The organism is Marinobacter sediminum (genome assembly GCF_016820575.1).
Taxonomy (GTDB): Bacteria; Pseudomonadota; Gammaproteobacteria; order Pseudomonadales; family Oleiphilaceae; genus Marinobacter; species Marinobacter sediminum.
Map to the genome: position 1 here is coordinate 1 of NZ_JAEMQH010000005.1, position 57,671 is coordinate 57,671.

Genomic DNA, 57,671 nt, shown 5'->3' on the forward strand with positions numbered 1-57,671 from the left:
TCTGATTCCATAAATTTCCCGCGCAATTGCTGAACATTCAGACACAAAAAAGCCGCCGGTCTTACCCGGCGGCTTTTTTTTTATCTGAGCCCGACGTTAGCGGATCAGATCGTTCTTCAGGATCTTGGGCGTGATGAAGATCAGCAGTTCACTGCGCTCATCCACATGCTCAGTCCGCTTGAACAGACGACCGAGGTACGGGATATCGCCAAGGAACGGTGTCTTGGTGGTTTGGGTGGCCACCTCAGACTGGAAGATACCGCCCAACACCACTGTTTCGCCGTTGCCAACCAGCACCTGAGTGGTGACCTCATTGGTGTTGATGGACGGAATACCCGCAGTGACTTCACCACGAGAGTCCTGATTCACCACCAGATCCATGATGATCTTATCATCAGGCGTGATCTGCGGAGTCACCTCCAGCGACAATACCGCTTCCTTGAAGGATACCGAGGTGGCGCCGCTTGAGGAGGCTTCCTGGTAAGGGATTTCTTCACCCGACTTGATCGAGGCTGTCTGGCGATCCGCCGTCACAACTCTCGGCTGCGATACAACTTCCGCTTGACCGTCACTTTCCAATGCGGAGAGTTCCAGGTCGACCAGGAAGTCGTCACTGCCCCAACCCAGAGCGAAAGAGGACGCGCCCTCACCCGTTACACCCAGATCCACTGCCAGTGCTCCCGGGAACGTAATGGTGTTGCTGCCGCCACCAGCTGCATCACGGGCTTCTCCGACAGCTTGCTGAGACCCACCGACTGAGAAGACGTTATCGCCACTCACGTTATAAGCGGCACCGCCCCAGCGAATACCGAGGTTTTCGGCAACGTTGGTCTGAGCACGAACGATCCGGGCTTCGATAGATACCTGGCGAACTGGAACGTCCCAGGTAGTAACGAGTCGGCGGATTTCTTCCAGCTTCTCTGTGGTTTCCCGCACGCTAATGGTATTCGTCCGCACATCCGAAGAGACGAACCCGCGGTCGGAAATAAGCTCTTTGTCCGCCTCAATCAAGGCAACTACATCTGCAGCCTTGGCATAATTCACCTGGATGATATCCAGACGAACCGGCGCAAGTTCCGCAATCTGCTTGGTTGTTTCCAGCTCCAGCTTCTCACGCGCGGCGATCTCATCGGCGGGTGCTACCAGGAGCACGTTACCAATCTGCCGCTTGTCGAGACCCTTGGTTTTCAATATCAGGTCCAGCGCTTGATCCCAGGGCACGTTCTGAAGCCTCAGGGTAATGCTTCCACCTACCGTATCACTGGCGACCAGGTTCAACCCGGTAAAGTCTGCGATCAACTGAAGCACAGAGCGCACTTCAATGTCCTGGAAGTTCAGGGAGAGCTTCTCACCCGTGTACGGGAACTTCTCTTCACGACGCGCCTCCGCCTCCTGCTCAGTCAGCTTTTCAACACTGACCGTGAACTGGCTACCAGACTGGTATGCAATGTAGTCATAGTTACCTTCCGGTCGAATTTCTACAATGGCATTCCCGTCCTGAACGAAGGTATCAATTCGATTTACCGGAGTCGCAAAGTCGGTCACGTCAAGACGACGGCGAAGATTTTCTGGCACTGAAAGGCCCGACATGGTCAGTCGAATCTTTCCACCCAATTCAGACAAATCCACCGGAGTACTCTCGCTGCCCAAATCGACCACTACCCGGCCTTCTCCGTTTTTGCCGCGACGGAAATCAACTCCGGCAAGAGTGTCTGCACGAGATGGGGAAGAGCTCGCTCGCGGCGCTGAGCCAGTTGATGCGGTCGATGCGACGTCAGCTGCATCGCCCCCAAGAGTCATCACCAGGGAGTTTCCACTTCTGACCGTGTCATAGGGAACCAGTTCGACCAGGTTAAAGATCAGGCGCGTCCGGTCCTTGGTTTCAACGACTGTCATGCTCTGAGCATTGCCTGAGCCCAGCGGAATACTGCGACTGCCGAGCCCGTTGGTGGTATCGCGCAGGTCCACGGCAATTCGAGCCGGTCGCTCAATCGTGTACCCCGTCGGTTCGGGAGGTTCGCCATCGAAGGCAAGCTTAACCTCCAGTCGGTCTCCTGACAGCGATGAGAATGACACGTCTTCCAGCGTGACCGCATTGGCCAGGCCGGACAACAACCCAAAAGCAATCACGCCGACGTATACATTGAGTTTTTTAAACATCGCTAGCCTCGACCCTAAACTTTTTTGTTCGTGCATGGTTCTTTGATTTTTCATGTGCCGCTCCTTAGCCCTCTTCCTCGTCCAGAGTCAGGGAACGTGGCCGCTCAACCCAACCACCCCGGCCATTCGGAACGATCTCAATCAACTCGATTCGGGTTTCATTCACGCCAATGATGCGCCCGTAATTTTGTCCCATGTAATTACCGGTGCGAACTCGATGAATTCCCCCAACTGCATCCTGAATTAAAGCAAAAAGATTGCCCGATGCACCTTGTAGCGTGCCGACCATGTCCAATTGCTTGAGATCAAAATTCTCAAGGACCTCTTTCGGGCGGTCCAAATTAGGCTCGACATTGCTGACTGGTTGCTCGTCAACCATGGTCAACTGAACGTCTACAGGCGGCTCGAACGGCGCCCTTCGATCCGCCGCCGAATAACTAAACGCCTCATACGCCTTGAACTCTGGGAGCGGTTCCACGTGCCCCCGCGGCTTGGCTCGCGTGTCGGCCATGAATTTGTCGAGGTCCGAGAAACCACTGCCTTGGGAGCACGCCGTCAAAAGGGACATAAGACACACACCCAGCCAGGCTTTTCCCGCATGCTTTGCTGCCATGCTTATTCTCCAGCCCGGTAGCGGTAAGTACGGGCGACAACTTGCATATCGAGCTGGTCTCCGTCTCCGCCTGTTGGTTTGATGGTTAAATCGTGAAGGGTCACAATTCGCGGCAAGCTAGCCACGCTGCTCACAAATGTCGCCAGCTCGTGGTAGGAACCGGAGACACGAATGTTGATCGGTAGCTCGGAGTAAAAATCGCGCTTTTGCTCAGACTGCAATTTCACTTCCTGCAATGACAAACCGCTTCCCAGTGCCGTATTGGTAATATCTTCCAGAAGTCCAGGAACTTCCGTTTCACTGGGCAGCTGGCGAACGAGAGCGCCGAAGGTCTCCTCCATTTCTGCCATCTGGGCTTTGAAGACCTCCAGATTAGCGACCTGGTAGGCCTTCTGTTCGTATTTCTGACGCAAATCTGCCTCAGTTCTCTCAACCTGTTCTAAGCGCACGTACTGATCCTTTATGAAGAACCAGTAACCGCCACCAACAATCAATCCAACAATGATTAGCACCACGATGGCCTTAATCGGCCCAGGCCAGATTCCCGCGTTATTGACATCAAGATCATTGATATCAAATTCGTTCAGGCTTTTGAGTGAGTCCGCGAGGCTCATTTCTTATCCTCCGCTTCGGGCTCGGGTGTTTTTTGCTGCACCGATAGATTGAACTGGCTGTATCCGGCGCGGCGGCTATCTGCCGCCGACACGTTCGACAGATTTGGATTGGCAAACCAAAGAGATTCTTCAAACTGACGCATTAACGTGGAGATGCGACTGTTCGATTCCGCCATACCCACGATGCTAACGCGGTCGCCGGCTCTCTTAAGATCTGTATAGTAAAGCCCATCCGGCAAGGTCCGCACCAGCTCATCGAAGACCCTAACAATCACGGGCCGCTTACCCTGCAAATCCTGAATCACCTGCATGCGCGCCAAAAGCTCATCCCGCTTTTGCTTGAGGCTCTCGATTTCGCGGATCTGTTGATCAAGTTTCTTGGTAGCGGTTTCAATATAGGCATTACGGGATTGCTGATAGGCAATCCGGCTGTCCATGTCGGACTTCCAAAGGAACACTAGGCCGCCGGCAACAATTGCAGCGCCCAGAATCATGACCACAAACTGCTTCTGTTTTTCTGCCCGGAGCTCTTCGCGCCAGGGCCTGAGGTTAATCTTTGCCATCAGTCGAAGCTCCTCATTGCCAGGCCACAGGCAATCATCAGCGAGGGAGCATCGTTACTCAGCGCAGACGCATTCACCCGGGACCCTACTGCCATGTCGGCAAACGGGTTGGCGACCAAAGTCGGCGTTCCTGTTTTTTCCTCGACCATTTCTGTCAGGCCCTGTATCGAGGCAGTACCACCTGCCAGAACAACATAGTCGACTGCGTTATATTGGCTCGCGCCAAAGAAGAACTGCAAAGCCCGCGCTACTTGCTGAACCACCGCCTCGCGGAATGGCATCAACACTTCAGACTCATAGTCGTCGGGCAAGCCGCCCTGCTTCTTGGCGAGGCCCGCCTCTTCAAGCGACAGTCCGTAGCGACGCTGAATTTCTTCGGTAAGCTGCTTGCCACCAAAGATCTGTTCTCGGGTATAAACAGTCTTGCCCTCCGCGAGAACGCTGAGCGTGGTCATGGTGGCACCGACGTCGACTATCGCCACGACCAGCTCTTCGCCCTGGGAATCGAGCTGCGGCTCAATCAAGGTATAAGCACGTTCAAGGGAGTAGGCTTCGACATCAACAATTTTTGCGGCCAGCGAGGCAATCTCTAGCGCGTCCTCGCGTATGTCGACGTTTTCCTTTCTGCACGCAGCCAGGAGGACATCAACCTGATCGGGGTTATTTTCCGACGGGCCCTGGACCTCAAAGTCGATTGCAACTTCATCCAGCGGATATGGAATGTACTGATCGGCCTCGAGGGCGATCTGGTCTTCCATCTCAAATTCGTTGAGGCCGCCATCCATCTGGATGAGCTTGGTGATCACGGCAGAGCCTGAGACGGCCACGGCAACCTGTTTCACACCCGTGCGCGATTTAGAGGCGACGCGCTTGAGCACTTCACCTACTGCCTCGACGTCCGTGATATTTTTCTCGACGACGGCGTTAGCCGGCAATGGCTCCACCGCGTAGCTTTCGACCTTTATGCGGCCGCCCTGCTTTGACAGCTCCAGAAGTTTGACCGAACTGGAGCTAACGTCCACGCCCAGCACTGCACTGGATTTCTTTCCGAACAATCCGAACACGCGCTCACCCTATACCTGGTTAGATGCACCCGGTTAAGTTACTTATGTGTTTTTTATTTAAGAGAATTTCTTCAGTTTTCCGTCTACAATGCCTTTTCCTCTTAGTTGAGAAGCATTGCGGCGGTGAAGCGACTCATCCTTCCTAAAGCAATTTCTCAAATGATAGACCTATATCCAACAGTTGTCAGAAAAAAATGTCTCATTTGTTGCGCACATCTCGCCTTTTCGCATGGTTATTTCTCACCGGACTGAGTGTCGCCATAATCGTTACCTCAGGCTTTTATCTGTACCTTCGCCCTGGCCTTCCGCCGGTTGAACAACTGCTCGACATCAAGCTGCAGACGCCGCTGCGAATTTACAGCCAAGACAGCAGATTAATAGCAGAATTCGGTGAAAAGAGAAGGGCACCGATCACAATCGAACAGATCCCAACAATTCAGTTACAAGCGTTTTTAGCGGCTGAGGACTCAAGGTTTTACGAGCATGCTGGGGTCGACATCAAAGGCCTGGCGCGGGCTGCAATCGAACTAATCTCCACAGGCTCTATCCAGTCTGGCGGCAGCACCATCACAATGCAGGTTGCAAAAAATTACTTTTTGTCACGGGACCGGACCTTTATTCGGAAGTTCAACGAGATACTTCTGGCTCTTCAGATCGAGCGCGAACTGGACAAAAACCGTATTCTCGAGCTCTATCTGAATAAGATCTACCTCGGCAATCGAGCTTACGGGATCGCTGCAGCGGCACAGGTTTACTACAACAAACCGATCGAAGAACTCTCACTGGCCCAAATGGCCATGCTTGCTGGCCTGCCGAAGGCACCCTCGTCGTTTAATCCGCTGGCGAATCCGGATCGCGCCAAGATCCGGCGAAACTGGATCATTGGACGCATGCGGGACCTGGGCTACATCACGCCAGATGCGCACGACCTTGCCATCTCCGCCCCATTAACAGCTGACTACAATGCAACAGACGCCGAAGTCGACGCAGACTACGTGGCGGAAATGGCGCGCTCGGAAATCGTTCGGAGGTTTGGAGATAACGCCTATACAGACGGCTATAGAGTCACCTTGACGGTCGACAGCCGTAAACAGCAAACGGCCACAGATGCCCTACGCAAAGGCCTGGAAGCTTACGACCGCAGGCACGGATTCCGAGGCCCCATTGGCCAAATCGATGAGGACACACTGGAGGACAGCACCCCAGCGGAGCTGATCCTCAATTATCCGCAAGTGGCCGAACTCCTCCCTGCGCTAGTCACGGACATCAGCGACGAACACGCAAACGTCCAAGTCCATGTCCGAGGTATCGGTGAAGCCATCATGCCGTTCGAGACCATGACCTGGGCGCGACGCTACAAAACTGAAGACCTGCGCGGCCCCGAACCCGAGAAACCGACAGACGTGCTATCGGTCGGTGACGTCGTTTACGTACGGGCCAACTCGCAAGCGGGAGATATCAGCGACTCAACAACACAACCGCGCGTCGCCCTGGCGCAAGTGCCACGGGCAGAAGGTGCGCTCATCTCTCTGGATGCCGATACTGGCGCGGTTCAGGCACTGGCAGGTGGTTACAGCTTCCGGCAAAGTAAATACAACCGCGCAATCCAGGCGAAGCGACAGCCAGGCTCAACCTTTAAACCGTTCCTGTACTTAACGGCACTTGAGAATGGCCTGACGCCGGCAACTATCTACAACGACGCCCCCATCGTGTTTGATGACTCTGAACTGGAGACAGCCTGGCGTCCGCAGAACTCATCTGGCCAGTTCTACGGCCCGACTCGCCTGCGCGAAGCGCTCTACCGCTCCCGCAACATTGTCTCGATCCGGCTACTTCGGGATGTTGGCATCCAGACCACCCTGGACTACCTGAAACAACTGAAGATTCCGGTTAACAACATGCCGGACAACCTTTCACTCTCGCTGGGCAGCGGACAACTCACGCCCATGGAGCTGGCCCGTGGACTTGCGGTGATCGCCAACGGTGGCTACGACGTTCAACCCTATCTGATCGAACAGATTCAGGACGTCAATGGCGAGATAATTTACGAAGCGCCGAAAACTGTTCTTTGCGATCAGGACTGCGAATCGCAAATAACTGACAGCGAAAGCAAGAACGGGACTGACGAGCCGGCCTCACTTGCAGACACCAGCAAGGAGCCAGAGGTCAGAGTCATGCCGAGACTGGCCGATGAGCGCTCGGTGTACATCCTGCACTCCATGATGCAAGACGTAATCCGCCGGGGAACAGGACGTCGAGCCCAGGCGCTCGGTCGCAACGACCTTGCGGGCAAGACCGGCACCACCAACGAACAGAAAGACACCTGGTTTGCCGGCTTTAACCACGACATTGCCACCACCACCTGGGTCGGCTTTGACCAGCCCGCCCCATTAGGGCGGCGGGAATTTGGCGCCAGCACCGCACTACCGATTTGGGTCGACTATATGCAAGTGGCCCTGGAGAATGCACCGTCAGCAACAATGCCCCGCCCCAACGGCATCGTAAACGTGCGCATCAATCCCGAGACTGGCAAGCGAGCCAGACCGGGTGAAGAAGGTGTCTTTGAGGTGTTCAAGGAAGAGGATGCGCCCGCGCCACTTTCACCTCAAGATGAGAATGAGCGCAACGGCAGCCCGGACGACTACTCCCGGCAAATCTTCTGACCGCGGCGTAGCGCGAGCACCAGCAATCTTCGGACACAAAAAAACCGGCGGGATCACCGCCGGTTTTTTTCTTACTGAACGACCGTTAAATAATGTCGTCCATGGACTTCAGCGGGTAGTGCGCAGGGTACGGATTGCGCGCAACACCGGAATCAACCGCCGCACGAGCTACCGCCGCAGGTACTACCTCAAGCAGGCGCACGTCCATCGGCTTAGGAATGATGTACTCCTTGCCGAACTCGAAGCTGTCTACGCCGTAGGCTTCGCAGATTTCCTGCGGCACCGGCTCCTTGGCCAGCTCACGAATGGCGTTGACGGCAGCCACCTTCATCTCTTCATTGATGGCAGTGGCTCGAACGTCCAGCGCACCGCGGAAGATGAACGGGAAGCCCAGTACGTTATTTACCTGATTCGGATAGTCGGAGCGACCAGTCGCCATGATCAGATCATCACGGGTGGCCAATGCGACTTCCGGGCTGATCTCCGGATCCGGGTTTGAACAGGCAAACACGATAGGGTTGGGCGCCATCTTCTTCAGCTGATCTGCAGTCAGCAGATCCGGACCTGAAAGACCTAGGAACACGTCTGCGCCGTCGATGGCGTCATCCAGAGTGCGCCGCTCAGTATCATTGGCAAACATTGCCTTGTACTGGTTCAGATCATCACGACCAGAGTGGATCACACCCTTACGGTCGAGCATGAAAATGTTCTCAGAGCGAATACCGCAGCTGATCAGCAGCTTCATGCATGCGATTGCGGCAGCACCTGCACCGAGGCACACCACTTTCGCTTCTTCAATCTTCTTGCCCTGCAACTCAAGGGCATTGATCATGCCTGCTGCAGTTACGATGGCCGTGCCGTGCTGATCATCGTGGAAGATGGGCACATTGCACTTTTCGATCAGTGCACGCTCAACCTCAAAGCACTCAGGCGCCTTGATGTCTTCCAGGTTGATGCCACCAAAAGTATCCGCAATACGCTCAACGGTTTCGATGAATGCCTGCGGGCTCTCGGCATTGACTTCAATATCGAAAACATCAATACCGGCAAAGCGCTTGAACAGTACGCCTTTGCCTTCCATTACCGGCTTACTTGCCAGCGGTCCCAGGTTACCCAGACCAAGAATCGCGGAACCGTCGGAGATGACAGCCACCAGGTTTCCCTTGGCGGTGTACTTGTACGCGTTCTCCGGGTCCTTTGCGATCTCGCGGACCGGTTCGGCAACCCCGGGGCTGTACGCCAGAGAGAGATCGCGGGAGGTTTTGGTTGGCTTGGTGATTTCAACACTCAGCTTACCAGGCCGCGGCTTGGCGTGATATTCAAGGGCTGCTTCTTTCAGATCTTGAGACATTGCCACTGTTCCGTTTGTCACGTTTAAAGGTAATGAACCGCAAAGCACTGCTCAGCGGAGCGCGCCATTATGGCTCGACCATCCCCAAACGACAAGTGCTCTCGGACCATTTCTCGATCAGTCAATAGTGCTAATTGCGTATGTACACAGGCACGACGCAGCTTTTAACAGGCACAAAAAAAGCGCCCAATGGGCGCTTTTTTGGCGACGCAAGAAAAATCAGTCTTTCTTGCCACCGGCGATACGGCCGCCGAAACGCTTCTGGAACCGATCGATACGACCGCCGGTATCCATAACCTTCTGCTTCCCGGTGTAGAACGGGTGGCACTGGGAGCAAACATCCAGCTGCAGGTCGTGTCCGATGGTGGAACGGGTCTTAACAACATTACCGCAGGAACAGGTTGCGGTGATATCTTCGTACTTGGGGTGGATACCTTCTCTCATGGCGAACCTCGTTAGGTTATGCCGCTACCCGATCGCGGAACTCTGTGAGTCCGGGCGCCAGGCACCGCATATTTGAATCAATTAAGAAGACGGGGCACAATCGAGCCCTGTCTAAAACAGACCGCGAATCTTACTTGTAATTCCGCCATCAGGCAAGCATACAGGGATGCCCTACCCTCCTGAATCCGCTGTTCTGGACGATGAGCCGGACAATAAAGGATACGCACATACCGTGACCCCCGACCTGCTCTGGAGCAATCTGTGTCGTCTATCGCCCGAATCGCCCTGAACCGACCACTGAGACGGCTCTTTGATTACCGCATTCCGGAGGGGCTATCACTGACCCCGGGGCAAAGGGTGCAAATCCCATTCGGTCGGCAACAGGCCACCGGCCTGGTCGTCGACACGAACGTTCAGCCCCCTGAGGGCATAACAATCAAGCCGGTCAGTTCGGCAGCGGAAAACTGGCCAGCCCTGCCTGCGGAAACGTTCAGACTGCTCAGCTGGGCCAGCGACTATTACCAACATCCTCTAGGCGAATGCCTGTTCACGGCACTCCCGACAGCGCTGAGGCGAGGACGACCCGCCAAGGAAAAACCCAAAGTGTGGTGGATCGCGACCGGCTCACCCGACACACTGCCCCCCAATGCCCGCAAACAAAAGGCCTTGCTGGCCTGGCTTGCAGAGAAACCGGACGGGGTTCCGGAAGAAGAGATCACCCAAGCAGGCTACACCCGCGCCCAGATCAAGGCACTTGAGGACAAGCAGTTAATAGCGGTGGTTAGTCATGACACCGGGCACCAATCAATCACATCCCCGGAAGCCCATCAGCGAACGCCACAACTTTCGCCCGCTCAGCAAGCGACTGTCAGCCAGCTAGCACGCCCCAGCGATGGCTTTGGCGCGTCTCTCCTGTATGGCATTACCGGAAGCGGAAAAACCGAACTCTACCTTCATTATTTAAAAACCAACCTGGAGGCAGAGCAACAGGCCCTGGTACTGGTGCCGGAAATCAACCTTACGCCGCAGACCGTCGCACGCTTCAGGCACTATTTTGGCGACCGCATAGTGGTCTGGCACTCCGCACTGAACGATGGCGAACGACTGTCCACCTGGCTGAAAATTCGAAACGGTGAGCCGGTCATTCTAATTGGCACCCGTTCTGCAGTAGTGCTGCCCTTTACCAAGCTAAAAGCCATCATTGTCGATGAAGAACACGACAGCTCCTACAAACAGGGAGAAGGTTTTCGCTACTCCGCCAGAGACATGGCGGTGTATCGGGCCCACCTGAACGCGTGCCCGGTGATACTTGGCTCAGCAACCCCCTCCCTGGAGTCGTATCACAACGCCCAACAGCAAAAATACCAGCTGATACGCCTGGAGGAGCGGGCGGGCAACGCCCTGCCCCCAACCATCAGCCTTCTGGATATTCGCTCCCGACCTCTGGAAGGAGGGTTGTCCCAGCCAGCGCTTGAAGCCATCAGGCAAACCATTGATAGCGGCCAGCAAGCCTTGGTGTTTGTAAATCGTCGAGGATTTGCGCCGGTCATGATGTGCTTTGACTGCGGCCACATGGTCGAGTGCCCCCGATGCGACACCCGCCTGACCTATCATCGCCGCGATCGCGCCATGCGCTGCCACCATTGCGATTATCAGGCAGCCGCCACGAAACACTGCCCAAAATGCGAGAGCGATGCTTTCAAACCGGTCGGCCAGGGTACCGAGCGGACCGAGGACATTCTTGCCGCCACCTTCCCCGACACCCCCATCGTGCGGGTTGACCGGGACAGCACCCAGCGCAAGGGCAGCATCCAGAAAATCCTCGACACCGTGAATACCGGCAAACCGTGTGTATTGGTCGGCACACAGATGCTGGCCAAGGGCCATGACTTTCCGGGCGTCACCCTGGTGGTGGTGGTTAATGCCGACGGCGGCCTGTTCAGCGTCGACTTTCGGGCACCGGAACAGCTGCTCCAGACCCTCCTGCAAGTGAGCGGCCGGGCGGGACGAGGCCTGGTGCCCGGCAAGGTATTGGTTCAAACCTGCCACAGCGATCATCCCCTGCTGCAAACCCTTTGCAAGGGCCGGTACCTGGACATGGCCGATCAATTACTCGCAGAGCGCGAAACCGGGCAGTTCCCGCCCTTCCGCGCGATGGCCATTTTCCGGGCCGAAGCCGACACCATGGAGCAGGGACTCCAACTACTGGACTCGATTAAGCCACTGGCTCAGGCACCGGGTATCGACGTCTGGGGCCCGCTTCCGGCACTGATCGCCCGCCGCGCTGACCGGCACCGCTCTCAGCTCATTCTGAACGCCGATAATAGAAAGCGACTGAACGTCCTGCTGAAAGACATCTGCAACCAACTGGACCAACGCAAGCTCCAGGGCAAGGTGAAGTGGATGATTGATGTTGATCCGCAGGAAACTGGGTAAGCCTTCAAAAATCAGACACTTTTCACATTATTTGACACTGCGACGCCGCCTTCCGATTTGCATATTTTAGCCATGTGCTAAGATCCAATTAGTATATTAACCTTTATTTAATTGCAGAAATCATATATGTGATTCTCACGCAGGGAAATCACGTTATGGATAGCCGCAACACCCAAATGGAAAACATGGAGATTGGATATGTCAGGGAAATTCCTTGCGCGAACGTCCGTATTGACGCTTGCATTCACACTTGCTGCCTGCGGCGGGGATGATGGGTCCAGCCCGATTGTGAACGTTGGATCTAGTGGGTCAAGTTCCCAAAGCGGAACATCCGAAGACTCATCAACTGATGGGACCGCGTCCAGCGCCTCTGTGGCTCTTGGAACTGGATCAGATGCTTCATTTGTCGAAGGGCAAATTGACGCAGCTACCAGAAGCATCAGCGCGGGAGGGATCACCACACTTGCAGTTTCTGCTGTAGATGCCGGAAACGGAAATCAGTTGATGGCAGGCACTGAAACAGAAATTACTTTTACTTCGCGATGCATTTCCTCCGGCGAATCATTAATAAACAGTCCCGCGTCAACTACGTCGGGACTTGTTGAGGTCGAGTACGAAGCCAACGGCTGTGCTGGCGATGACACAATAAAGGCTCTTGGCCCAGATAACTCAACAGCACAAATCACTCTCAACATTGCCCAAGCATTTGCGTACAACTTGATTGGCAACACACCTGAACCAAACTCTATCGCACCATCAGGCAATGCAACTTCCGCACGACCAAGCAACTCAGTCGTATCTTTTAATGTCGTTGACGAGACCGGCAACCCGGTAAAAGGAGCTGATGTTACTTTCGCCCTCAGCTACTCAAGCCAGGCAAACTCGAGCACGGAAGATGTTCGCCTCGAGAATACTTCGACAACCTCGGGATCCGGCGGAACAGCTCGGACACGAGTGATTGCAGGAGAGCAAAATACCGTCGTTCGGGTTATTGCCACCATCCAGCGGGAAGATGGCAGCACTGCCTCAACCATTTCATCGCCAATTTCCATCAATGCCTTCGTACCCGACCAAGACAGCTTTTCCATGAGCATCGATAAGTTCATGCCAAATGCTCAGTTTCACAACAATGAAAAGGTAACGATTACGATCAACGCCGCAGACCGCTTCAACAACAACAATCTGGAAGGAAATACTGTAGTCGCCTTTACCACTACAGGCGGATCGATAGAAAACTACTGCGTTCTTGACGCTAGCGGCGTCTGCACTGTCACCTGGACCAGTACTGATCCACGCCCTGCCAGTGGGCGAGTTGCGATCTTGGCTCGTTCTGTCGGTGATGAAAGCTTTCGTGACCTAAATAGCAACGATGAATTCGATGACGGAGAATTTGTTTCAGACTCTTCGATCACTTTTGAAGCGGGAGAAGCCTATATGGACTTCACGACAGACGGATCGTTCACCGCGGGCTCTGACCAATTTTTCGACGACAATGGCAACAGTTCCTACGATGCCCCCAATGGGACCTACGACGGGTCCGGGTGCCTTAATCAAGGAACCCAAAATTGCACCGAAGGCCCAGTGACGATCTGGGATCAAGCCTATATCGTCATGGCCAGCGACGCAGGCATACAAGCTGTGCTTGCGCCATCTGGCAACCCAGACGAGTATTGCGTTACCGCGAGCGGGGCCACTGCCGGAGGCCAGAGAGTTCCTCTGCCAACAGACACCTCAATAGCATTTTCAATCGAGGACGGGGAGATCATATCGTCCACCCCCGATTATGCTGTGGAAAACTCATACGTTGCAGCTAACGAAATTTCGCAATGCATTCGGGCAGGACAAGACGATGACCTGGGAACAACTCCGAGGCTGACCGTCACTCTCACGCCTCCTTCACCGTACGGAGGAGCCCCCATAGAACGATCAATCACCCTTTGAAAAAAAGCCCGGCATCAGCCGGGCTTTTTGCTTGCAACGCCAGTTTCCGCGATAATACCCGGCTCCTATTTTCAGCGGGCTCTCTGCCCTAACGCCAATTCTCCAGTAAACCGAGTCATTCGACAGCATGAAAGAGACCGTTTCCGATCTGCTCCAGTCCGCACTGGCCGCCCTGCAATCCGAGGGCACTCTGCCTGCAGACCAGGCCTTCACGCCCCAAGTAGGCAACACCAAGGACAAGTCGCACGGGGATTACGCCTGCAACATAGCCCTGGTAGCCTCAAAAGCGGCGGGCTGCCCGCCCCGGAAGCTGGCCGAAGCGCTGATCGAGAAGCTGCCGAAAAGTGATGCTGTCCATAAGGTGAAGATTGCTGGCCCGGGCTTTATTAACTTCTTCATGAGCACCGCCAGCGCGTTCGAAGTAGTGAACACCATCCTCGAGCAGTCCACGCAGTTTGGTCGCAACCAGACTGGCCAAGGCGAGAAAGTGCAAGTGGAGTTCGTTTCGGCCAACCCCACCGGGCCTCTGCACGTTGGCCACGGTCGCGGTGCGGCGATCGGCGATTGCCTGTGCCGACTGCTCGAGGCCAACGGGTACCAGGTAACCCGCGAATTCTACTACAACGACGCTGGCGCCCAGATCAACAATCTGGCGCTGTCTGTGCAGTCCCGAGTGAAAGGTCTGACGCCTGAAGATGACAGCTGGCCCGCCGATGGCTACCGCGGCGCCTACATCGTCGACGTCGCCAACGCCTACCTGGCCGGCGAAACGGTCACAGCGGACGATCGTGAAGTCACCGCCAAAGCTGACCCTGAGGACCAGGATGCGATTCGTGAGTTCGCCGTCGCCTATCTGCGCCGGGAGCAGGATCTCGACCTGAAAGCCTTTGGCGTGCACTTTGACGTGTATTTCCTGGAATCCTCACTGTACGAGGAAGGCAAGGTGGAGTCTGCGGTAAAGCGCCTGCGGGAAAACGGCTACACCTATGAGCATGATGGCGCCATGTGGCTGAAGACCACAGAATTTGGCGATGACAAGGATCGAGTCATGCGCAAGAAGGACGGTGGCTACACCTACTTCCTGCCGGATGTGGCTTACCACCTGGACAAGTGGCAGCGTGGTTTCTCCACAGTCATCAATGAACAGGGTGCAGACCACCACTCTACCGTGACCCGGGTACGTGCCGGATTGCAGGCGTTGGACGCCGGTATTCCGAAAGGCTGGCCGGATTATGTTCTGCACCAGATGGTGATGGTGACCCGCTCAGGCCAGGAAGTGAAAATTTCCAAGCGCGCAGGCAGCTATGTCACAGTCAGGGACCTGATCGATGAAGTGGGTCGGGATGCCACCCGGTTTTTCCTGGCGGCACGACGGGTTGACTCCCAGTTGACCTTCGATATCGATCTGGCGCGCTCGCAGACCAATGAAAACCCGGTGTATTACATTCAGTATGCCCATGCCCGGATCTGCAGTGTCCTGCGGAAACTGTCGGAAGAGGGCGTTCAACGGGGGCTCAACGAGTGTGTTGGCGACTTGTCCTTACTGACCCTCGACGAGGAAAAGGACCTGGCCAACCAACTGGCCAAATACCCGGAACTGATTGCGAACTCGGCGGCCCAACGTGAACCGCACCACCTGACGCATTACTTGCGGGAGCTGGCTGGCCAGTTCCACACTTATTACAACGCCCACAAGGTGCTGATTGAGGATACCGCTGTTCGCGATGCCCGCGTCAGCCTCTACCTCGCCGTCCGCCAGGTGATTGCCAACGGGCTCGACCTGCTGGGTGTCAGCGCTCCGGAAGAGATGTAAGCAACCATCATGGCCCGAGATTACGCGCGAAAGAACCGGTCAACTGCTGCTTCAGCAACGCCGCGAAAAAAGGCGGCAAAGCCTGCGCCGAAACGAAGCAGCCGGCCCAAGCCGGCTGCACCTGCACGCTCGCAGCACGGCGGACTTTCGGTTAAGTGGATTTTCTCCCTGGCCGCGGTAGGCGGGTTCATCGGCTTTATCGTGTATCTCAATTCCCTGCCTGCAAGCGGGCCGCAACCATCAGCTGAGGCGCCGGCAACCGAAACGCACCAGACCCAGCGCCCGGCCGAAACCGCAAAGGCAACAGAGAAGGAAAAGAAGCCCGGCTTTCGCTTCTATGAAATGCTGCCAGAATCGGAGGTGGTGCCACCCAAGGTGGAGGAATATACCCCTGGCCCGGCGAAGCAGGACTTCAACTACCTGGTGCAATCCGGTTCTTTCCGGCAAAAAGGCGATGCCGAACGCCAGCGCGCCCAGATTGCCTTCCAGGGCCTGCGTGCGAGCGTGCAGCGCATTGACCTGGATAGCGGCTCAGTCTGGTATCGAGTCAATGTCGGCCCGTTTAGCTCCCGCAGTCAAATGAACTCCGCTATCGACAAGCTGGTTTCCATCAATATCCAGCCCCTGATCCGGAAAATTCCGAAAGAAGGTTAACCCGAAGCGCTCAGAAGGCCGTGCGCAGAGCCTTGCGAGACCGTGCGGAGCCAAGGATGGCGGAGCCGAGCGTACAGGGACGTATTTACAGCGTGTTTCGCAAGGCTCTGCGCACGGCCAACACGCTCCCCACTTGAATTCTCCCCCCAAGCCTCCATAACTGCTCAATACCGATTTCAATCAGGCAATTGGAGCCCAAATGACTACGATACTTTCGGTTCGGCGCGATGACGAAGTTGCCATGGGTGGCGACGGCCAGGTTTCCCTGGGCAACACCGTGATGAAAGGCAACGCCCGAAAAGTGCGCCGCCTATACAACGGTAAAGTAGTTGCCGGATTCGCGGGCGGTACAGCCGATGCCTTTACCCTATTTGAGCGCTTTGAAGCTCAGCTGGAGAAGCATCAGGGCAACCTGACCCGAGCGGCAGTGGAACTGGCGAAGGATTGGCGAACGGACCGTGCCCTGCGCAAACTCGAAGCCCTGCTTGCAGTGGCGGACAAGACCGCATCGTTGATCATCACCGGTAACGGCGATGTCATTGAGCCTGAGCAGGGCTTGATTGCCATTGGTTCCGGCGGCCCATTCGCCCAGGCGTCAGCGCGGGCACTGCTAGAGAACACCGATCTGTCGGCTCACGAAGTGGTCGAAAAGGGCCTGGATATTGCCGCCGACATCTGCATTTACACGAATCACAATCGCACCCTCGAAGTGCTGTCCACCAACGACTGATCCGGAGCGACCATGTCTGCAATGACACCCCGTGAGATCGTTCACGAGCTGAATAAACACATCGTGGGCCAGGACGAAGCCAAGCGGTCAGTGGCGATTGCCCTGAGAAACCGCTGGCGTCGGATGCAGCTCGATAGCAGCCTGCGCGATGAAATCACGCCGAAGAACATCCTGATGATCGGCCCGACCGGCGTCGGTAAAACCGAAATCGCTCGCCGGCTGGCCAAGCTGGCTGATGCACCGTTCCTGAAGGTGGAAGCCACCAAGTTTACCGAGGTTGGTTACGTTGGCCGGGACGTTGAGTCTATTATTCGGGACCTGGCGGACATGGCCATCAAAATGCTGCGCGAGCAGGAAATGAAGCGCCATGACAACCGCGCCCTGGATGCTGCTGAAGATCGCATCCTCGACGCCCTGCTGCCCCCCGCCCGAGATTTCAAAGAGGACAGCCAGCGTCCGGATGACTCGTCCACTCGCCAGCTATTCCGCAAGAAACTGCGCGAAGGCGAACTGGACGACAAGGAAATAGAAATCGACCTGAGCAGCAGCAATGCCGGCGTGGAAATCATGGCACCTCCGGGCATGGAGGAGATGACCAACCAGCTGCAGAGCATGTTCTCCAACCTGTCATCCGACAAGCGTAAGACCCGGAAGATGAAAGTCGCCGATGCGCTGAAGCGGGTAAAGGATGAAGAAGCGGCCAAACTGGTCAACGAAGAAGAGATCAAGCAGAAGGCCATTCAGGCGGTTGAGCAGAACGGCATTGTCTTTGTCGACGAAATCGACAAGGTAGCCAAGCGCTCGGAGAACACGTCATCCGACGTCTCCCGCGAGGGGGTCCAGCGAGACCTGCTGCCCCTGATCGAAGGCAGTACGGTCAGCACCAAGTACGGCTCGATCCGCACCGACCACATCCTGTTTATCGCGTCCGGCGCCTTCCACCTGTCGAAGCCGTCTGACCTGATTCCTGAGCTTCAGGGCCGGCTACCGATCCGGGTCGAGCTCAAGGCGCTCACGCCGGAGGATTTCAAACGCATCCTCACCGAGCCGGACGCATCTTTGGTGCAGCAGTACGTAGCCCTGATGGCAACCGAAGGGGTGCAGCTGAGCTTTGCCGAGGACGCCATTGCCCGCATTGCGGAAGTGGCCTACAAGGTGAACGAAACCACGGAAAATATCGGTGCGCGCAGACTGCATACCGTGCTTGAGCGGTTGCTGGAAAGCCTGTCATACGATGCTGGCGACAAGGTGACCGACGGCTTTGAGGTTACCGCGCAGTATGTGGATGAAAAACTCGGGGAACTGGCGGAGGACGAGGACCTGAGCCGGTTCATTCTGTAACCGCTCAACGAAACAGGGCACGGTGATCCGTGCCCTGTCCTAGTTCACAGCATCTGAATCATTGAGCTCGACTGAACAGCTGAGTCACGTTTTCCAGGCCAGAGGCCAGCTTGCCCTTCTCTGCCTGCTTTTTCCTGCCTTTCGCCACATACAGTGGCAGCATCTCACCATACAGACTGGTACTGATCGTGCGCTGCTCGTCTTCCAGACGATCCCGACGTAGTTTAATACCGTACTTGGCCAACTTTGGCTCCAACTCATCGGCGCGGTTAAGCAGATCCCGTCGGGTCATCTGATAAGCGTGCTCACACACCATGCGGCGCGACTGGAAACTGAATACGTTAGAGAAGAACAGTTTGGCGTCGTCCCGGGTCGGCTCGAACAACAGAATGTCTTTGTCCGGATAATCGCGATTGTACTGGGCGATACCTGACTGCATCCGTGAATAGACCATGGTCCGGAACATCTGCGACAGCATATGGGGCATGCCAGAGCGTGTCAGCTCGCCCGGCTTCATGGTGCCGGCACGAACCGCAGCGCTGGCATCAATCGGCACCTGGGGGTTCACAGCAAACACCAGATCAGCACCGTCCTCGAACGCCACCGACGCGTGCAGACCTTTGCGCAGCGTGCCATCCACGTAATAACGGCCATCAATATCCACCGGTACGTAGAGTCCGGGGGATGCCGTGCTCGCCTGGATGGCCTTGGAAATCGACACGTGATCAAAGCCCGGAGCACCGAAACACACCGCCTCAGTACTCTCAACATCGGCAGCCACAATATAGAGACTGCGCTTGAGCTGGCGGAAATCGTTGGTACGGCCAAGCATGGTAAAGGCGCGCTTGAGGTACTCGTGCAAGCCCTCGTTATCGAACAGGCCTGCCGGCGCCGCCTGGGCGAGGATAGTCAACGCTTCCAGCAGGCTTTGATCGTAGGGGTTGTTGACGAACCGCTGGACCGCGGTGGTCATCAGGCCCGGCACCGACAGCAGCCGACGGCCAATCTCCCGGAAAGCCGGCCGATAGAACACCTCGGGATGGAACGGGTGCACCTCGGCTTCATTGCGCACGAAGATCCGGCACAATTGCGCCGTGGTCATCTGATTGGCCAGATTAGCGGCCACGAACGAGCCGCTGTTCACCCCGACATAGACGTCGATATCGTTAAAATCCAGACCATCCAGGGCCTCGTCCAAGGCTCGCAGCGCACCGATTTCATAGATACCACCCAACGGCCCGCCACCACCAAGCGCCAGGCCTATGCGGGGAGCAGTTTGAAGATCGGTTGGATCAGTCATGGTGTTTCCTTTTTCGGTTGGCGATGCGGGAAATGGTTTCCGCACGCTCGAGTACCCTATAACCTAACAGCAGGATTTAGAGTACTCACCCTATAATCGCTCAAAATGCGACAACAGCTCAGGAAAGGGCCTTTTCAGCAAAGGCCGCAGCGTTCGATTTGCCCGGGCGGAGGTAGCGCCCAAAGCCGGCATTACGCAACGCCAGGTCAACACAACTCTTGATGACGTGGGGAGAATCGAGCAACAGCACGTCTTCGAGCAGCTGCATCGCCCACTCCCGGCTGACACTGCGAATTACGGATTTTACCTTGGGCAAGCTGGCGGCGTTCATCGACAGCGAATCGTAACCCATGGCCATCAGCAACAGTGCACCACCGGGATCCCCCGCCAACTCGCCGCAGATACCAACAGGCTTACCCACCACATGGGCATCCTGGGCAATCCGCACCAGCGCCTGCAATACGGCCGGGTGATACGAATGATAAAGCTGAGCCACCCTTGGGTTATTCCGATCAACCGCCAGCAAATACTGGGTCAGGTCGTTCGAGCCCACCGACAGGAAATCCACCCGGTCTGCCAGCTCACGAATTTGATAGACCGCGGCAGGTATTTCCACCATCACGCCCACTTTGGGCATGTGGATGTCGTAGCCCTCTTCGCGAACCTCGTGGTACACCCGGTAGATCAGGTGCAGCGACTCCTCAACCTCGGAAATGTTGCTGATCATGGGCAGCATGATCTGCAGGTTGTTCAGCCCCTCACTGGCCTTGAGCATAGCCCTAACCTGCACCAGGAAGATTTCCGGGTGGTCGAGCGTAACCCGGATGCCGCGCCAGCCCAGGAACGGGTTTTCCTCCTGAATCGGGAAATAAGTCAGTGACTTATCACCCCCTACGTCCAGGGTTCGCATGGTGACCGGGTTCGGGGCAAACGCCTCGAGCTGCTCACGATAGTACTCTCGCTGCTCCTGCTCGGACGGAAAGCGGTCCTTGATCATGAACGGCACTTCAGTGCGGTACAGACCGATGCCCTCGGCGCCGTGGGACAACGACCGGACCACATCGGTCATCAGCCCGGTGTTCACCAACAGGGACACCCGATGGTTGTCGGTAGTCTCGCAGGGCAAATCCCGAAGGACTTCAAGGCCCCGGATCAGCTCATCTTCTTCGTCGTAGATGGCTTGGTAGAAGGCTCGCAAATCGTCCGACGGCGAGGCAAAGATCTGGCCCTCAAAGCCGTCGACAATCAGTTCTTTGCCGTCCAGCTGGTTGACCGGGATATCCACCAACCCCATTACCGTGGGCACACCCATGGCGCGGGCCAGGATCGCCACATGGGAGTTGCTGGAGCCTTTAACGGATACCAGGCCGACCAGTTGCCCCTTGGGCACTTCCCCGAGCATCGCCGGTGTCAGTTCCTCGCTGACCAGAACCGTCCGCTCCGGATACTCAAGGTGCCGTTGTTCACCCTCCTGCAGATGTGAGAGCAGCCGGCGCCCCAGATCCCGGACATCGACGGCGCGCTCCTGCAGGTAATGATCGTCCATCATTTCGAAGTGACGAATGTACTGCTGAACCACCTGTTTCAGGGCGCCCTGGGCCCAAACACCGGCGCGAATGTTGTTGGCGACCTCGCCCGGCAAGGCCTCATCGCCGAGCATGCGAAGGTAAACATCAAACAGCGCCTGCTCCTCAGGCCGCAACTGTGAGGCCAGACGGTTGGCGACTCGTTCAATGTCTTCCCGTACCGCTTTTACGGCGGCGCGGAACAGCTCAAGCTCCAGATCGATGTCGTCAGTTGGCTTTTCCGGCACCACATCCAGATCAGCCGCCGGATAGACCACCACGCCTTGGCCGATTGCGACGCCGGGCGCCCCGGGCACACCACTGAAGCTGACATCCCGGGCCTCTTCACCCGTCAGCGACAGCCCACTGATAGCCCCGGTGGCCTCGCTGTGGGCGATAACACCGGCCAGCTGCGCCGATACGGTGACCAGAAACGCTTCTTCGCCCTCATCGAAGCAGCGGGAACTCTCCCGTTGCTGGACGACCAACACGCCCAGAACCCGGCGATGGTGGATGATGGGCACACCCAGAAAAGATCGGAAGCGTTCTTCACCCGTCTCGGGAAAATAGCGGTAGCGGGGGTGGGACGGGGCGTCTTCGAGGTTGATCGGCTCCTCACGGGAGCCGACGAGCCCGACCAGGCCTTCGGAATAACCGAGGCTGACCTTGCCGACAGCCTTGCGATAAAGGCCTTCGGTGGCCATGAGGATATAGCGGTTGGTGGCAGGATCCAGCAGGTAGACGGAACAGACCTCTGTTCCCATGGCCTTTTGCACCCGCGAGACAATGACGTCCAACGCCTCCTGCAAATCGCGGGCGCTGTTTACCTCTTGTACAAGACTTCGCAGTATGCTCAGCATGGCGGGATCAGTCCGTCATTTCTGGTGTTCCTTTGCGTTCCGGTTCTGCTCATGCCTTCGCCACTGCTCCATGTTGTAGAACAGCCGAGGCGCGAGCTCCCGCAACGCACGTCGATACACTTCCCGTTTAAACGAAACTACCTGACCCAACGGATACCAGTAACTAACCCACTGCCAGCCGTCGAACTCCGGTGAATCGGTACCGTCCACGCACACCTGCGCATCCGGCGATAACATCCTCAGCAGGAACCATTTCTGTTTTTGGCCCACACAAACGGGGTGCGAGTTATGGCGTACCATCCTCCTCGGAAGCCGGTACCTCAGCCAGCCACGGGTACAGCTGATGATTTCAACATCGCTGGCTCCGAGACCGATTTCCTCTCCCAGCTCCCGGTACAGTGCCGCCTCCGGTGATTCATCATGATTGATGCCACCTTGGGGGAACTGCCAGGAGTCCTGCCCTATTCGCCTTGCCCAGAGAACTTCTCCCCGGTGGTTGGCCAGAATGATTCCGACGTTGGGTCTGAAACCGTCTGAATCGATCACGGCACAGTCCTCTCAAAAGTCGGCGGACCGGTTCAAAAATTGACCGGTCAGAATTGTCCAAGTTGCTCTCATTCTTGCAGAAACCCAAGGGTACGGCAAACGAAGCCGCATTCCGCCGGTCGTGTTAGACTAGCCGGCCTGAGGCAGGCCACGTAATCACCGGAGGTAACAGCTTGACGCTCGCAATTTTTGATCTGGACAACACGCTTCTTGCTGGCGACAGCGACCACGCCTGGGGAGAATTCCTGGTTGAAGAAGGCATTGTGGATGCGGAGGAGTATCGCAAGGCAAACGACCGGTTTTACCAGGAATACCTGAACGGCGAGCTGGATATCCTTCACTATCTGGGGTTTGCCCTGCAACCGCTGGCCAACCACAACCTGGATCAGTTGCTGGCCTGGCGTGAATCTTTCATGGCCAAGAAGGTTCGGCCAATGATGCAGCGCAAAGCCGCCGAACTACTGGACAGCCATCGGGCTCAGGGCCACACCCTGATGATCATCACCGCCACCAATCGGTTTGTGACCGAACCGATTGCCGAGGCACTGGGCATTGAGCACCTGATCGCTACCGAGCCGGAGCTGGTAAACGGTCGCTACACGGGCGAAGTTGCCGGCGTCCCCAGCTTTCAGGATGGCAAGGTCACTCGCCTGCAGGACTGGCTTACCGCCTACGGGCATGACCTCGACGGAGCCTGGTTCTACAGCGACTCCCACAACGACGCCCCCCTGCTCCGGGAAGTCGAACACCCCGTCGCCGTCGATCCGGACCCAACGCTTGAGGCCTTGGCCCGGGAAAACGGCTGGCAGATCCTCTCTCTGAGAGACTGACGCGGACGGGGCCCGCCCCTCACGGGCTGAGACAGCCCGGCACAATCAAAAGAATCCGGTTAGAGACCGGACAAAGCTGGACTTGATGTAGTCAGTCTCCGGAATACCCGGGATCACCGGGTGGTCCGGTGCCTGATGCCCCTGCTCCAGCAGCTGTACAAACCGGTCGATTTTCCGACCGCTGCTGCGAATGATATCGGTTAGCCGATCCTGGGACAGGTGCATGGAGCAGGATGCCGATACCAGAATGCCATCCCGCTCGAGCAGCCGCAGGCCCAGTTGGTTCAGCCGGGCATACGCCTGCTCACCCGCCTTCTGGTCACGACGCCTGGGGATCAGCGCGGGTGGATCCAGCACCACGATGTCGAACTTTTCTTTCTCGTCGCACAACGCTTTCAGCGCCTCAAAGGCATCGCCTTCAAGCGTTTCCACATTATCCAGACCGTTCAGGCGGGCGTTGTGATGCACCGACTCAATGGCCGAGGACGAGCTGTCGACGCAGGTGACCTGGGTGGCGCCGGCGCAGGCGGCCTGAATGCCCCAACCGCCCACGTAACTGAACACATCCAATACTCGCTTCCCGGGAGCGTAGGACTGCAACCGTTGGCGATTCATCCGGTGATCGTAGAACCAACCAGTTTTCTGGCCGCCTTCAAGCGGCACTTCAAAACGTACGCCGTTTTCCTCCACCTTCAGCAGAGACACCTCCGGCCCATGGGCCTGCTCGACGTAGGTCTCCAGCCCCTCGACCTTTCGCATCTTGCCATCGTTCTTCAGGATGATCGCGGTGGGGTGCGCCAGGCGCTGCACTGCACGCACAATGGCGTCTTTCAGCAATTCCATGCCGGCGGTGGAGATCTGCACGACAACGGTATCGTCGAAGCGATCAATCACCAGCCCGGACAGACCATCGCTGTCACCGAACACCCAACGGTAAAACGGCCGGTCAAACAGCCTTTCCCGCAGCGACAGCGCCGTTTCCAGGCGATCCGTTAAGCGCTTGGGCGTCATGCCGTGACTGGCATCCCGGCTGATCAAACGGCCGCAGATTAACGCATGGGGATTCACAAAGACCGTCCCCAGCGGCTTGTCGTTCGCGGCCCGCAGCTCGGCCTGGGCGCCCGCTTCAAATTCCGTCAGTGGCGAACGCCGGGTATCTACCTCGTTGCTGTACACCCACAGGTGCCCCGCCCGGAGCCTGCGCTCGGCGCCTTTGCGTAAATACAACACTGGAAAATTCATAAAGGGCACCTGATAGAGGGAAAAATGGGGCGGGAATTATACATGACGGGGCGCTGCTTAGCCCTCGGCGGCCACGTGCTCGCCGTAGGCGGTGGCGTCCATGAGCCCGTCAAGCTCGCCCTGGTCCACCAGCTTGACCTTGAACAGCCAGCCATCACCGTAGGGGTCTTCATTGACCTTTTCCGGCTCGTCCTCAAGGGCGTCATTGATGGCAACGACTTCACCTGTGACCGGGCTGAATACATCCGACGCCGACTTCACGGACTCTGCCACACCGGCCTCCTCTCCGCCGTTCACGGTAACGCCGACATCGGGAACGCCAATGTAAACCACGTCACCCAGCTGCTCCTGGGCAAAGTCGGTAATACCAACCGTTGCGGTGCCATCGTCGGAAACACGCACCCATTGGTGAGTTTCGATGTATTTCAGATCTGCAGGTATGTCACTCATGATCGGATTCCTGATTACGTTTTTTCGCGCAGTTTACCGCAAGTACCTAGCGCCAGCGAACATCCCGGGCCATCGTCATGAAGGAATTCAGGTAGTCCACCCCCAGATCCCTTTCCCGAAGACCCAAAAAGATCTGCTTGGCGATGCCGTGTTCACCGAGGCGCACGGGCGTGACCGGGATTTTATCGCGGTACTCCAGTACCAGCCAGCGCGGCAGTGCCGCAACGCCGCGCCCAGTGGCCACCATCTGCAGCATGATGTCAGTGGTTTCAATGGTTTTGTGGTGGGCGGGACGGACATGGGACGGCAACAGAAACTGGTTAAAGACGTCGAGCCGCTCGATCTCCACCGGATAGGTAATCAGTGTTTCCCTGGCAAGATCTTCCGGCCTCGCCCATTGTGCGTCCGCCAGCGGGTGATCACCGGCCACCACCAGCACCTGCTCGTAATCAAAGACCGGCTGGAACACCAAGCCCGGACGATGCAGCGGATCAGGGGTCACCAACATATCGATGTCATGGCCATAGAGGGCACCAATGCCGCCAAACTGGAATTTCTGTTTCACATCCACATCAACGTCGGGCCAATGCTCAAGGTAGGGACCAACCACCTTCAGCAACCACTGATAACAGGGATGACATTCCATGCCGACCCGCAAACTGCCCCTCTGACCCTTGGCAAACTGGCCGACCAGCCTCTCCGCGTGTTCAAACTGCGGCAGCAGTCGGTTCGCCAACGCCAGCAAACACTCACCTGATTGCGTCAACCGAAGCTGTCGCCCTTCCCGAACCCACACCGCCGTTCCAAGCTGCTGTTCCAGCTTCCGGATGGCATGACTGAGTGCCGACTGAGTCAGATTCAATGTCTCGGCGGCGGCGGTCAGCGAGCCGTGCTGGTCGACAGCACTGAGAATTTCCAAATGGCTCCGGTCCAGCACCTAATCCCCCCCCCTTCAGAAGCCATGAATTTTGCTCATAGAAACCTGAAATAATACCATTATTTTTCATTGCCGAGGCGATTTAGGCTAGCTCCTTCTTATCTCAACCAAGTAAATATAAGGAGATCATCGGCCATGGTGACCACGCACAATCTCGGCTTTCCCCGCATAGGCAGGCAACGCGAACTGAAGTTTGCGCTGGAGGCGTTCTGGCAAGGCCGGATAACGGAGAGTGAACTGACCGAAACCGGGGCCCGACTGCGCCAGGAGAATTGGCAAGCGCAGAACCAGTTCGATCTGGTACCCGTTGGGGACTTTTCGCTTTACGATCAGGTTCTGGATATGAGCTTTACCCTGGGTCACCTACCCCACCGGGCCAGAGACGGCAGCGGAACCGCCCTCGATCAGTATTTCCGGGTTGCCCGCGGGCGTTCGGCCAACGACGATTCGTGTCAGTCCATCCATGCCGGGGCAATGACCAAATGGTTCGACACCAACTACCACTACATCGTGCCTGAGTTCGACGAAACCACCGCATTTGCGCTCAATCCCGAGCGCCTGCAGGCACAGATTACCGAAGCCAGAGCTCAGGGCGTCTCTCCGAAGCCTGTAATAATCGGGCCAATCACTTATCTGTGGCTGGGCAGAGCAAAGGACGACAGCAACCCGCTGGATCTGCTTGATCGCCTGCTACCGGTCTACGCCGAACTACTCGAACACTTCGCTGAACAGGGCATAGACTGGGTACAGGTAGATGAACCGGTGCTGGTCACCGAACTGGACCTGGCTTGGCGCCATGCCTTCAATTTGGCCTACCACCACCTGAAAACGACCGCCCCCAAGCTGCTACTGACCACCTATTTTGGCGATCTGCGAGAGAACCTCCAACTCGCCTGCGACTTGCCCGTGGCAGGCCTGCATCTGGATGCTATCAGCGCGCCTCAGGAGGTTAGCCGGGTTGCAGACTGGCTGGCGCCGCACAAGGTTTTGTCGGTGGGCGTAGTCAATGGCCGCAACATCTGGCTCACCGACCTGAGCAAAACATTGGACTGGCTTGAGCCCCTGCACGAAAAACTGGGCGCGCGATTGTGGCTGGCGCCATCCTGCTCACTGCTGCATGTTCCCGTGGACCTGGAGAGCGAACAGAAACTGGACGCTGAGGTCAAAGGCTGGCTCGCGTTCGCGGTGCAAAAACTCGAGGAACTGACCACCCTGGCCCGCGCTCTTAATTTGGGCCGTGACGCAGTGAAAGACGTTCTGGCGACAAACGCAGCGGCAGTACGGAGCCGACAAACTTCTGTGCGCGCCAACACCGCAACAGCCGCTCAAACCCTTCGGAATCTGGACAGCTCTGCAGGCTACCGAAAGACCGCGTATCACGAACGACGAGAGATCCAGCGCCGACAACTGCCGTTGCCCCCCTACCCAACCACCACCATTGGCTCGTTTCCCCAGACCCATGAAATCCGCAAGGCCCGCCAGCAATTCCGCAAAGGAGCACTGGCAGAGGCCGACTACACAGCGCGGATTCGCGACGAGATCGCTCACTGCATTCGCAGGCAGGAGGAGCTTGGGCTTGATGTTCTGGTTCATGGCGAAGCGGAACGCAACGACATGGTGGAGTACTTCGGCGAGCACCTCGACGGCTATGCCTTCAGCCAGTTTGGCTGGGTCCAGTCCTACGGTTCCCGCTGCGTAAAGCCGCCCATCCTGTTTGGCAATATCTCCCGGCCCCGGGCGATCACGGTGAATTGGAGCCGCTACGCTCAGTCACTCACAGACAAACCAGTAAAAGGCATGCTCACCGGCCCGGTTACCATTCTGAACTGGTCTTTTGTTCGCGACGACCAACCCCGCAAGGACACGGCCTTGCAACTGGCCCTGGCGATACGGGAAGAGGTTCTTGATCTGGAAGCGGCTGGCCTGAAGATTATCCAGATTGACGAAGCCGCGCTCCGAGAGGGACTGCCCCTGCGCCGGTCAGATTGGGCAGGCTATCTGGACTGGGCGATCGATGCCTTCAGGCTGACAGCGAATGGCGTCAAGGATGAGACCCAAGTGCACACGCACATGTGCTACTCCGAGTTTAACGACATCCTGGGTGCCATTACCCGAATGGACGCCGATGTCATCACCATTGAAACATCCCGGTCGGACATGGCTCTTCTGGAAGCCTTTAAGAACAAGTCCTACCCGAACGACATAGGTCCGGGCGTCTACGACATCCACTCCCCCAACATTCCCGAGCCACAGGACATGGTGACCCTGATCGGAAAGGCTGCAGCGCGCATTCCCGCCGAGCGTTTGTGGGTTAACCCGGACTGTGGTTTGAAAACGCGAAGTTGGGAGGAAGTCATTCCGGCGCTGGAAAATATGGTCAGTGCCGCAAAAGCACTTCGGCTGGAGCTATCCGCTCAATAACCGGAGCTCTTCTGGTCCAGCTCGAACTCAAAATCAGTCGCCCGGCCGACTTCGGTGTAGAATTCGCCGGAGGGCATCAGCTCGAACCAGCGATAACCGGGCGACAACGGCTCCACGGAAAAAGCGCTGGAGCCTGTGGTGAACTGGATACACGTGGAGGGCGTGGCCATCAGGTGCACGCCATTTCTATTCAGCCCCTGCTCCTGATGGATATGCCCCCACAGTACAATTTTCACCTGGGGGAACCGATCGACGATTTGCCAGAAGTCTTCACGATTACGCAAACCGATGGGCTGCATCCAGTCGCAGCCAACGTCCACCGGATGATGGTGCAGCGTGATGAGCGCAGGCAATTCCGGATTCTCAGCCAGAGCTGTTTCAAGGAATTCGAGCTCGGACGGAGCCAACTCACCGTAAACTTGGCCCGGCACCGAAGAATCCAGCAGCAGACATTGCCAGCCACCCTGAATGATTTGCCGACGATGAGCCTGGTACTCCGAGGCGACTCTGCGCAGCACTCCGGATTCATCATGATTGCCCGCCAGCCAAGCCGAGCCACAGGCGAACACCTGTAGCCGGTCCCCGAACGCCCGGTAGGCTTGTTCGGAGCCATCCTGGGCGAGATCTCCAGTCGCAAGGATGAGGTCCGGCTGGCCATGGCTTTTAACGGCCTCGGCGATGACGGCATCGAGACTGTCCCGGGTATTCACGCCGAGAAGCTCGCCACTGGCATCGGCCATCAGGTGCGGATCCGTCAACTGCAATACCCGGAATGGCCGGTTTTTATCTTTTGTAGTCATACGCCTTTAAAGTCATACGCTCTTGATCAAGTCGGTGCCCATCTATAAACCCAGGCCAAGTGTACGACGGCTGCTTGCGGTTTGGTTTCTCTTGAATGCCACGGGGATCACATTCTGACGAGGCCCCGATGAAAAAATGCCCTTTTTGACAACTGCGACACACCCTCTTGCAAGTATTCGCGGGCTCGCAAGCCGTGTCGGAGCGGAGATCCCGATCAATCGACGCCCTCGCCAGCGGACCAGGCAGCGTGTTCCATCGGCAGGTGACCAAAGCGAAGGCAATAGTCCAGCCAGTCCGCAAGGAAGCCGTTGACCTGAGCTTTTTCATCGGGGTGGTGCATGAATCGGTTGGGATAGTCGTTGACAGGTGCGATCTGGCGATCACGATAACAGCTGATCACCTCAGCCATGGCGGCATCGTGATAAACACGCACGGTCATTTGCGGGTTATTGAGCCAGCGTCCGGAATTATGAATCTGTTCCAGTAGGAGGGTTTCCGTGTACTTGGCGGTCTGCAACAGCTTGATCTGAACCCGACCCAGGTAGATATTTTCGCTGTGGAGTTCGAATTCGCACACCGGCTTGCCGTCCACCTCGAGCTGGCGCAACCGGCGCAGGCGCTGGTAATTGCCATCACACAGGGCACCAAGCTGCCGGAGGTCCGGCACATAGCGCTTTGGTTGCATGCTCCACTCAGTCATTAACTGGCCTCTTTCCGAAGTCTTGAACGATTCAGTTCAAGCCACTGCAAGGCAATAATAGCTGCCGCGTTGTTGATCCTGCCATCGTGGATCATGGCAATGGCATTCTCGGCACTGACCACATGGGCCCGGATATCTTCATGCTCATGCTCGACACCGTAGAGCCCTCCGGCTGCCTCGGTGCTGATCAGCCCACAAAACAGATGGATCAGCTCGGTAGTGCCACCGGGCGACACCATGTAATCACAGATCTTGGTCAGATCTCTAAAGGATAGCCCGGCTTCTTCCTGACCTTCCCGTTGGGCCACATCTTCGGGTGTTTCACCGTCCTCGTTCATCCCGGCCACCAGCTCCAGCAACCAGGGTGACTGATTGCGGCCAAGGGCTCCCAGGCGGAACTGCTCTAACAGCACCACTTCATCCCGGACCGGATCGTAGGGCAGAACGCAGGTGGCATCACCACGAATGAACAGCTCGCGGGTAAAAACAGGCATATCCCGGCCATCGAAGCGCGCGTGCGTCAGCCACAGCTTGTCCATGCGGAAAAAGCCCTGGAAAACCGTTTCACGTTTCTCGATGGTGACGTCGCTGGCGTTGAACTGAAATGGTTCGGTCATTGTTCACCCTGTTTCGGCAGTGACTTCGAACGATAGCCTTTGGCTGTTCTTGATTGCAAGGGGATTGGCGCTCAGCGCACCAATCACCAATCCCCAACCTCCAATCAAATCAGACCTTGTCGTACAGCTTGCTGCCGGACTCAACGAACTCCCGGGACTTCTCCTGCATGCCAACGTCCACGGCCGCCACCTCATCCAGGCCATGCTCCTTGGCATAATCCCTCACCTCCTGGGATATCTGCATGGAACAGAACTTTGGCCCACACATGGAGCAGAAGTGGGCAACCTTGGCAGAATCCTTGGGCAGGGTTTCATCGTGGTAGGCGCGGGCAGTGTCCGGATCGAGGCCCAGGTTGAACTGGTCCTCCCAGCGAAATTCAAACCGGGCCTTGGACAAAGCGTTGTCGCGCACCTGGGCGCCCGGGTGGCCTTTGGCGAGGTCAGCCGCGTGCGCCGCGATCTTATAGGTGATGATGCCGGTTTTAACGTCATCCTTGTTGGGCAGGCCCAGGTGCTCCTTGGGGGTGACGTAACAGAGCATGGCGCAGCCGTACCAGCCGATCATCGCGGCACCAATTCCGGACGTGATGTGATCGTAGCCCGGTGCGATGTCGGTAATCAGCGGACCCAGCGTGTAGAAGGGCGCCTCATCGCAGCACTCCAGCTGTTTGTCCATATTCTCTTTGACCAGGTGCATGGGTACATGTCCAGGCCCTTCGATCATCACCTGAACATCGTGTTTCCAGGCAATCTTGGTCAGTTCTCCGAGGGTCTCCAGTTCGCCGAACTGGGCCGCATCGTTGGCATCGGCAATGGAGCCTGGGCGCAGACCATCGCCCAGGCTGAAGGACACATCGTACGCTTTCATAATTTCGCAGATGTCTTCGAAGTGCTTGTACAGAAAACTTTCCCGGTGGTGGGCCAGGCACCACTTCGCCATGATGGAACCACCCCGCGACACGATGCCGGTGGTCCGGGCCGCGGTCAGCGGCACGTGGTGCAACCTGACACCCGCGTGAATGGTGAAGTAGTCCACACCCTGCTCTGCCTGCTCAATCAGAGTGTCCCGGAAAATCTCCCAGGTCAGGTCTTCGGCCACGCCCCCGACCTTCTCCAGGGCCTGGTAGATGGGAACCGTACCAATCGGCACCGGCGAGTTGCGCACAATCCACTCACGGGTTTCGTGGATGTTCTTGCCGGTGGACAGGTCCATGATGGTGTCGGCGCCCCAACGAATACCCCAGGTCAGCTTTTCCACCTCTTCCTCTATCGACGAACTCACCGCGGAATTACCGATATTGCCGTTAATCTTCACCAGGAAATTCCGGCCGATAATCATCGGCTCCGATTCCGGGTGATTGATGTTGGCAGGAATGATGGCACGGCCACGGGCCACTTCGTCCCGAACAAATTCCGGTGTAATTTCTGCCGGCAGGTTGGCACCGAACGACTGCCCCGGATGCTGATCCTTCAGCAGCCCGCGCTCCCGGGCCTCCTGCAATTTCTGGTTTTCCCGGATGGCGATGTACTCCATCTCCGGGGTGATGATGCCTTTGCGGGCATAATGCATCTGGCTGACGTTGCAGCCGGGCTTGGCCCGCAGGGGTTTGCGCTCGTCCATGAACCGAAGCGGATCCAGCCGGGGATCGTTCATACGGCGCCGGGTGAATTCCGAGCTGTAGCCGGGCAGAGATTCCACGTCGTTACGCTCTGCGATCCAGTTTGCGCGAATCGGCGCCAGCCCTTTGCGCAGGTCAATCGTGGCCTCGGGATCGGTGTACGGCCCAGAGGTGTCGTAGACCATCACCGCTTCGTTCTTTTCCCCCCCCATTTCGGTCGGGGTATCGGCCAGGGAAATCTCGCGCATAGGCACCCGGAGATCGGGGCGACTGCCTGTTACGTAGACCTTGCGGGAATTGGGTAGCGGTTTGACCGCTGCGGAATCCACCTGGGCGGAATCACTGAGGTAGGAAGGTAGCTCTGTCATCGTTTGCTCCCGGAACTTTTTTGGACGTCGGGTCGCGTATGACGGAGCTGAGCACGGTCTCTCCCTGTACTATCGGAGACACGTTTTGCCAATCAGCTATGTGGTCTTAATTCCTACGCCGGTATTATCCGGATCAGGTCGCGGGTTCTGCGTTGCAATCTCAGCCGTCTGCCCATACTTAGTTCAGGCAGACCAGCACCCCGTCAAGACGCGAATCTGTTTTGTGTGACACCGCAAATGAGTGCCGTTTGCAAGTGTAGAGCTGTGACTGATTATTGTCCATAATGGCGCACCAAAGCCTTATCAACGGTCTGATTCTGCACAACTTGCACAGTGCAGCAACCAAGTCAGCGTTTGCGAGTAGGACGCTCACGTCCACAGGTATTCAGGAGAAACAATGAAGAAACGTCTGCTTTCCGGACTGGTTGGTCTCATGGTGGCTCAGCCTGCCCTTGCCATCGATTTAATGGAGACCTATGAGAAAGCCCTGTCCTACGATTCCGGCATTGCTGCGGCCGAGGCCAGCTTTGAAGCCCAGCGGGCCGCCAGCGATGTGACTCGCAGCGTACTGCTGCCCCAGGTTGGCGCATTTGGCGAGGCCAATTACATTGATGTGGAAGGCCCCAACCAGGACAACAGCTACCGCGAACTGGCGTACGGGGTTCAGCTCACCCAGCCACTGTTCCGCGCCGACGCCTGGTTTGATTATGACGCCAGCCAGTTTCAGACCGAGTCTGCTCGCGCCAATTACAACCTCGCTCAACAGCAGCTGATATTGGATGTGGCGACCGCCTACTTCAATGTGCTCCGCGCCAGAGACACCGTCATCACGACCCGGGCAGCGGAAGCAGCAATCCAGCGCCAGTACGAACAGGCCCAGGAGCGTTTCGACGTTGGCCTGATTGCCATTACCGAGGTCTACGAAGCTCGCGCAACCTATGACGACACCCGCAGCCAGCGCATTGTCGCGGAAAACCAGCTCAACATTGCCCAGGAACAGGTGGCGCGTCTGACCGGTGAGTTTCCGGAAGAGATTGAAAATCTGCGGCAGAATTTCCCATTAGGCCGGCCCGACCCCATGGACCCATCTGCTTGGGAGGCAACCGCGCTTGACCAGAATTGGTCTGTTCAATCTGCCCTGTACGATTTGAACGTCAGTGAAGCCAACCTCAAGTCCGCCAAGGCGGGCCATTACCCCACCCTGGATCTGAACGCCTCGTACGGAAAGACCAAGACCGATGGATTGGAGGATCCCAGTACTTTTCAGATGCAACGGGATGGCACCACCACCCAGGGCGTCATTGGCGTGACCCTGAACGTGCCTCTGTACACCGGTGGCGGTACTCAGGCCGGCGTTCGCCAGCGACGGTCATTGGTCACCGTGGCCGAACAGTCACTGAAAACCGTTCGTCGTGACGTGCGGGTAAGCACTCGCAGCCTGTTTTTGACGGTAAACAACAACATCGAGACTGCCTCGGCACTTGAGCAGACCATTGTCTCCCGCCGCAGCGCCCTGGACGCCACCCGGGCCGGGTACGAGGTTGGTACACGGAACATCGTTGAGGTTCTGGATGCTGAGCGGGCCTATTACGTGGCGCTGCGGGACTACGCCAACTCTCGCTACGACTACGTAGTCAACACCCTGCAACTCAAGCAGGCTGCCGGTACGCTGAGCCCTCAGGATCTGGTTGCATTGAACAACTGGCTGAGTGAATCGGCGCCGGGCATCGAAGCGCTGGCCAACGAAGACAAGGTTCTGGACAACCCGGCTCAGTAATACGTGAGGCGGGCTCGACTCCGGGCTCGCCTTAAATCCGCTCTACGATCCCGTCGACAACCTTGTCCAGCGCGCCCCGGTTCTTGTGAACGACAGCCAGTGCCCGATCACCAATGGTATGGCGCTCATCGTCGTCGCTGATCAGCTGAACAAGGTGGGCCGCCAATTCATCGGCATCGGCAACCACCTTGACACCGGAATCGTCCAGCAGCCGCTGGTAGATGGTCTCGAAGTTAAACACGTGCGGCCCGGAAAACACTGGAATACCCCAGGCGGCCGGCTCCAGTGGGTTATGCCCACCGCGCTCGATCAATGACCCTCCCACAAACGCCATGTCGCTGGCGCCGTAAAGCATCATCAACTCGCCCATGGTATCGGCCAGGTAAACATCCGCCGACGCTACGCCGTTGCCGGTTGACCGCCGTGCCAACGTCAGCCCGGCCTTTTCAACTTTGTCGGCCACCGACTCAAAGCGCTCCGGATGGCGCGGTACAATAATCAGCAGAGTGCGGGGATGGACGGCAAGCACCTTCCGATGTGCTTCCAGCAATTGGGCATCTTCGCCCTCATGTGTGCTACCGGCGATCCATACTGCCGGCCTGGACAGGGATTGCCGAAGCTCCGCCGATGCGCTGCGGACCTCATCGGTAATATCGACGTCGAACTTAACACTTCCGGTGACGGCGACTTTCGAGCTGGCAACGCCAATCCGACAGAAGCGCTCGGCGTCTTTTTCAGCCTGGGCGGCCACCCAGCTGATGCTGCGCATGATCGGCGCGGCCAGGCTCTTGATGCGCTCATAGCCCTGGGCTGAACGCTCGGAAAGCCGGGCGTTGATCAAGAACACCGGCACCTCAAGCGTCCGGCACTGGCGTATCATGTTAGGCCAGATTTCGGTTTCCATGATGACCAGAATCCGGGGTTGCGCCCGCTTCAGAAACCGTCGGATGGAACCCGGCGTATCATAGGGCGCATAGGCGTACTGCACCTGGTCACCGAACATTTTTTGAGCCTGGGCCAGGCCGGTGTCCGTCATGGCAGTCATCAGGATGGTGATCCCGGGGTCGCGGGCCAACAGGCGGCGAACCATGGGGCCGGCAGCAATGGTTTCACCCACAGATACCGCATGCACCCAGACCACAGCGCCCTCATGTCGGGGCACAATGCCAAGTCGTTGGTACCAGTTGCGACGAAGCTCCGGAGCCCGACGACCGTTCCACCACAGGCGCAACAAAATGAAAGGCAAAAGTAACCGTATCAACTGGGAATAGATAAATTGCAGCACACAGGACTCCGGATAAAACAGTAAGGTATCATAGCCGAAAACCCATTGATTTACTTCTGATTGATGCTGGTAATCGCCCGCGACGGCGGCCGGTTTCACGGACAGGCAGGGTCATTATTCCCGTGAAGAAGAAACACCGAAAACTCCCGAGAAATACCGACTACTCCGCCTACCGCCACCCCCGGTGGTGGCCCACGTGGATCGGCATTGGCCTGATGTGGTTGCTGGCGCAGCTGCCGATCCGGGCTCAGTGGTGGCTCGGAAAAATTGCCGGGCTGCTGGCCTGGCGCCTGGCCGGTAGCCGCCGCCACATCACCGAAGTGAACATTGGCCTGTGTTTTCCAGAGCTCACCTCTGAGCAACAGGCAGCACTGGTGCGCAAATCGTTTATTGCCAACGGTATCGGCCTGATGGAACTGGGGCTTGCCTGGTTCCGAAATCCCGCCAAATTAACCTCTATTACCACCGTACATGGGCTCGAACATTTTGAGCAGGCCCTCGCTCGCGGCAAGGGCGTGCTTTTGCTCGGTGGCCATTACAGCACACTGGATCTCGGCGGCAGCCTGGTTACCGAGTACATCAATGCCGATGTCATGCAGCGGGATCACAACAATCCCCTGATGAATGCAGTGATGACCCGGGCACGGGAGCGCCGGTACGGCAAGGTCCTCGGTGCCAGGGATTTGCGCGGTCTGTTCAGAAGCCTGAAAAACAATCATGCGGTCTGGTATGCCACCGATCAGGATTACGGCCGCAAGGACATTGTCTTTGCCCCGTTCTTCGACATCCCGGCTGGCACCATAACGGCCACCTCCCGCATTGCCGAGCGCAGTGGCTGCGCCGTTGTGCCCTTCAGCCACGCTCGGCGTGAAGACCAGCCCGGGTACGATATCTACTTTCATCCGGCTCTTGAGAACTTTCCCAGTGGCGATGACCTGCAGGATGCCACGCTCGTTAACCGCACCATCGAACAGGAAATTCGCCGGGCACCGGCGCAGTACCTGTGGATGCACCGCCGCTTCAAGACACGCCCGAACGTCGGCGACCCAGGTTTTTATGGACGCCACTAACCAGCACGCTTACGGAGGCCGGTTAATATGACTGGAGCCCATGTCCAATCCCACTGACCGTAACAACGGGGCGCCTGCGGTCTGGCTGCTGACCGACAACAAAGCGGGCCACCGGAACCAGCTGAAGGGCCTGGGCAATCGCCTTCGCGTGCTCACCGGCGCCAGTCTCCACTGGATTGACGCCAGCGAAGTTGAGGTGCCCGTATGGCGCGCTCTGCTGGGCATCGCCCCCACCCTTAATGCCGAATTGCCAGCGCCAAACCTGATTGTTGCGGCCGGCACGGGCACCCATCGACTGTTGCTGTCACTGCGCAGGGTCAGCCGCGCAAAGACGTTAACCCTGATGAAACCCGGCTTCCCCCTCAGCTGGGTCGACGGCGTGATCACCCCGGCCCACGATGCCATCCACAGCAAACACGTTCTGCTCACCGAGGGCGCACTTAATTCGATCACGCCTTTGGCCCGCATCACCGACAAACCAGAGGCCCTGATACTCCTCGGTGGCCCGTCGCCGCATTTCGAGTGGGACAATGACGTGCTGCTCGGACAGATCAATAACCTGATCGGGCAATACCCGGCATGGCGTTGGACCATCGGCGGCTCCCGCCGAACCCCGGAAGAATTGCTGGCCCGACTGGCAGAACTGCAGGGCCCCAAAATCACCGTTGTTCACCCAAAAGACACTTACCAGGACTGGCTTTCGCACCAGCTGGCCGCATCCAGAGCCGCCTGGGTCACTCCGGATAGCATGTCCATGGTGTGTGAAGCGGCAACGGCGGGGGTGCCAACCGGTATTTTTGAGCTCGCTGCTCGCCCTGCCAGCCGCGTCGCCCAGGGCGTTGGCCATCTGGTTGAAAACGGACGAATCGCCCACTGGACCGATCATGCTGCAGTCATGGCCGGGGATACTGTCCCAACAGCGACACTCTGGGAGTCCGATCGCGCGGCACGCTGGGTCATTGACCGGCACTTGCCCGCCTCGCGCGCAATCCCACCAGTGAACAAGAGGACAACTGAATGAGAATTCTCCAGGCCCTGCCCGCGCTTTACAGCGGAGGGGTTGAACGAGGCACCGTGGAATTCGCGTCTGACCTGGTCAAGCGCGGCCATGAGTCCTACGTGGTCTCCAAGGGTGGCCCGATGGCCGAGCAGCTGCGCGGCCAGGGTTCCAACCACATATTCATGCCAATCCATCGTAAATCCCCCGCATCGTTCGGACAGATCCTGCCCATGCGCAAGCTACTCCGGGAGCTGAAACCAGACATTGTTCATGTCCGTTCACGCATGCCGGCCTGGATCATTCGCCTGGCGCTCAGAGGCATCCCCGCCAGCGAGCGGCCGGCCGTGGTTGCCACTTTTCACGGCATGTACTCGGTCACCCCCTACAGCGCCATCATGACCCGGGCTGACCACCTGATTGCGGTTTCGAGCTGTGTTCGAGATTACGTTCTGGAGAATTACCCGGTGCCGGTGCACAAGCTCACGGTCATTCAGCGCGGAGTCGACCTGAACGCCTTTCGTCAACGCGAGCTCAGCACACAATGGCGGCAGCGGTGGTTTCGGCAGTATCCGCAACTGACTGGAAAGAAAATCATCATGATGCCGGGCCGGATTTCGCGCTGGAAAGGTCAACTGGACTTCCTGGCGATGATGGCAGAACTGGTCCGCCTGCGCCCAGATTGCCATGGCATTGTGGTTGGCGGCGCCGAACCGGGCAAGGAGCCGTTTTTGGAAGAGCTGGAAAAAGAACGCGCCCGCCTGAACCTGACCGATCATGTCAGCTTCCTGGGCCAACGCAACGACATGACAACCTTGTACCTGCTGGCCGATGTGGTCTGCCACATGAGCACCAAACCAGAACCCTTTGGGCGAACGGTCACCGAGGCCCTGGCGTCGGGTACACCGGTGGTCGCCTACAACCGGGGCGGCGCCGCCGAGACACTGCAGGCATGCTTCCGGGACGGCCTGGTGACGCCCGACGACACCGACGAATTCGCCGGAGCCGTCCTTCGGCTTCTGGATTCCGGGCCACCCGATATTGAAATCCCCTATCGCTTCCAGCTCCAGGCGCAAACCGAGGCCACGCTTCAGGTCTACGAATCCGTACTGGCAGGGCGCGAATCCCAGCCATGAACCGCTCGCGGCCATTGACGATTGCGCTCCTGTTTGCAACGCCGGGCACCGGCTGGGGCGGCATGGAAAAGCATACATTTGACCTGGCCCTCGAGCTGGCCCGGCGCGGCCACAGCGTGCACGTCATGGCGCACCGAAGTTATCAGGCCCGGTTTCCGGCCAAAGTGCATTTTCATCCTCTACCGGTTGAATACAGCCGTCTGAACCCCAGGCTTCACTTTGCCCTGCGGCAATGCCTTCGCCGGATCAAACCCGATGTCCTGCATGCCCACGGCAACAAAGCGGCGCAACTCGCCGGGCAAGCGCCACTGGGCCTCGCGCCGTTGCGCATTGGCACCGTACATGGCATCAAAAAAAGCCATAAAGCCTTCCTGCGTCAAGACGCGGTGATCGCGGTTAGTCCCCGGATTTTCGAGAATCTGGACCATGGCAACAAGCACCTAATCTACAGCGGCATCGCGACGGGAGACTCTCCAGAACGCAGCCCCAGCCCCGATGACGATCGCGCCGCCGCGGCCCCAACCCGATGCATCGCCGTTGGTCGGCTAGAGCCGGTGAAGGGGTTTCACACGCTGATCGAAGCCTGGGCACAGCTGACACAACCCGCACAATTAACGATTTATGGCGAAGGCTCTGAGCGGCCTCGTCTTGAACGGCTGCTCGACACTCTGAATCTGCATAACGATGTTGTGCTGCCCGGCTATTGCGAAGATTTACAGCCCGTCTATCGACACGCCGAACTGGCCATCATCAGTTCCGAGCGGGAAGGTTTCTCCTATGTCCTGATCGAGGCCCTGGCAGCCGGTTGCCCGGTGGTCTCAACACCGGTGGCGGGACCGGTGGAGCTGCTGCCACAAACTGCGTTGAGCCATGACGGCAGCGCCGAGGGCCTTCGGGCGGTCATCGACCAGGCCCTGTCCGACCTGCCCCATACCCGACAGGTTCAAGTACCCGCTATGCAGAGAGTCAGCACAGCCTTCACCATTGAGGCCATGGTGGACAACATTGAAAGGCTTTATCGGGAGGCCATGACGTGATCGACCTGTCAAACCAGACACCGTTCGCTTCCGGTTCCAACCGCCATTGCTACCGGCACCCGAGTTATCCCGACCGCTGCCTGAAAGTAATTCGCCCCGACAATATCGAGGCCCGCTACCAGCGGCAGCCGGCACTGAAGAAACTGTTGGGAAAAGAGCGGTTGAACGACAATCTTCAAGAGATCGAGGCCCACGAACAAACCGTCATTCAGCACCTTCTGACGCAAGGTCAGGACGACGTAGTATGGGCCCACTTGCCCCGTTTTTATGGCCAAACGGCCACGGCGCAGGGCCCTGCCAATGAAAGCGAATTTCTAACGAACCCTGAGGGCGGCGCAGCGGAAACTTTCGAGCACTATCTGGCCCGCGCTGGCTTTGACGAAACAGCCCAGGCCTTGGCCCAGGAATTCACCGACTGGCTGCAACGCACAGGAATCCTGACCCGCAACCTGCTGCCACACAATCTGGTGCTTGGCGTGCGAAACGAAAAGCTCAGGCTGTTTCTGGTGGATGGCCTTGGTGCACCGCTGATACCGAGCCTCCTCTCGACCAGCCGGAACTGGCGGCTACACTACATTGATCGGCGCATTCGCCGATTCTACAAACGCATTGAATGGGAAACCAGCGGGCGAGAGGAGCCATGGGAGCTTTCACAAAAACTCTAGGTTTTCAGCTCGCCTTCGGCCATCTGCAGGGGCGCCGAGACTGGCTCTGTCAGGCCCATATGATAATATGCCCGCCCCTTACACATATTTTTTCGGACATCTCAACCTCAAGCTTGGAGTGAACCTATGATTCATCCGGTCATCATGGCTGGCGGCACCGGCTCGCGTCTCTGGCCCCTGTCACGACAGTTGAACCCCAAGCAGTTCCTGAAACTGACGGACAGCCCGTTGTCCATGCTGCAGTCAACGGTAGCTCGGCTTGAGGGATTGAAGGCAGAAAAACCGCTGCTCATCTGCAATGAAGAACACCGTTTTCTTGCCGCTGAGCAAATGCGGCAGTCCGGCCAGGACGATGTCCAGATTATTCTTGAGCCCTGCGGCCGCAACACGGCGCCCGCCATCGCTCTGGCGGCTATCCAGTTGTGCGAGAGTGCTGACAGCGACAACCCGCTGATGCTGGTACTGGCGGCGGATCATCTGATCCAGAACACCGAAGCTTTCCAGCAGGGTGTTGCCAAAGCCATCCCCCTGGCGGAGCAGGGCAAGCTGGTCACATTCGGCATCGTACCCAGCCATCCGGAAACGGGTTATGGCTACATACATCGAGGCACTGAACTCGCCGCCGACTGCTACTCGGTCGACAAATTTGTCGAAAAACCGGACCTGGATACGGCGAATGCCTACCTCGCCTCCGGTGACTACCTCTGGAACAGCGGCATGTTTCTGTTCTCCGCCCGGGAATACCTGAAGGAGCTGGAGACGCACCGGCCGGACATACTGTCTGCCTGCAAGGCGGCCATTGCCGATGCCAGCGAAGACCTGCACTTTACCCGCGTGAATGCCGACCTGTTTGCCAAGTGCCCGGCTGAATCGGTGGACTACGCGGTTATGGAGAAGACCGACAAAGCAGCCGTGGTCGCCCTCGACGCGGGTTGGAGTGACATTGGCTCCTGGTCAGCACTCTGGGATGTCAGCTCAAAGGACGATGCCGGCAACAGCCTGACCGGCGACGTGATTGCCCGGGATACCGAGAATACCCTGGTGCGAGCCGACAGCCGTTTGGTCGCAACGGTCGGTGTCGATAACCTGGTGATCATCGAAACCAAGGACGCACTCCTGGTCGCTCACAAGGACAAAGTCCAGGATGTGAAAAGCGTGGTCGAGCAGATCCGCAACGATGGCCGCCATGAGCACATGAACCACCGTGAGGTCTACCGTCCCTGGGGCGTCTACGACTCCATTGATAACGGTACCCGCTATCAGGTTAAACGAATTACCGTAAAGCCCGGGGCCAAGCTGTCAGTTCAGATGCACCACCATCGGGCTGAGCACTGGATTGTGGTCAGCGGCACCGCCCGAGTGACCAATGGCGAGAAAACCTATCTTGTCACCGAAAACCAGTCCACCTTCATTCCGGTTGGCCAGGTTCATTCCTTGGAGAACCCCGGAGTAATTGATCTGGAACTGATTGAGGTGCAGTCAGGCTCCTACCTTGGTGAAGATGACATTGTCCGGTTCGAAGATCGGTACGGCCGCAATTAATCATGGCGTTATCGAAAGCAACATTCCTGATCTTTGCGCTTAAGCTGGCCGGCAAGCTGTCCCTGCGCGGCGCCCAATTGATTGGCCGCCTGCTCGGCACTCTGGGCTGGGTATTCAATAGCCGGTCGCGCAAAGTGACGGAAACCAACATTCGCATCTGCTTTCCGGACATGCCCGAAGATCAGCGCCGGGATCTATCCCGCTCAAGCCTTCGGCACACTGGCCAAACCCTGATGGAAATCCCGCTGATGTGGGAATGGCCGGTGCAGGATTGTCTCGAATTGATTCGGGAAGTTGAGGGCGAGCATTTGGTCCGTGAGGCCATCGCCAAGGATAAGGGCCTTGTGCTGCTGGCGCCCCATCTCGGCAATTGGGAGCTGACCGGGCTGTATTTTTCCTCCCACCACAAAATGGCCGCGCTATACAGCCCGCCCCACATCCGCGAGTTTGAAGATTACATGATCCGGGTGCGCGGACGCCTTGGTTCGGAACTGGTGCGCGGTGACCGGCGCGGGCTCGCCCGCCTGATCACACTGTTGCGAGAAGGCGGTGTAGCCGGAATCCTGCCCGACCAAAGCCCACGGGCAAAAGGCGTGGCCCATGCGCCATTTTTCGGCCTGAACGTGCGCACTATGACCCTGGTATCCAAGCTCATTCAAAAGTCCGGGGCAACGCCACTGCTGGCCTTCGCCGAGCGATTGAAAGAAGGCAAGGGTTTCCGGTTGGTCATTCGTGAGTGCGAGCCCAATCTGGAGGCCGTCGACCCCGTCGTCGCGACCACCGCCCTGAACCTGTCCATCGAAAACTGTGTCCGTGAAATCCCCGAGCAGTACCAATGGGAGTACAAGCGTTTTCGCCACCTCACGCCTGGAACTCCGAACCCCTACAACCCGAAAAAGCTGTGCCGCTGAACCTACTGGATGGTAAGAACCCCTGACGGGCAACATGCACCGGGCGCGTGTATACTAGGGCCCAAATTTTCATGCGGCTTTCAACGCAAACCGTCACGGACCCAACAACGTTATGACACCACAATCCATCGGCGTGGTTATTACCACCTACAACTCCCCCTTGTGGCTTGGCAAGGTTCTGAGCGGGTATGAAAACCAAACCTGGAAAGACTTTCGGGTCATCGTGGCCGATGACGGTTCCACGGAACAAACCCGGGAGCTGATTGAAAGCTTCCGGGCGCGCGGCATCCTCGCCATCGACCACGTCTGGCATGAGGACGATGGTTTCCGCAAGTGCCAGATTCTGAACAAGGCCATTCAGGAAACCAGCTGTGATTATCTGATCTTCACCGATGGCGACTGCATTCCCGAGCCGCGCTTTATCGAAACCCATCGCGCTCTTGCAGAGCCCGGACACTTTCTGTCAGGTGGGTACATCAAGCTCACTATGCCAGTGTCGGAAAAAATCTCTGATGACGACATTCGCTCCGGCGTGATCTTCACTCCGGAGTGGCTCGTCGAACACGGGCAGCCAAAGAACCACAAGCTCTGGAAACTGTCACCCTCCCCGCTGGTTAAAAAACTGATGAACACCGTGACGCCTGCAGCGTCCAGCTGGAACGGCATGAACAGCTCCACCTGGACCAAAGATTTGATTGCGGTTAACGGCTTCAATGAAGACATGCAGTACGGCGGTCTCGACCGGGAGCTGGGCGAGCGCCTGTGGAACTACGGCCACAAATCGAAGCAGATTCGCTACAGCACTGTGTGCCTGCACCTGGACCACGCCCGGGGTTACTCGAAGCCTGAGATCTGGGCGAAAAACCGGGCCATCCGAAAAGACGTGAAACAGAATGGAACCTTCTGGGCAGTAAATGGCATCGAAAAACGAGAGAACACCCAGTCTTCCTAACGTGTTGAACTCTCAGTACTGCTGAAGGAGCGAACCATGAAAGTTAAAGAGTATCCACCGTCACTGGCGCGCATGATATACCTGAACTCCCTGAATGCCGCTGGATTACACGATCCAGCGCGGGGGAGCGAGCTCCCGGTCATTGTTTCACTCACCTCTATTGAATCGCGACTCAAATGCGTGCATCTGGCCGTCCGCAGCGTGCTGAGGCAATCACAACCGCCAAAGAAGATTATTCTCTGGCTTGGGCACGAATGCGAAAACAAGATTCCGGAAAAGCTGCATCGTCTGCAAGGACAACGCTTTGAAATCAGGTTCAGGCCCGACGTTGGCCCTCACACCAAACTGATTTACTGCCTCAAAGAGCATCCAACTGAAACAATCGTGACCTGTGACGACGACCTCATGTACCCACAGGGATGGCTGCAGTCCCTCTATCATGCTCACACAAAAAATCCAGATCAGATCGTAGGCCACCAGTGCAGAAGGATCCGCTACTTGGAAGCCAGATCGCCGGCGCCCTATCGCCAATGGACCTATGAGGCCCCGGACAGCTCTGACACATACACCATGCCACTCGGTTACGGTGGAGTGCTCTATCCGCCGGGCTCACTATCAGAGATGTCCACATCGACTGATTTGTTCTCGAAGCTGTCCCCAAAAGCAGATGATCTTTGGTTCAAGGCAATGAGCCTCCTGGCAGGAACCTCTTCTCGAAATACGATGAAAACGGAACGCAAACCCTACCCGATTCCGTTCTCGCAAGGCGTGGCTCTCAAGAAGTCGAATGTCCGAGAAGACGCGAACAGAGATCAGTGGATGGAGCTCGCGGAACACTTTGATCTGCACCCTTAACGCCGGCTGGAAACTGATGAAATATTTGCGCCATCCAGATTATCAAGCACAGGTGCTCCCGAACCGGACAGCTCTATTCGCGAAAGACACGGTCAGTGCAGCTCTAACGTCGGACAATTCCTGGCGACAGGAAATTTGTCGCATGCTCGACTCTGAAGAGCCAAAACTGACAAACTCAATGGCCAGCTATAACCCCCCGCTGCTGCTGAAAACCAACACGCTTAAATATTTCAGCCAAAAGGTTCGGGCACGCTTTGGCATTCAGCGTCACGGACGCTTCGAATGGGCGACTGCGGAACTCGACACTGCCCTTCGCATGCAGGGCAAGCCCTACATACCGGAGATTTATGCCTACGGTTGGCGAGTTGATGGTTTTGGGCTCCCGGAGCAAACCTTCTCCGTGACGGAAAACTTGAGCAACACCGTTACGCTGGAAGAATGCATCCTGCAGCGACCAGAGCGCGCCACAGACGCGATGAAGCTGGCATTCGATACGCTTCTGACCGCAATGAAAGATGGCTTGTTGCACCTTGACCCCTGGGCGGGCAACTTTTTACTGTGCCCGGACCTCACGCAATGCTGGCTCATCGATCTTGAGTTTTCGAAAATCAACTCGCCCGCTCCACTGGAGCAACAGCTAGGATTTTCATTTGGCTTTTTCTTCCGCAATAAATTTGAGAAACAATGGTCACGCGAAAGGTATCTTTCGTTCGTAGACGGCTGGCTTACGGCGTCGGCTCCTGAGATCAGTTTCGAAGAATTTCAGGACCATTTTAGGTTCTATCTGGATAACCACGTGAAGCGCAAGAAACGCTTTGCAGCTTTCTAGACATGCCCTTTCACTTGGGGTTGGGTAGGCAATTATCATGCGACTAGCATCTACTGGTCGCCTTGTTTTTAGTTCGCACCGGGGCTGAGCACATTTTCACTATGACACCATCAATCGCCGTTATCATTACTACGAAAAACCGCCCCATCTATGTTGCGGAGGCTATTGAATCTGTCGTCAATCAGACAAAACCGGCCAGTTCGATCATTGTTGTCGATGACGGAAGCGACGCCCCCATTGCAGACCAGCTCGCCCCAAGACTTGCCGAGCGTTGCACCGTAATTCGAAACGAAAAGAGCGCTGGCGTATCTGCCGCTCGCAATCAAGGAGTTAAAGCCGCTACTACAGAGTGGCTTGTGTTTCTTGATGACGACGACTGGATAGATCCAGATTTCGTTCAGTCGATTGATCTCACAATTACCGAGCAGAGCGCAGCTAAAATCTTCTGGCCTTCCCGTTTGATGGTCATTGAGGCGACAGGCGAAACCAAATCCAGAAAAACACCCGCAGTAGCGCCAAACACTGAAACACTCAGCACAGAGTTAATGGCCAGCCTGATGGAAACCGGCTGCTCTGGCACTACCGTTCACAAATCTGCCTTTGAGAACGTGGGAGGTTTTGACGAATCACTGATTGTTTCCGAGGATCGAGATCTGACGTTCCGGCTGCTAGCAGCTGGCTTCCTTGCTCTGCCTGTTCAGCACGCCGTTATCAACATACGGGTGCATGAGGGCCCTCGCCTGAGCAGCCACGAAAAAGGTGAACTGCAGGCCAAATCAGATCTGAAGGCGATTGAAAAGAATCTGGATTTTTTGAAAACGCACCCTGTTCTCGCGGAAAAGTTCATGGGCAGGGCCGCGAAGCGCATGTGGGAACGCAATCACAAACGCGAAGCACGATACGTCATCAAACTGTTGGCAGGAATTTGTCCCTACTCCATTCGCGTGCGTCAAAGACAATTAAAGTGGCTGGTCGCTTCAGCCTTTTCTTAGTGCTTAGGGGCACGTCAGAGACATACACTTGCCTGAAACGGCCGGCATCTCTTCCTCTGTCTTAACGATAGGCATCTTTCGGAAACGACGCCTCCAGCTGTTCTTTATTTTCTTTGAATCGTTTCACGGAGGCCAGATCGCTGATTGATTCCAGGCAAACATCCAGCTCCTGCGCGTCCGTTATGCGAACGACATCCTCGTCAGGTTGGCTGGTCGTGGAATAATAGTCGGCAAATTTGAAGCGCCCTCCCGCAAGTCCATCTGAAAAAGACACCCATTTATTGGGCACCCCATAGGTATCCGCAAGTATCAACCCATGCAAGGACGAAGACAGAATAAATTCACATTCAAGCAGTTCACGAATAAAGCTTTCCGGGCTATTCCGAACATTGATCACATGGACATCCCCTCGGCTTAAGGCCTTGAACATCGACAAGTCTTCGTCGACGTAATGCGGAATGATGCCAATGCGGTACTTTTTCTCCACTTTGGGATCAAAAAAGCCTTTCATCAAAACCGCCGGATCACCCAAGGGAATGTCGAGGCCATTGGCAGCCTCACCGTACAGCAGTGCCTTGCTAAGGTGCCCCCGAAGAGCGTGAATTCTTAATTCAGAGACGGGGATCTTACTGGCAATTTCCGGCCCCAAAGTCCCGGTTCCCCATATGTCACTATTGCTCTTCGCCCTGTGCATCATGCTCCCGACAGCCAACATGTGCCGAAAATACCGGCTCTTCACGTTGTGTGCGATTCGACCAGTCAGTTTCTCGACCAAGTAGGGGGTAAGCAGATCACCAACATTCCTCTCTGCGCTGAAGTAATACACAGGCGCGCGATTACGCACCTTAATGTTGATGAAATCGTCGAAAAAGTAGAAAAACTTAGCCATCAAACCGACACCTTGTTAAACCTCTATCCCATTCAGCGCTTTCGGGAACGTCCAGAAAGCTAGAGCATAAAATCTAAGCGAACGAATAAGAAACTCGATCAATCTGGTAGAATCCCGCCTCTATTTCCGTCACATCTGCGCCCTTAAGAGCCTCTTTGAAATCTATGTCCAGCGATTCCATCAAACACTCCGCAAGCAACGCGCTCTGGTTTCTTCCTGTTGCCTACACCTTGACAGCCCTGTGGTGGCTCCCTGAGGGCGACAAATACTTCCCAGCAATTGTTTTACTAACACTCCTTCTCTGGGGAGTTCGTAAAATCGCACTGAAATCAACTGGAAACACCGAGCAAAATCTCAGGCAGCAAAAGATCGCTTTTGCGGGGGCCATTGTGCTGGCCACCTTAATCTTTGGCGTCGGCTACGTGCAAAATGACGGTAGCATAACCCAACTGAGGACGCTGGCGGCATTAAGCATTTTTGCCGGGCTGTCCGTTAATGCATCAATTCGCCCCAAGGTCTTGATCACGACGATTCTGATCTCTGGCGCGGCATTTACCACCATCTGCTTCTTTCAATATTTTGCAGCAGACATGCGCCGCGCTCATTTGCACTACAACCCCATTCCCTTTGCAACTGGCGTGGCAACGACGCTGGTGGCTGTTCTGTTTTTGGCATTTTCAACGAAGCATAAAACGGTCAGGATCGTGTCCCTTATTCTCACACCTCTTCTGATTGGCTCTGTCGCCATGACAGGTACGCGAGGCGTAGCCCTTCCGATCTTGTTGATCCTGCTCGCCTTGACCCTGCTGTTTCTTTATCAGCGAGGACGATCACACCGTGTCGCTACTGCAGTCATCGTGACCGTCCTCTTCGTGGCTACTGGGACAGGCGCTCACTTACTCCAAGGCAGACTGGACGCGACTATGACCGAGCTGGAACGGATTGAAGCCGGACACAACACCGGGTCTATTGGATTACGTCTCGAATTCTGGAGCGCCGCGCTAGCACTGTCGAAGCTCGAGCCGATCACCGGCCTCGGTGATCGCCATAAAGAACAGTTCCAGGAACTTGCGAAACAGGGGGAGGTGAACAAAGAAGCCGCCAACTACGCCCCTTACCACTATCACAATCAATATCTGGATACGCTGGTGAAGCACGGCATCCTGGGCCTTTCCGCATTACTGACCATCTTGCTGGTTCCAGCTTTTCTGGCGTTCAAGTTCTACCGAAATAACAAATTTGTTTTCGGAAGCGTTCTCGGCACCACCTTCCTTTATTTGGTTGCCTGCCTCACCGACGTTCCCTTTAACCATCCGGCAACCATCAGCATGTTTGCCACTTCAATGATCGCTCTGCTAAGCGTTGAACCGGAAATGCCAGCTCAAAGGGCTGAATCAGAACAGGATCTTTCGGTGACCACTTAATCTACACCAGCTTGCGCCAGCTCTACGCTTGAGTCTGGACACCCGCTTCAACCAAAAGGCTTTGAAGCCTTTATTTTTTTCCGCACTGATGCTGGCTCGAGCTTGCTCAATGTGACTGTTGCTGCGGTCTAGTGGATGAGCCAGGTCATGACTGAAATACAAGTTGAAGCCGCCACCTCGGGCAAGAATAGGCCACGCATCGGCAAGTTTTAGTGACCGCTTCTGCGAAGCAACAATCTGCGTGGCGCTGTAACGTGTCACGCCGTAGCAGCAGGTCCGGAACACGTGATGGTGGGAATAGGACGGCAGTTTGAAGACATCGCTTGCGCCTGCTGGCTTGCCGAAAATGTACTTTCTGGAGGGCATGCCCTCCTGGCCGCCAAGAATAATGACCGCATCCTCAGGAATCCCTCGCACTTTCTCGACCGAGCGCTGAATCCCCTGATCATTCCCAATTACATCATCCTCCAGGATGATCGCGCGTTCTGCACCACCCTCAAGAAACTGCTCCAAAACCTTCAGATGGCTGAGGCTGCACCCCACCTCTGCCGGCGAAAGAATCCGGTCGTGGTTTTCCATGGCACTGGAAATGTACTGGAAGTACTTTTGGGCAGGCAGCTGACGTCCGTCAACTGCGTCCGTCAGAATCATACCCGGATAGGAATCGGGGAACGCCTGCGACATCTGTTCTCGGCGTGAAGAATCGCCCACCATGGAAACTAGGTAAATGGGAATATCTGACATCAGTCGTACTCACGGTCGGGCGCTGCATCTCGCGCTTCACGTTTAATTCGGAACTGCTCTTTCTGACGAAAGACTTCATGATCAAAGCCCTGCTCATCGAACTCGACCTCCCCCTGGAGATCTTTCCGGGCTTGCACATAGGCTTTTCTCAGGTACAGGGGGAGCTCACCACTGGGCAACCTGGCACCAACATTGGCCAGGTTTAACATGGCCACTCGTCCAGTCAAAGCGACTTTGAAAACTCTCACATCGTCTTCGTCAACCATTTTAATATCGCCACTGGGGCCCAGTAAGAAATTCGTCAGATTGCCATCTGGCTGTTCGATACCCCTTTGGTGTAGATCAGCAATACACTCAGCCAGTTTTTCAAGCAGCTGTTTTTGCTCTTCCAGCCCAGCGGACTCCCGCAATGCCGCACGCAGAGAACGATACCCCTCAAGGAACTCAGTTGCGAATCCGAAACATCTAAGTTCCCGGACCCATCCTGCATATAGGACAGGCGGCACAGGGCCGCCAGCATTACGGATTTTATGCGCTTTTATGCGAGCTCTTTGCCAGTGAAATAGACCGAAAAGCGGCTTCCGGAAGCACTTGATTGCGGCTGGCTGGCTATCGATAAGAGCAGAATAAGTTATGCGGGTACGCCGGACATTCGCGTGTAATTCTCTTTGCAGAACAACGTTAGCCATGGATTTGGTCACTCAACCTTTTTTGCTTGCGGAAAGACTTTGCTCGTACCCGCTCAACAACACCTGCCAACGTAAAGCCAGCGTTCCCTCAGGCAGATCGTCGAGTCGCTTTTCCAAAGATCTTTTGAGCCTATTCAGGTTCCGCTTCTGCCACCCCGCCATACCCGAATCAGAGCGCACGCCACGCAACTTGCAACGGTCAAAATCAATTAGATACACATCGTTCGCAGACACCAGAATGTTGTCACAGTTAAGGTCCACGTGATCCAGACCTTCAGCGTGAAATCGCGCGATGGTTTCACCCACTTGCCGCCAAATTAGATCGTCCGCAATCGAATCATGCTCCAACATCGCAACGGCCCCTGGAATCCTCCGAACAAGAATCGCGGCCTGATAGCGAAAAGTGCCAACGCGTTCTGCAAGCGCTCCCACTGGCTCGGGAACCGGAAGGTTGAGCTTGAGAAGTTGAGAAAGAATCCGGAACTCGCGAAAAGAACGAGACCGTTCGAAACCGGTAAAGATATATCGTCTTTTGGACAGGTGAGCGGCGAGCCCGCCCCGATAATAGTGACGAAGTACGATATCTTCACCGTCACAACGTAAAAACCAGGCACCACCGCGCCCCCCGGTTCCCACGGGCACAAGACTGGCTCCCCAATGATCAGGTTCGAACCAACGAGGACTAAGGCCTTCGAATTTTTCGTTGCGCAGAAAAGCCGTTTCTCCGGACTTCACTGTTTGCCGACTGGCTTTCACTGGCACAGCACCATGAAAAAACACCTCATGCTTGTTCGATGCAGACAAGACGCATTCCAGCAAGTGGGCTAGAATGCGGCTCAGTTTAACAATGCGCACCGCCCGGCTCCACATTAAGCGATCACCAATTGGAAAACGTTAAATTGATTAACTCCATCTGCATCCTCCGCCTCTCCGCCATCGGCGATGTCACCCACGTCATCCCGGTTGTCCTGAGCCTTCAGGAGCAGCTGCCGGGCGTGAAAATCACCTGGGTGATTGGCAAGATCGAGGCGAAGCTGATCGGCGACCTTCCGGGCGTCGAGTTCATCGTCTTCGACAAGAAAGCCGGCCGTCAGGGCTACGCTGATCTGCGCAAGCAGATGAAGGGCCGCAGCTTTGACGCTCTGCTGCACATGCAGGTGGCGCTTCGGGCCAACCTGGCCGCGGCGTGCATCCCAGCCAAGGTGAAAGTCGGCTACGACAAGGCCCGCAGTAAAGACCTGCACAGCCTGTTCATCAATCAACGGATTGCGCCAGCTCCTCAACAACACGTACGTGACTGCCTGGCCAGTTTCCTGGAGCCGCTTGGACTTTCACCCGCAGCGCCTCGGTGGAACATTCCGCTCAGTGAGGGCGACCACGAGTTCGCCCGCCAACAGCTGGCAGCCGATCGCCAGAATCTGGTGATCAGCCCATGCGCCAGCCATACCCTCAGAAACTGGCCGGCGGAACGCTACGCACAACTGGCGGATCATGCCATCCGCGAGCACGGCATGAAGGTGATTCTGGTTGGCAGCCCGGCGCCGTTCGAGGCGGAGTACTGCGAAGCCATTGAAGCGGCAATGAAGGAGAAGGCCAACAACATCTGTGGCAAGGACACGCTGAAGCAACTAACTGCCCTGATGACCCACGCCGACCTGGTGGTGGCGCCAGACACCGGCCCGGCCCACATAGCCAGTGCCGTGGGCACTGATGTCCTGGGCATCTATGCCGCCAGCAACCCTTACCGTTCGGGCCCCTACAATTCACTGGAGTGGTGCGTGAACCGCTACCCAGAAGCGCTGGAGCAATTCACCGGCAAAACCGTGGAACAGTCTCGATGGGGCGCGAAAGCGGAGTTTGAAGGCGCGATGGAACTGGTGACCGTACAGGATGCCACCGACATGCTAGACAAGTGGATTGAGAACCGGCGTGCAGTACAACCAAAAACGGCGTCGGACCTGAGCTGATCCAACGCCGTTTTCGATGTCCGCATTACACCGAGTGAATCCGGATCGCAGTGACTCGTCCTTTGCGAATCAATGGCGAGTCACTGAAGAGCCTCTAACGGCTCACTTGCGAGCGGTGTAATCCTGATAGGATTTCTCTTCCACGAAGCGTGAGCCCAAGGCCAGGTTCACGTCTTTCTTGATCGCTGCGCGCTTGTCGTTGGTTACATATACCGCTCGGGCAAGCTCAATGAAGCGCTCGCCAAAATTCTGCGCAGCTTCCTGATCCCGAATATCGTCCTCAATCACCCACAGCTCCTCGTTCACTGCCTTAAGCTGTTTTCTCAGATCGGCAATTGCGCTTTGATCGGTAACCGCTTCGTCCCAGGTGGCACTGAGCTCATCCAGCTCTAAACGGACGTTCTTGAGCTTGGCCTCGTCCTTGATGCGCTCGGACTTGATTTCGAGGATGGTGATTTTATCGAGAACCTCGCCGAAGGAGACGGGGACTTTAATGACGTCTGCCATTTGCTGTTCCTGAAAATAAAGTGAATTTAAACAACAAGGCCGCCTGACTGCTGCAACACAGAAGGCGGCCTGGATAATCCTTCGCTGATCAGCCCTTAACGTGGGTCAGCCAGCTGTTGCGGGACTCAAGCTTGCCCTTCACCGCATCGAAATACATGGCCTGCAGCTTCTCGGTGACCGGACCACGCTTGCCGGCACCAATGGCGCGGCCGTCCAGTTCGCGGATCGGCAGAACTTCAGCGGCGGTGCCGGTGAAGAAGGCTTCATCGGCAATGTACACTTCATCACGGGTGATGCGACGCTCTTTTACCGGAATATTCAGCTCGCTGGCGAAATCCAGGATGGTCTGGCGGGTGATACCTTCCAGACAGGAGGTGAGCTCAGGCGTGTGCAGCACGCCGTCGCGAAGAATAAAGATATTCTCACCCGAACCTTCCGCGACATAACCCTCGTTATCCAGCAGCAACGCTTCCTCACAACCACTGGCAATGGCTTCATTCAGTGCCAGCATGGAGTTGATGTAGTTGCCGTTCGCCTTCGCCTTACACATGGTGATGTTGACGTGGTGACGGGTGTAGGACGACGTCCGAACCTTGATGCCCACCTCTTTGGCTTCCGGCGACATGTAGGAAGGCCAGCTCCAGGCGGCGACCATCACATGAACCTTCAGGTTATCGGCGCGCAGGCCCATGCCTTCGGAGCCCAGGAACACCATGGGGCGCAGGTAGGCTTCGTCCAGGTTGTTTTCACGAACGGCTGCGCACTGCGCTTCGTTCAGTTCTTCTTTGCTGAACGGCATCTTCATGTTGAGGATGTGAGCGGAGCGGAACAGCCGATCGGTATGCTCTTTCAGACGAAAAATAGCCGGACCGTTGGCGGTGTTGTAGGCTCGCACGCCCTCAAAACAGCCCAGACCATAATGCAGGGTGTGGGTAAGCACGTGAGTTTTGGCTTCCCGCCAGGGAACCATTTCACCATCCAGCCAGATGTGGCCATCGCGATCAGCCATCGACATTCTTCGTTGCTCCTAAAAAAGCGGTTTTCGGGGATTTGGCATTCTAGCAGGAAACTTCGCAGGAAGAAAACTTAGCAAGCTAATCAATAATGATATCCTGCCAGAGCCTGCGGACGTAGTCACGCTCCTCCGGGAAGTTGCCTGCCTCCACCTCACTGTTCAGGTTCTGCAGCGCTCGCCGGTGAATGGTCGACCGCAAGGCGATAAAGACATCGCGCAGCTTCTCAGTATCCGCCACCGACATCACCCCAACCTGCCCCAATGCCTCCATCTGGCGGATATTGTCCGACCACTGGGTCAGTTCCGGGTGGTCGGCGCAATTGGCCAGCATCAGGTACTGCACCAGAAACTCGATATCGACGATGCCGCCGGTATCGTGCTTGATATGGAAGACTTCCTGCTGACGGGACTCCGGCGTGCCCAGACTAGTGCGCATCTTCTCCCGCATATCGACCACCTCTTGCCGGAGCTTTTCCCGGTCCCGAGACTGGCACAGAATATCGTGGCGAATCGATTCGAACGCCTCCAGTGTCTCCCGGCAGCCCGCCACTCCGCGGGCGCGAGCCAAGGCCTGATGCTCCCAGGTCCAGGCTTCGCTACGCTGGTACTTTTCAAACGCGTGCAACGTACTGACCAGGAGGCCCGAATTACCCGAGGGCCGCAATCGCATATCCACCTCATAGAGCAGGCCCGACGGTGTCTGGGTGTTCAGGATATGGACAATGCGCTGCCCTAAACGGGTGTAAAAGACCGCATTATCAATCGATTTCTCGCCATCGGTTGAGAGTTCGGGATCAGCTCCGTGGACAAACACCAGATCAAGGTCCGAGGTGTAACCGAGCTCGATACCGCCAAGCTTGCCGTATCCGATGATCGCAAAGTCGGTCTCACACACTGAGCCATCGGCTCGTTTCGGGTATCCGTGTCGGCTCACCAGATTGGAGAAAGCCACATCCACCACGTGCTCCAGCACCACTTCCGCCAGCCAGGTCAGATAATCGCTAACCTTCATCAACGGCAGCGTGCCTTTCAGTTCCGATGCCGCCAGCCGCAACAGGTGCGCCTTCTTGAAATGACGCAGCGACTCCATTTGCTCTTCCAGATCCTCAAACGGAATCCTCAGCATCTGCTGCCGCAAGTCATCCTGCAACTCGGCCTTGGCCGGCGGGTGATACAGGCTTTCGGCGTTCAGCAACTCGTCCAGCAACAATGGGGTTTCTGCCAGCTGCTGGGCAATCCAGGGACTGTCGCTGCAGAGACTGACCAGTTGCGAACAGGCACCGGGATTTTCCAGCAGCAGCACCATGTAGGCGGTTCGCCGAAGGATGGCCTCCACCAGCTGCAGCACGCGGGACAGTGTCTCGGAAGGGTTGTCGACCTGGGTCAAGGCGTCGAGCAACACTGGCATGAACTGGTTCAGACGCCTGCGCCCCTGGGTCTGAAGAGTTTGAACCGTCCGGTTCTCCCGCAGCTCCCGGAGCAGCGCATAGCTGCCAGGCGCGTCCTCGTAGCCGTGGTCGGCCAGCCAACGCACGGAGGCTTCCTCATCCAGCTCCGCTAGCCAGAGCTCTTGCCAGCCCTCTTCCAGAGCACCAGCTCCCTCTTCATCGTCGTCCTCGGTTGCAATGATATTGGCAAAATGGGTCGCAACCCGCTGCCGGTGGGCTTCCAGCGCCGACTCACAGCTCTGCCAATCGTCATAGCCCATAATCAGGGCGACCCGCGCTTTGTTCAGCTCATCCTCGGGCAACAACTGGGTTTGCTTGTCGGCCATCCCCTGGAGCGCGTGCTCGAGATTGCGCAGGAAGACATAGGCCTTCCTCAGTTCCTTGACGACTTTCGGCGGCAGCAACTCAAGTTCCTCAAGCTCCTTGAGGATGACCAGCAATTCGCGCTGCTGGAGCTCACGGTCGCGGCCACCACGAATCAGCTGGAACGCCTGGACCACAAATTCAATTTCCCGAATGCCGCCACTGCCGAGCTTGATGTTGTTTTCCAGCCCCTTGCGGCGAACCTCCCGGCCGATCATCGCCTTCATGCTCCGCAGCGATTCGAACGCACTGAAATCGATGTACTTGCGGTACACGAACGGGCGCAGAGTCTCCATCAGCACCTTGCCCGCTTCCTGATCCCCGGCGACCACGCGGGCTTTCACCATGGCGTAGCGTTCCCAGTCCCGGCCCTGATCCTGATAATAGGCTTCCAGTGCGGCAAAGCTCAGGGCCAGCGCGCCACTCTGGCCGTACGGACGGAGCCGCATATCCACACGGAACACAAAACCGTCGGCAGTGATCTGGTCCAGTGCCTGAATCAGGCGCTGACCAAGCCGGATAAAGAACGTCTGGTTGTCGATGGAGCGGCGGCCGCCCCGGGTCTCGCCCTTATCAGGAAAGGCAAAGATCAGGTCAATATCCGAGGACACATTCAACTCGCGACCACCGAGCTTGCCCATGCCCAACACCACCATTTTCTGGGGTGCATCCTCGCCGGTGACCGGGTCCGGCCCATAGGGCGTGCCAGACTGCTCGCAGGCATCCTCGTAAAGCCAGTGCAACGCACCCTCAATGCAGGTATCGGCAAAGCCACTGGTTGCGGCCATGGTCTCAGCCAGGTCAGCCCAGCGCAGCAGGTCGCGCCAGATAATCCGGAACTGGACCTCGCGGCGGAACTGGCGCAGGGCCGAGTGCAGGGACGACTCGTCATTCACCGGGCTCAGGTAATCCTGCCAACGCTGTGACAGAAACTCAGGAGTTGTCGGCTCGGTCAGCGGATGGGCTTGCACCATAATCTGGACATGCTCTGGATACCGCTCCAGCACCTGACGCAAGAACAGACTCCGTGCCACAGCCCCGGCCACCGTTTCTTCCGACTGCCCGGCCTTTGAGGTCAGCCAGTCCGGCACGCCTTCAGGGAACACCGAATCCCAGCACGAGGCAACATCGTCAGCTAAGGGTGTCGGAAGGGAGCTCCACGGCTCAGACATAATGCAAACCCCTGTCTCTCTGTTATATTTCCGGTACTGTATAACGAACTCACCCGCGACTGAACAGGCCTGCCCCCGGAATGCTGAGAAACCGACGCGCACTGAGCCCGGAGCACGAACAAACACACCTTCCAATGGGAGGGCTGATCCGAAAACGGGTAAAGCGGCTGTTCCTGATTCTGGGAGGGCTGCTAACCACCCAGATCCTGATCATGTGGAATGTCGAAGAGCTCAGCCTCTTCGAATCCATATGGATCACCATGACCACTGTATCAACTGTCGGCTATGGTGACTTCGCACCGAAAACAACCTTCGGGCGCCTTAGCACCATCCTGATCATGTTTGTCGGCGCCATCACTTTGCTGACTCTCATCGTCAGCGACTTTATCGAGTACCGGTTCTACCGCCGGGAACGCATTCTGACCGGACGCTGGATCTATAAAATGAAAGGCCACATCGTGATTATCAATACCCCGAAACACGGGGGCGAGCAGTACTTCATGCGTTTTGCCTCCCAAATTCGCTCGATACCCGAGTACGAAACTATCCCAATCATGCTGCTTACCAGGCAGTTTCCACAAGGACTGCCCACCGAGCTCGCCGACATGGGCCTCATTCACTACCACGGCTCTGGGTTCGAACCGGAAGCCCTGAAGGCTGTGCACGCGGGCAGTGCACGGCACATCGTAGTGCTGGCCTCAGACGAGACGGATCTGCAGTCAGACAGCCTGACGTTCGACATTGCCCACCGGCTCAGCGAAC

At 56.7% G+C, this 57,671-nt stretch carries 49 protein-coding genes and 1 riboswitch (1 of these 50 running past the window's edge); of the genes, 24 read left to right on the forward strand and 25 right to left on the reverse strand.

Annotated features, from left to right (window positions below; all coding sequences use genetic code 11):
• Positions 1–96: 96 nt before the first annotated feature.
• The 5 genes from FGO67_RS16060 to FGO67_RS16080 form a co-directional block, all read right to left on the reverse strand.
• Entirely contained in the window at positions 97–2,160 is a 2,064-nt protein-coding gene (locus FGO67_RS16060; protein WP_203301762.1) for a type IV pilus secretin PilQ, read from the reverse strand.
• A gap of 64 nt (positions 2,161–2,224) precedes the next feature.
• A complete protein-coding gene (locus FGO67_RS16065; RefSeq protein WP_203301694.1) occupies positions 2,225–2,773 on the reverse strand; it encodes a pilus assembly protein PilP in 549 nt (182 codons plus the stop codon).
• A gap of 2 nt (positions 2,774–2,775) precedes the next feature.
• Positions 2,776–3,387, reverse strand: a complete 612-nt coding sequence (locus tag FGO67_RS16070) for a type IV pilus inner membrane component PilO (RefSeq protein WP_203301695.1) — start codon at positions 3,385–3,387, stop codon at positions 2,776–2,778.
• Positions 3,384–3,950, reverse strand: coding sequence for a PilN domain-containing protein (locus tag FGO67_RS16075; protein WP_203301696.1), 567 nt, complete (start codon positions 3,948–3,950; stop codon positions 3,384–3,386). Before FGO67_RS16075 ends, FGO67_RS16070 begins: the two co-directional genes overlap by 4 nt.
• Positions 3,950–5,014 (reverse strand): pilus assembly protein PilM, encoded by a 1,065-nt coding sequence (locus FGO67_RS16080; protein WP_203301697.1) that lies wholly within the window; start codon positions 5,012–5,014, stop codon positions 3,950–3,952. Before FGO67_RS16080 ends, FGO67_RS16075 begins: the two co-directional genes overlap by 1 nt.
• Before the next feature lie 194 nt (positions 5,015–5,208).
• On the opposite strand from FGO67_RS16080, the gene FGO67_RS16085 reads away from it, so the two are divergent.
• Positions 5,209–7,677, forward strand: coding sequence for a penicillin-binding protein 1A (locus FGO67_RS16085; protein ID WP_203301698.1), 2,469 nt, complete (start codon positions 5,209–5,211; stop codon positions 7,675–7,677).
• A gap of 85 nt (positions 7,678–7,762) precedes the next feature.
• Here FGO67_RS16085 and FGO67_RS16090 read toward each other — a convergent pair whose 3' ends face one another.
• Positions 7,763–9,028 carry a malic enzyme-like NAD(P)-binding protein gene (locus tag FGO67_RS16090; protein WP_203301699.1) on the reverse strand — a complete coding sequence of 422 codons (1,266 nt, stop codon included), beginning with the start codon at positions 9,026–9,028 and terminating at the stop codon, positions 7,763–7,765.
• Between the two features lie 219 nt (positions 9,029–9,247).
• Positions 9,248–9,472, reverse strand: coding sequence for a 50S ribosomal protein L31 (gene rpmE, locus FGO67_RS16095; protein WP_041341598.1), 225 nt, complete (start codon positions 9,470–9,472; stop codon positions 9,248–9,250).
• A 261-nt stretch (positions 9,473–9,733) separates the two neighbouring features.
• Between rpmE and FGO67_RS16100 the strand changes: the two genes are divergently transcribed.
• The 6 genes from FGO67_RS16100 to hslU all read left to right on the forward strand — a co-directional run bounded on the left by FGO67_RS16100 (position 9,734) and on the right by hslU (position 18,387).
• Complete coding sequence (locus tag FGO67_RS16100; protein ID WP_203301700.1) at positions 9,734–11,908, forward strand: primosomal protein N'; 2,175 nt, start codon at positions 9,734–9,736, stop codon at positions 11,906–11,908.
• A gap of 504 nt (positions 11,909–12,412) precedes the next feature.
• Positions 12,413–13,849, forward strand: a complete 1,437-nt coding sequence (locus tag FGO67_RS16105) for a hypothetical protein (RefSeq protein WP_203301701.1) — start codon at positions 12,413–12,415, stop codon at positions 13,847–13,849.
• Positions 13,850–13,976: 127 nt separating this feature from the next.
• A complete protein-coding gene (gene argS / locus FGO67_RS16110) occupies positions 13,977–15,662 on the forward strand; it encodes an arginine--tRNA ligase (protein WP_203301702.1) in 1,686 nt (561 codons plus the stop codon).
• 9 nt (positions 15,663–15,671) lie between these two features.
• Positions 15,672–16,316 carry an SPOR domain-containing protein gene (locus FGO67_RS16115; RefSeq protein WP_203301703.1) on the forward strand — a complete coding sequence of 215 codons (645 nt, stop codon included), beginning with the start codon at positions 15,672–15,674 and terminating at the stop codon, positions 16,314–16,316.
• A gap of 199 nt (positions 16,317–16,515) precedes the next feature.
• Positions 16,516–17,046: an ATP-dependent protease subunit HslV gene (gene hslV, locus FGO67_RS16120; protein WP_041341590.1), complete on the forward strand. Its 531-nt coding sequence runs from the start codon at positions 16,516–16,518 to the stop codon at positions 17,044–17,046.
• A gap of 12 nt (positions 17,047–17,058) precedes the next feature.
• Positions 17,059–18,387 (forward strand): HslU--HslV peptidase ATPase subunit, encoded by a 1,329-nt coding sequence (gene hslU, locus FGO67_RS16125; RefSeq protein WP_203301704.1) that lies wholly within the window; start codon positions 17,059–17,061, stop codon positions 18,385–18,387.
• Positions 18,388–18,445: 58 nt separating this feature from the next.
• Here hslU and FGO67_RS16130 read toward each other — a convergent pair whose 3' ends face one another.
• The 3 genes from FGO67_RS16130 to FGO67_RS16140 all read right to left on the reverse strand — a co-directional run bounded on the left by FGO67_RS16130 (position 18,446) and on the right by FGO67_RS16140 (position 22,658).
• The gene (locus FGO67_RS16130) at positions 18,446–19,687 is read right to left on the reverse strand and encodes a patatin-like phospholipase family protein (protein WP_203301705.1); all 1,242 of its coding nucleotides are present in this window, start codon (positions 19,685–19,687) and stop codon (positions 18,446–18,448) included.
• A gap of 118 nt (positions 19,688–19,805) precedes the next feature.
• Positions 19,806–22,112 carry a phosphoenolpyruvate--protein phosphotransferase gene (gene ptsP, locus FGO67_RS16135; protein ID WP_203301706.1) on the reverse strand — a complete coding sequence of 769 codons (2,307 nt, stop codon included), beginning with the start codon at positions 22,110–22,112 and terminating at the stop codon, positions 19,806–19,808.
• A 15-nt stretch (positions 22,113–22,127) separates the two neighbouring features.
• Positions 22,128–22,658 (reverse strand): RNA pyrophosphohydrolase, encoded by a 531-nt coding sequence (locus tag FGO67_RS16140; protein ID WP_041341587.1) that lies wholly within the window; start codon positions 22,656–22,658, stop codon positions 22,128–22,130.
• 173 nt (positions 22,659–22,831) lie between these two features.
• Between FGO67_RS16140 and FGO67_RS16145 the strand changes: the two genes are divergently transcribed.
• Complete coding sequence (locus FGO67_RS16145; protein ID WP_203301707.1) at positions 22,832–23,488, forward strand: histidinol-phosphatase; 657 nt, start codon at positions 22,832–22,834, stop codon at positions 23,486–23,488.
• A gap of 45 nt (positions 23,489–23,533) precedes the next feature.
• Here the strand turns inward: FGO67_RS16145 and FGO67_RS16150 are convergent, their stop codons facing one another.
• Genes FGO67_RS16150 through FGO67_RS16160 form a run of 3 tightly spaced genes read right to left on the reverse strand, consistent with a single transcriptional unit; the run spans position 23,534 to position 26,117 of the window.
• Positions 23,534–24,730: a class I SAM-dependent rRNA methyltransferase gene (locus tag FGO67_RS16150; RefSeq protein WP_203301708.1), complete on the reverse strand. Its 1,197-nt coding sequence runs from the start codon at positions 24,728–24,730 to the stop codon at positions 23,534–23,536.
• A 57-nt stretch (positions 24,731–24,787) separates the two neighbouring features.
• The gene (gene gcvH, locus FGO67_RS16155) at positions 24,788–25,180 is read right to left on the reverse strand and encodes a glycine cleavage system protein GcvH (RefSeq protein WP_203301709.1); all 393 of its coding nucleotides are present in this window, start codon (positions 25,178–25,180) and stop codon (positions 24,788–24,790) included.
• 46 nt (positions 25,181–25,226) lie between these two features.
• On the reverse strand, positions 25,227–26,117 hold the full coding sequence (locus FGO67_RS16160) for a LysR family transcriptional regulator (protein ID WP_203301710.1): 891 nt from the start codon (positions 26,115–26,117) through the stop codon (positions 25,227–25,229).
• 135 nt (positions 26,118–26,252) lie between these two features.
• On the opposite strand from FGO67_RS16160, the gene metE reads away from it, so the two are divergent.
• Positions 26,253–28,538, forward strand: coding sequence for a 5-methyltetrahydropteroyltriglutamate--homocysteine S-methyltransferase (metE, locus tag FGO67_RS16165; RefSeq protein ID WP_203301711.1), 2,286 nt, complete (start codon positions 26,253–26,255; stop codon positions 28,536–28,538).
• Here metE and cpdA read toward each other — a convergent pair.
• From cpdA to thiC, 4 genes are all read right to left on the reverse strand, one after another.
• Positions 28,532–29,338: a 3',5'-cyclic-AMP phosphodiesterase gene (gene cpdA, locus FGO67_RS16170; protein ID WP_203301712.1), complete on the reverse strand. Its 807-nt coding sequence runs from the start codon at positions 29,336–29,338 to the stop codon at positions 28,532–28,534. The genes metE and cpdA overlap by 7 nt on opposite strands.
• Before the next feature lie 215 nt (positions 29,339–29,553).
• Positions 29,554–30,039 carry a DUF1249 domain-containing protein gene (locus FGO67_RS16175; protein ID WP_203301713.1) on the reverse strand — a complete coding sequence of 162 codons (486 nt, stop codon included), beginning with the start codon at positions 30,037–30,039 and terminating at the stop codon, positions 29,554–29,556.
• A complete protein-coding gene (locus tag FGO67_RS16180) occupies positions 30,039–30,656 on the reverse strand; it encodes an NUDIX domain-containing protein (protein ID WP_203301714.1) in 618 nt (205 codons plus the stop codon). The genes FGO67_RS16175 and FGO67_RS16180 overlap by 1 nt, the downstream gene beginning before the upstream one ends.
• Before the next feature lie 109 nt (positions 30,657–30,765).
• Entirely contained in the window at positions 30,766–32,643 is a 1,878-nt protein-coding gene (thiC, locus tag FGO67_RS16185; protein WP_203301715.1) for a phosphomethylpyrimidine synthase ThiC, read from the reverse strand.
• A 93-nt stretch (positions 32,644–32,736) separates the two neighbouring features.
• Positions 32,737–32,856, reverse strand: a riboswitch (TPP riboswitch).
• Between the two features lie 184 nt (positions 32,857–33,040).
• On the opposite strand from thiC, the gene FGO67_RS16190 reads away from it, so the two are divergent.
• On the forward strand, positions 33,041–34,420 hold the full coding sequence (locus tag FGO67_RS16190) for a TolC family outer membrane protein (protein WP_203301716.1): 1,380 nt from the start codon (positions 33,041–33,043) through the stop codon (positions 34,418–34,420).
• A 31-nt stretch (positions 34,421–34,451) separates the two neighbouring features.
• Here FGO67_RS16190 and waaA read toward each other — a convergent pair whose 3' ends face one another.
• Positions 34,452–35,705, reverse strand: coding sequence for a lipid IV(A) 3-deoxy-D-manno-octulosonic acid transferase (waaA, locus tag FGO67_RS16195; RefSeq protein WP_203301717.1), 1,254 nt, complete (start codon positions 35,703–35,705; stop codon positions 34,452–34,454).
• A 122-nt stretch (positions 35,706–35,827) separates the two neighbouring features.
• Between waaA and lpxL the strand changes: the two genes are divergently transcribed.
• The 11 genes from lpxL (at position 35,828) to FGO67_RS16250 (ending at position 46,691) form a co-directional block, all read left to right on the forward strand.
• Positions 35,828–36,775, forward strand: coding sequence for an LpxL/LpxP family Kdo(2)-lipid IV(A) lauroyl/palmitoleoyl acyltransferase (lpxL, locus tag FGO67_RS16200; protein ID WP_203301718.1), 948 nt, complete (start codon positions 35,828–35,830; stop codon positions 36,773–36,775).
• 40 nt (positions 36,776–36,815) lie between these two features.
• Positions 36,816–37,796: a mitochondrial fission ELM1 family protein gene (locus tag FGO67_RS16205; protein WP_203301719.1), complete on the forward strand. Its 981-nt coding sequence runs from the start codon at positions 36,816–36,818 to the stop codon at positions 37,794–37,796.
• Positions 37,793–38,908 (forward strand): glycosyltransferase family 4 protein, encoded by a 1,116-nt coding sequence (locus FGO67_RS16210; protein WP_203301720.1) that lies wholly within the window; start codon positions 37,793–37,795, stop codon positions 38,906–38,908. Before FGO67_RS16205 ends, FGO67_RS16210 begins: the two co-directional genes overlap by 4 nt.
• The gene (locus FGO67_RS16215) at positions 38,905–39,945 is read left to right on the forward strand and encodes a glycosyltransferase (RefSeq protein WP_203301721.1); all 1,041 of its coding nucleotides are present in this window, start codon (positions 38,905–38,907) and stop codon (positions 39,943–39,945) included. The genes FGO67_RS16210 and FGO67_RS16215 overlap by 4 nt, the downstream gene beginning before the upstream one ends.
• Entirely contained in the window at positions 39,942–40,610 is a 669-nt protein-coding gene (locus FGO67_RS16220; protein WP_203301722.1) for a YrbL family protein, read from the forward strand. The genes FGO67_RS16215 and FGO67_RS16220 overlap by 4 nt, the downstream gene beginning before the upstream one ends.
• A gap of 126 nt (positions 40,611–40,736) precedes the next feature.
• Positions 40,737–42,152 carry a mannose-1-phosphate guanylyltransferase/mannose-6-phosphate isomerase gene (locus FGO67_RS16225; protein WP_203301723.1) on the forward strand — a complete coding sequence of 472 codons (1,416 nt, stop codon included), beginning with the start codon at positions 40,737–40,739 and terminating at the stop codon, positions 42,150–42,152.
• Positions 42,153–42,154: 2 nt separating this feature from the next.
• A complete protein-coding gene (locus FGO67_RS16230) occupies positions 42,155–43,063 on the forward strand; it encodes a lysophospholipid acyltransferase family protein (protein ID WP_203301724.1) in 909 nt (302 codons plus the stop codon).
• Positions 43,064–43,175: 112 nt separating this feature from the next.
• The gene (locus tag FGO67_RS16235; protein ID WP_203301725.1) at positions 43,176–44,015 is read left to right on the forward strand and encodes a glycosyltransferase family 2 protein; all 840 of its coding nucleotides are present in this window, start codon (positions 43,176–43,178) and stop codon (positions 44,013–44,015) included.
• A gap of 36 nt (positions 44,016–44,051) precedes the next feature.
• Positions 44,052–44,870: a glycosyltransferase family A protein gene (locus FGO67_RS16240; RefSeq protein ID WP_203301726.1), complete on the forward strand. Its 819-nt coding sequence runs from the start codon at positions 44,052–44,054 to the stop codon at positions 44,868–44,870.
• Between the two features lie 142 nt (positions 44,871–45,012).
• On the forward strand, positions 45,013–45,699 hold the full coding sequence (locus tag FGO67_RS16245) for a protein kinase family protein (RefSeq protein ID WP_203301727.1): 687 nt from the start codon (positions 45,013–45,015) through the stop codon (positions 45,697–45,699).
• Between the two features lie 101 nt (positions 45,700–45,800).
• Entirely contained in the window at positions 45,801–46,691 is an 891-nt protein-coding gene (locus tag FGO67_RS16250) for a glycosyltransferase family 2 protein (protein ID WP_203301728.1), read from the forward strand.
• Between the two features lie 61 nt (positions 46,692–46,752).
• Here the strand turns inward: FGO67_RS16250 and FGO67_RS16255 are convergent, their stop codons facing one another.
• On the reverse strand, positions 46,753–47,580 hold the full coding sequence (locus tag FGO67_RS16255) for a polysaccharide pyruvyl transferase family protein (protein WP_203301729.1): 828 nt from the start codon (positions 47,578–47,580) through the stop codon (positions 46,753–46,755).
• Between the two features lie 164 nt (positions 47,581–47,744).
• On the opposite strand from FGO67_RS16255, the gene FGO67_RS16260 reads away from it, so the two are divergent.
• Complete coding sequence (locus tag FGO67_RS16260) at positions 47,745–49,004, forward strand: O-antigen ligase family protein (protein WP_238942538.1); 1,260 nt, start codon at positions 47,745–47,747, stop codon at positions 49,002–49,004.
• On the opposite strand, the gene FGO67_RS16265 is transcribed toward FGO67_RS16260, so the two are convergent.
• Genes FGO67_RS16265 through FGO67_RS16275 form a run of 3 tightly spaced genes read right to left on the reverse strand, consistent with a single transcriptional unit; the run spans position 48,975 to position 51,292 of the window.
• Positions 48,975–49,748, reverse strand: coding sequence for a glycosyltransferase family 25 protein (locus FGO67_RS16265; protein ID WP_203301731.1), 774 nt, complete (start codon positions 49,746–49,748; stop codon positions 48,975–48,977). The two genes, FGO67_RS16260 and FGO67_RS16265, sit on opposite strands and share 30 nt — an antisense overlap.
• On the reverse strand, positions 49,748–50,437 hold the full coding sequence (locus FGO67_RS16270; protein ID WP_203301732.1) for a BUD32 family EKC/KEOPS complex subunit: 690 nt from the start codon (positions 50,435–50,437) through the stop codon (positions 49,748–49,750). Before FGO67_RS16270 ends, FGO67_RS16265 begins: the two co-directional genes overlap by 1 nt.
• Positions 50,438–50,449: 12 nt before the next feature.
• Positions 50,450–51,292 carry a 3-deoxy-D-manno-octulosonic acid kinase gene (locus tag FGO67_RS16275; protein ID WP_203301733.1) on the reverse strand — a complete coding sequence of 281 codons (843 nt, stop codon included), beginning with the start codon at positions 51,290–51,292 and terminating at the stop codon, positions 50,450–50,452.
• 47 nt (positions 51,293–51,339) lie between these two features.
• Between FGO67_RS16275 and FGO67_RS16280 the strand changes: the two genes are divergently transcribed.
• Positions 51,340–52,404 (forward strand): glycosyltransferase family 9 protein, encoded by a 1,065-nt coding sequence (locus FGO67_RS16280; RefSeq protein WP_203301763.1) that lies wholly within the window; start codon positions 51,340–51,342, stop codon positions 52,402–52,404.
• Between the two features lie 102 nt (positions 52,405–52,506).
• On the opposite strand, the gene FGO67_RS16285 is transcribed toward FGO67_RS16280, so the two are convergent.
• From FGO67_RS16285 to glnE, 3 genes are all read right to left on the reverse strand, one after another.
• On the reverse strand, positions 52,507–52,911 hold the full coding sequence (locus tag FGO67_RS16285; protein ID WP_203301734.1) for a DUF6165 family protein: 405 nt from the start codon (positions 52,909–52,911) through the stop codon (positions 52,507–52,509).
• A gap of 88 nt (positions 52,912–52,999) precedes the next feature.
• The gene (locus tag FGO67_RS16290) at positions 53,000–53,926 is read right to left on the reverse strand and encodes a branched-chain amino acid transaminase (RefSeq protein WP_203301735.1); all 927 of its coding nucleotides are present in this window, start codon (positions 53,924–53,926) and stop codon (positions 53,000–53,002) included.
• Positions 53,927–54,005: 79 nt separating this feature from the next.
• Positions 54,006–56,909, reverse strand: a complete 2,904-nt coding sequence (gene glnE / locus FGO67_RS16295; RefSeq protein WP_203301736.1) for a bifunctional [glutamate--ammonia ligase]-adenylyl-L-tyrosine phosphorylase/[glutamate--ammonia-ligase] adenylyltransferase — start codon at positions 56,907–56,909, stop codon at positions 54,006–54,008.
• 80 nt (positions 56,910–56,989) lie between these two features.
• Between glnE and FGO67_RS16300 the strand changes: the two genes are divergently transcribed.
• Positions 56,990–57,671, forward strand: partial view of a potassium channel family protein gene (locus FGO67_RS16300; protein WP_203301737.1) — the 5' portion only. Its footprint extends 479 nt past the window's final position; only the first 682 of its 1,161 coding nucleotides appear in the window; it begins with the start codon at positions 56,990–56,992; its stop codon lies off the right edge, out of view.

Bases quoted from the DNA above. Each gene is read 5' to 3' on its own strand.
- FGO67_RS16060 (WP_203301762.1), bottom strand. From the start codon at position 2,160: ATGTTTAAAAAACTCAATGTATACGTCGGCGTGATTGCTTTTGGGTTG.
- FGO67_RS16065 (WP_203301694.1), bottom strand. From the start codon at position 2,773: ATGGCAGCAAAGCATGCGGGAAAAGCCTGGCTGGGTGTGTGTCTTATG.
- FGO67_RS16070 (WP_203301695.1), bottom strand. From the start codon at position 3,387: ATGAGCCTCGCGGACTCACTCAAAAGCCTGAACGAATTTGATATCAAT.
- FGO67_RS16075 (WP_203301696.1), bottom strand. From the start codon at position 3,950: ATGGCAAAGATTAACCTCAGGCCCTGGCGCGAAGAGCTCCGGGCAGAA.
- FGO67_RS16085 (WP_203301698.1), top strand. From the start codon at position 5,209: ATGTCTCATTTGTTGCGCACATCTCGCCTTTTCGCATGGTTATTTCTC.
- FGO67_RS16090 (WP_203301699.1), bottom strand. From the start codon at position 9,028: ATGTCTCAAGATCTGAAAGAAGCAGCCCTTGAATATCACGCCAAGCCG.
- rpmE (WP_041341598.1), bottom strand. From the start codon at position 9,472: ATGAGAGAAGGTATCCACCCCAAGTACGAAGATATCACCGCAACCTGT.
- FGO67_RS16105 (WP_203301701.1), top strand. From the start codon at position 12,413: ATGGCAGGCACTGAAACAGAAATTACTTTTACTTCGCGATGCATTTCC.
- argS (WP_203301702.1), top strand. From the start codon at position 13,977: ATGAAAGAGACCGTTTCCGATCTGCTCCAGTCCGCACTGGCCGCCCTG.
- FGO67_RS16115 (WP_203301703.1), top strand. From the start codon at position 15,672: ATGGCCCGAGATTACGCGCGAAAGAACCGGTCAACTGCTGCTTCAGCA.
- hslV (WP_041341590.1), top strand. From the start codon at position 16,516: ATGACTACGATACTTTCGGTTCGGCGCGATGACGAAGTTGCCATGGGT.
- hslU (WP_203301704.1), top strand. From the start codon at position 17,059: ATGTCTGCAATGACACCCCGTGAGATCGTTCACGAGCTGAATAAACAC.
- FGO67_RS16130 (WP_203301705.1), bottom strand. From the start codon at position 19,687: ATGACTGATCCAACCGATCTTCAAACTGCTCCCCGCATAGGCCTGGCG.
- ptsP (WP_203301706.1), bottom strand. From the start codon at position 22,112: ATGCTGAGCATACTGCGAAGTCTTGTACAAGAGGTAAACAGCGCCCGC.
- FGO67_RS16150 (WP_203301708.1), bottom strand. From the start codon at position 24,730: ATGAATTTTCCAGTGTTGTATTTACGCAAAGGCGCCGAGCGCAGGCTC.
- gcvH (WP_203301709.1), bottom strand. From the start codon at position 25,180: ATGAGTGACATACCTGCAGATCTGAAATACATCGAAACTCACCAATGG.
- metE (WP_203301711.1), top strand. From the start codon at position 26,253: ATGGTGACCACGCACAATCTCGGCTTTCCCCGCATAGGCAGGCAACGC.
- cpdA (WP_203301712.1), bottom strand. From the start codon at position 29,338: ATGACTACAAAAGATAAAAACCGGCCATTCCGGGTATTGCAGTTGACG.
- FGO67_RS16175 (WP_203301713.1), bottom strand. From the start codon at position 30,039: ATGACTGAGTGGAGCATGCAACCAAAGCGCTATGTGCCGGACCTCCGG.
- FGO67_RS16180 (WP_203301714.1), bottom strand. From the start codon at position 30,656: ATGACCGAACCATTTCAGTTCAACGCCAGCGACGTCACCATCGAGAAA.
- thiC (WP_203301715.1), bottom strand. From the start codon at position 32,643: ATGACAGAGCTACCTTCCTACCTCAGTGATTCCGCCCAGGTGGATTCC.
- FGO67_RS16190 (WP_203301716.1), top strand. From the start codon at position 33,041: ATGAAGAAACGTCTGCTTTCCGGACTGGTTGGTCTCATGGTGGCTCAG.
- FGO67_RS16205 (WP_203301719.1), top strand. From the start codon at position 36,816: ATGTCCAATCCCACTGACCGTAACAACGGGGCGCCTGCGGTCTGGCTG.
- FGO67_RS16210 (WP_203301720.1), top strand. From the start codon at position 37,793: ATGAGAATTCTCCAGGCCCTGCCCGCGCTTTACAGCGGAGGGGTTGAA.
- FGO67_RS16215 (WP_203301721.1), top strand. From the start codon at position 38,905: ATGAACCGCTCGCGGCCATTGACGATTGCGCTCCTGTTTGCAACGCCG.
- FGO67_RS16225 (WP_203301723.1), top strand. From the start codon at position 40,737: ATGATTCATCCGGTCATCATGGCTGGCGGCACCGGCTCGCGTCTCTGG.
- FGO67_RS16230 (WP_203301724.1), top strand. From the start codon at position 42,155: ATGGCGTTATCGAAAGCAACATTCCTGATCTTTGCGCTTAAGCTGGCC.
- FGO67_RS16235 (WP_203301725.1), top strand. From the start codon at position 43,176: ATGACACCACAATCCATCGGCGTGGTTATTACCACCTACAACTCCCCC.
- FGO67_RS16240 (WP_203301726.1), top strand. From the start codon at position 44,052: ATGAAAGTTAAAGAGTATCCACCGTCACTGGCGCGCATGATATACCTG.
- FGO67_RS16245 (WP_203301727.1), top strand. From the start codon at position 45,013: ATGCTCGACTCTGAAGAGCCAAAACTGACAAACTCAATGGCCAGCTAT.
- FGO67_RS16250 (WP_203301728.1), top strand. From the start codon at position 45,801: ATGACACCATCAATCGCCGTTATCATTACTACGAAAAACCGCCCCATC.
- FGO67_RS16255 (WP_203301729.1), bottom strand. From the start codon at position 47,580: ATGGCTAAGTTTTTCTACTTTTTCGACGATTTCATCAACATTAAGGTG.
- FGO67_RS16260 (WP_238942538.1), top strand. From the start codon at position 47,745: ATGTCCAGCGATTCCATCAAACACTCCGCAAGCAACGCGCTCTGGTTT.
- FGO67_RS16265 (WP_203301731.1), bottom strand. From the start codon at position 49,748: ATGTCAGATATTCCCATTTACCTAGTTTCCATGGTGGGCGATTCTTCA.
- FGO67_RS16270 (WP_203301732.1), bottom strand. From the start codon at position 50,437: ATGGCTAACGTTGTTCTGCAAAGAGAATTACACGCGAATGTCCGGCGT.
- FGO67_RS16285 (WP_203301734.1), bottom strand. From the start codon at position 52,911: ATGGCAGACGTCATTAAAGTCCCCGTCTCCTTCGGCGAGGTTCTCGAT.
- FGO67_RS16290 (WP_203301735.1), bottom strand. From the start codon at position 53,926: ATGTCGATGGCTGATCGCGATGGCCACATCTGGCTGGATGGTGAAATG.
- glnE (WP_203301736.1), bottom strand. From the start codon at position 56,909: ATGTCTGAGCCGTGGAGCTCCCTTCCGACACCCTTAGCTGACGATGTT.